Annotated in this window: 55 protein-coding genes and 3 pseudogenes (1 of these 58 running past the window's edge); 23 read left to right on the top strand and 35 right to left on the bottom strand. The window is 63.4% G+C overall.

From position 1 onward, the window contains the following. Positions 1 to 1,138: the end of an ATP-dependent DNA ligase gene (locus A3M3_RS0106035; protein ID WP_028265592.1), read on the top strand. It extends 1,445 nt beyond the left edge of the window; only the last 1,138 of its 2,583 coding nucleotides appear in the window; its start codon lies beyond the left edge, outside the window; it ends in the stop codon at positions 1,136 to 1,138. Positions 1,139 to 1,224: 86 nt separating this feature from the next. On the opposite strand, the gene A3M3_RS0106030 is transcribed toward A3M3_RS0106035, so the two are convergent. From A3M3_RS0106030 to A3M3_RS0106020, 3 genes are all read right to left on the bottom strand, one after another. Next, positions 1,225 to 1,485 carry a hypothetical protein gene (locus tag A3M3_RS0106030; protein WP_028265591.1) on the bottom strand — a complete coding sequence of 87 codons (261 nt, stop codon included), beginning with the start codon at positions 1,483 to 1,485 and terminating at the stop codon, positions 1,225 to 1,227. Between the two features lie 71 nt (positions 1,486 to 1,556). Then, on the bottom strand, positions 1,557 to 1,784 hold the full coding sequence (locus A3M3_RS0106025; RefSeq protein WP_028265590.1) for a hypothetical protein: 228 nt from the start codon (positions 1,782 to 1,784) through the stop codon (positions 1,557 to 1,559). Between the two features lie 389 nt (positions 1,785 to 2,173). Next, positions 2,174 to 2,701 carry a MarR family winged helix-turn-helix transcriptional regulator gene (locus A3M3_RS0106020; protein WP_051422956.1) on the bottom strand — a complete coding sequence of 176 codons (528 nt, stop codon included), beginning with the start codon at positions 2,699 to 2,701 and terminating at the stop codon, positions 2,174 to 2,176. 171 nt (positions 2,702 to 2,872) lie between these two features. Between A3M3_RS0106020 and A3M3_RS0106015 the strand changes: the two genes are divergently transcribed. Continuing rightward, the gene (locus A3M3_RS0106015) at positions 2,873 to 3,238 is read left to right on the top strand and encodes a DoxX family protein (protein WP_028265588.1); all 366 of its coding nucleotides are present in this window, start codon (positions 2,873 to 2,875) and stop codon (positions 3,236 to 3,238) included. 50 nt (positions 3,239 to 3,288) lie between these two features. Next, positions 3,289 to 4,155, top strand: coding sequence for a DODA-type extradiol aromatic ring-opening family dioxygenase (locus A3M3_RS0106010; protein ID WP_028265587.1), 867 nt, complete (start codon positions 3,289 to 3,291; stop codon positions 4,153 to 4,155). Between the two features lie 81 nt (positions 4,156 to 4,236). Here A3M3_RS0106010 and A3M3_RS0106005 read toward each other — a convergent pair whose 3' ends face one another. Beyond that, positions 4,237 to 5,478, bottom strand: coding sequence for an integrase catalytic domain-containing protein (locus tag A3M3_RS0106005; protein WP_081736879.1), 1,242 nt, complete (start codon positions 5,476 to 5,478; stop codon positions 4,237 to 4,239). A 181-nt stretch (positions 5,479 to 5,659) separates the two neighbouring features. On the opposite strand from A3M3_RS0106005, the gene A3M3_RS0106000 reads away from it, so the two are divergent. Beyond that, entirely contained in the window at positions 5,660 to 6,463 is an 804-nt protein-coding gene (locus tag A3M3_RS0106000) for a putative protein N(5)-glutamine methyltransferase (RefSeq protein ID WP_028265586.1), read from the top strand. Positions 6,464 to 6,717: 254 nt separating this feature from the next. Next, entirely contained in the window at positions 6,718 to 8,313 is a 1,596-nt protein-coding gene (locus A3M3_RS0105990) for an MFS transporter (RefSeq protein WP_028265585.1), read from the top strand. 31 nt (positions 8,314 to 8,344) lie between these two features. Here A3M3_RS0105990 and A3M3_RS0105985 read toward each other — a convergent pair whose 3' ends face one another. Beyond that, the gene (locus A3M3_RS0105985) at positions 8,345 to 8,857 is read right to left on the bottom strand and encodes a hypothetical protein (RefSeq protein ID WP_028265584.1); all 513 of its coding nucleotides are present in this window, start codon (positions 8,855 to 8,857) and stop codon (positions 8,345 to 8,347) included. 168 nt (positions 8,858 to 9,025) lie between these two features. Between A3M3_RS0105985 and A3M3_RS0105980 the strand changes: the two genes are divergently transcribed. From A3M3_RS0105980 to A3M3_RS0105970, 4 genes and pseudogenes are all read left to right on the top strand, one after another. After that, positions 9,026 to 9,724 (top strand): response regulator transcription factor, encoded by a 699-nt coding sequence (locus tag A3M3_RS0105980; RefSeq protein WP_035741402.1) that lies wholly within the window; start codon positions 9,026 to 9,028, stop codon positions 9,722 to 9,724. A gap of 449 nt (positions 9,725 to 10,173) precedes the next feature. Continuing rightward, a pseudogene (locus A3M3_RS29475) lies at positions 10,174 to 10,578 on the top strand (histidine kinase dimerization/phospho-acceptor domain-containing protein); the annotation flags it as partial. Positions 10,579 to 10,743: 165 nt separating this feature from the next. Next, on the top strand, positions 10,744 to 11,088 hold the full coding sequence (locus A3M3_RS29470) for a sensor histidine kinase (protein WP_442853112.1): 345 nt from the start codon (positions 10,744 to 10,746) through the stop codon (positions 11,086 to 11,088). 9 nt (positions 11,089 to 11,097) lie between these two features. Then, entirely contained in the window at positions 11,098 to 11,499 is a 402-nt protein-coding gene (locus A3M3_RS0105970; RefSeq protein WP_028265582.1) for a VOC family protein, read from the top strand. Positions 11,500 to 11,576: 77 nt separating this feature from the next. On the opposite strand, the gene A3M3_RS0105965 is transcribed toward A3M3_RS0105970, so the two are convergent. The 19 genes from A3M3_RS0105965 to A3M3_RS0105875 all read right to left on the bottom strand — a co-directional run bounded on the left by A3M3_RS0105965 (position 11,577) and on the right by A3M3_RS0105875 (position 30,813). After that, the gene (locus A3M3_RS0105965; RefSeq protein ID WP_155854297.1) at positions 11,577 to 12,890 is read right to left on the bottom strand and encodes a hypothetical protein; all 1,314 of its coding nucleotides are present in this window, start codon (positions 12,888 to 12,890) and stop codon (positions 11,577 to 11,579) included. A 339-nt stretch (positions 12,891 to 13,229) separates the two neighbouring features. Beyond that, entirely contained in the window at positions 13,230 to 13,703 is a 474-nt protein-coding gene (locus A3M3_RS0105960) for a Clp protease N-terminal domain-containing protein (protein ID WP_028265580.1), read from the bottom strand. Positions 13,704 to 13,710: 7 nt separating this feature from the next. Then, positions 13,711 to 13,914 carry a helix-turn-helix domain-containing protein gene (locus A3M3_RS0105955; RefSeq protein ID WP_028265579.1) on the bottom strand — a complete coding sequence of 68 codons (204 nt, stop codon included), beginning with the start codon at positions 13,912 to 13,914 and terminating at the stop codon, positions 13,711 to 13,713. A 31-nt stretch (positions 13,915 to 13,945) separates the two neighbouring features. After that, positions 13,946 to 14,488 (bottom strand): GNAT family N-acetyltransferase, encoded by a 543-nt coding sequence (locus A3M3_RS23935; RefSeq protein WP_035741401.1) that lies wholly within the window; start codon positions 14,486 to 14,488, stop codon positions 13,946 to 13,948. Next, positions 14,485 to 14,823 (bottom strand): SRPBCC family protein, encoded by a 339-nt coding sequence (locus A3M3_RS23930; protein ID WP_051422954.1) that lies wholly within the window; start codon positions 14,821 to 14,823, stop codon positions 14,485 to 14,487. Before A3M3_RS23930 ends, A3M3_RS23935 begins: the two co-directional genes overlap by 4 nt. A 114-nt stretch (positions 14,824 to 14,937) precedes the next feature. Further along, positions 14,938 to 16,431, bottom strand: a complete 1,494-nt coding sequence (locus tag A3M3_RS0105940; protein ID WP_028265578.1) for a CoA-acylating methylmalonate-semialdehyde dehydrogenase — start codon at positions 16,429 to 16,431, stop codon at positions 14,938 to 14,940. Beyond that, entirely contained in the window at positions 16,431 to 17,456 is a 1,026-nt protein-coding gene (locus A3M3_RS0105935) for a Gfo/Idh/MocA family protein (protein ID WP_028265577.1), read from the bottom strand. Before A3M3_RS0105935 ends, A3M3_RS0105940 begins: the two co-directional genes overlap by 1 nt. Further along, positions 17,456 to 18,340, bottom strand: coding sequence for a sugar phosphate isomerase/epimerase family protein (locus tag A3M3_RS0105930; protein ID WP_081736706.1), 885 nt, complete (start codon positions 18,338 to 18,340; stop codon positions 17,456 to 17,458). Before A3M3_RS0105930 ends, A3M3_RS0105935 begins: the two co-directional genes overlap by 1 nt. Continuing rightward, entirely contained in the window at positions 18,337 to 19,116 is a 780-nt protein-coding gene (locus A3M3_RS0105925; RefSeq protein WP_028265575.1) for an SDR family oxidoreductase, read from the bottom strand. The genes A3M3_RS0105930 and A3M3_RS0105925 overlap by 4 nt, the downstream gene beginning before the upstream one ends. Positions 19,117 to 19,118: 2 nt before the next feature. Next, positions 19,119 to 20,150 carry an inositol 2-dehydrogenase gene (iolG, locus tag A3M3_RS0105920; RefSeq protein WP_028265574.1) on the bottom strand — a complete coding sequence of 344 codons (1,032 nt, stop codon included), beginning with the start codon at positions 20,148 to 20,150 and terminating at the stop codon, positions 19,119 to 19,121. A 90-nt stretch (positions 20,151 to 20,240) separates the two neighbouring features. Next, positions 20,241 to 21,173, bottom strand: coding sequence for a hydroxyacid dehydrogenase (locus A3M3_RS0105915; protein WP_028265573.1), 933 nt, complete (start codon positions 21,171 to 21,173; stop codon positions 20,241 to 20,243). Between the two features lie 74 nt (positions 21,174 to 21,247). After that, entirely contained in the window at positions 21,248 to 22,231 is a 984-nt protein-coding gene (locus tag A3M3_RS0105910; RefSeq protein ID WP_231497319.1) for a LacI family DNA-binding transcriptional regulator, read from the bottom strand. A 35-nt stretch (positions 22,232 to 22,266) separates the two neighbouring features. Then, positions 22,267 to 23,478 (bottom strand): Gfo/Idh/MocA family protein, encoded by a 1,212-nt coding sequence (locus A3M3_RS0105905; RefSeq protein ID WP_028265571.1) that lies wholly within the window; start codon positions 23,476 to 23,478, stop codon positions 22,267 to 22,269. Positions 23,479 to 23,506: 28 nt separating this feature from the next. After that, a complete protein-coding gene (locus tag A3M3_RS0105900; protein ID WP_051422953.1) occupies positions 23,507 to 24,322 on the bottom strand; it encodes an HpcH/HpaI aldolase family protein in 816 nt (271 codons plus the stop codon). Then, a complete protein-coding gene (gene iolD, locus A3M3_RS0105895; RefSeq protein WP_028265569.1) occupies positions 24,319 to 26,268 on the bottom strand; it encodes a 3D-(3,5/4)-trihydroxycyclohexane-1,2-dione acylhydrolase (decyclizing) in 1,950 nt (649 codons plus the stop codon). The genes A3M3_RS0105900 and iolD overlap by 4 nt, the downstream gene beginning before the upstream one ends. A 22-nt stretch (positions 26,269 to 26,290) precedes the next feature. Beyond that, positions 26,291 to 27,721 carry an aldehyde dehydrogenase family protein gene (locus A3M3_RS0105890; protein ID WP_028265568.1) on the bottom strand — a complete coding sequence of 477 codons (1,431 nt, stop codon included), beginning with the start codon at positions 27,719 to 27,721 and terminating at the stop codon, positions 26,291 to 26,293. A 31-nt stretch (positions 27,722 to 27,752) separates the two neighbouring features. After that, a complete protein-coding gene (locus A3M3_RS0105885; RefSeq protein WP_028265567.1) occupies positions 27,753 to 28,679 on the bottom strand; it encodes an ATP-binding cassette domain-containing protein in 927 nt (308 codons plus the stop codon). Between the two features lie 15 nt (positions 28,680 to 28,694). Next, positions 28,695 to 29,744: an ABC transporter permease gene (locus A3M3_RS0105880; protein WP_028265566.1), complete on the bottom strand. Its 1,050-nt coding sequence runs from the start codon at positions 29,742 to 29,744 to the stop codon at positions 28,695 to 28,697. Positions 29,745 to 29,817: 73 nt separating this feature from the next. Continuing rightward, positions 29,818 to 30,813, bottom strand: coding sequence for a substrate-binding domain-containing protein (locus A3M3_RS0105875; RefSeq protein ID WP_028265565.1), 996 nt, complete (start codon positions 30,811 to 30,813; stop codon positions 29,818 to 29,820). Between the two features lie 235 nt (positions 30,814 to 31,048). Between A3M3_RS0105875 and A3M3_RS0105870 the strand changes: the two genes are divergently transcribed. Continuing rightward, positions 31,049 to 31,918 (top strand): sugar phosphate isomerase/epimerase family protein, encoded by an 870-nt coding sequence (locus tag A3M3_RS0105870; RefSeq protein ID WP_028265564.1) that lies wholly within the window; start codon positions 31,049 to 31,051, stop codon positions 31,916 to 31,918. A 177-nt stretch (positions 31,919 to 32,095) separates the two neighbouring features. Continuing rightward, positions 32,096 to 33,190, top strand: a complete 1,095-nt coding sequence (locus A3M3_RS0105865; RefSeq protein WP_028265563.1) for an FUSC family protein — start codon at positions 32,096 to 32,098, stop codon at positions 33,188 to 33,190. On the opposite strand, the gene A3M3_RS0105860 is transcribed toward A3M3_RS0105865, so the two are convergent. The 6 genes from A3M3_RS0105860 to A3M3_RS23920 form a co-directional block, all read right to left on the bottom strand. Continuing rightward, positions 33,156 to 33,932, bottom strand: coding sequence for an SDR family NAD(P)-dependent oxidoreductase (locus A3M3_RS0105860; RefSeq protein ID WP_028265562.1), 777 nt, complete (start codon positions 33,930 to 33,932; stop codon positions 33,156 to 33,158). The genes A3M3_RS0105865 and A3M3_RS0105860 overlap by 35 nt on opposite strands. A gap of 45 nt (positions 33,933 to 33,977) precedes the next feature. Further along, entirely contained in the window at positions 33,978 to 35,849 is a 1,872-nt protein-coding gene (locus A3M3_RS0105855) for an IucA/IucC family protein (protein ID WP_028265561.1), read from the bottom strand. Next, positions 35,846 to 36,463 carry a GNAT family N-acetyltransferase gene (locus A3M3_RS0105850; RefSeq protein WP_028265560.1) on the bottom strand — a complete coding sequence of 206 codons (618 nt, stop codon included), beginning with the start codon at positions 36,461 to 36,463 and terminating at the stop codon, positions 35,846 to 35,848. Before A3M3_RS0105850 ends, A3M3_RS0105855 begins: the two co-directional genes overlap by 4 nt. After that, on the bottom strand, positions 36,460 to 37,818 hold the full coding sequence (locus A3M3_RS0105845) for a lysine N(6)-hydroxylase/L-ornithine N(5)-oxygenase family protein (RefSeq protein ID WP_028265559.1): 1,359 nt from the start codon (positions 37,816 to 37,818) through the stop codon (positions 36,460 to 36,462). Before A3M3_RS0105845 ends, A3M3_RS0105850 begins: the two co-directional genes overlap by 4 nt. Beyond that, positions 37,815 to 39,401: a pyridoxal phosphate-dependent decarboxylase family protein gene (locus tag A3M3_RS23925; RefSeq protein ID WP_035741397.1), complete on the bottom strand. Its 1,587-nt coding sequence runs from the start codon at positions 39,399 to 39,401 to the stop codon at positions 37,815 to 37,817. Before A3M3_RS23925 ends, A3M3_RS0105845 begins: the two co-directional genes overlap by 4 nt. Positions 39,402 to 39,747: 346 nt before the next feature. After that, entirely contained in the window at positions 39,748 to 39,930 is a 183-nt protein-coding gene (locus tag A3M3_RS23920; RefSeq protein ID WP_231497192.1) for a type II toxin-antitoxin system RelE family toxin, read from the bottom strand. A gap of 364 nt (positions 39,931 to 40,294) precedes the next feature. Here A3M3_RS23920 and tkt point away from each other — a divergent pair, with 364 nt between their 5' ends. The 6 genes and pseudogenes from tkt to A3M3_RS29365 all read left to right on the top strand — a co-directional run. After that, positions 40,295 to 42,430: a transketolase gene (gene tkt, locus A3M3_RS0105830; RefSeq protein WP_028265545.1), complete on the top strand. Its 2,136-nt coding sequence runs from the start codon at positions 40,295 to 40,297 to the stop codon at positions 42,428 to 42,430. Between the two features lie 99 nt (positions 42,431 to 42,529). Beyond that, positions 42,530 to 43,651 carry a transaldolase gene (gene tal, locus A3M3_RS0105825; RefSeq protein ID WP_028265544.1) on the top strand — a complete coding sequence of 374 codons (1,122 nt, stop codon included), beginning with the start codon at positions 42,530 to 42,532 and terminating at the stop codon, positions 43,649 to 43,651. A gap of 113 nt (positions 43,652 to 43,764) precedes the next feature. Next, positions 43,765 to 44,475: a ribulose-phosphate 3-epimerase gene (gene rpe, locus A3M3_RS0105820; protein WP_028265543.1), complete on the top strand. Its 711-nt coding sequence runs from the start codon at positions 43,765 to 43,767 to the stop codon at positions 44,473 to 44,475. Between the two features lie 11 nt (positions 44,476 to 44,486). Beyond that, complete coding sequence (locus A3M3_RS0105815; protein ID WP_028265542.1) at positions 44,487 to 44,960, top strand: ribose-5-phosphate isomerase; 474 nt, start codon at positions 44,487 to 44,489, stop codon at positions 44,958 to 44,960. Between the two features lie 202 nt (positions 44,961 to 45,162). Next, positions 45,163 to 45,412: pseudogene (locus A3M3_RS26860) on the top strand (class II fructose-bisphosphate aldolase); the annotation flags it as partial. Beyond that, positions 45,412 to 45,480, top strand: a pseudogene (locus tag A3M3_RS29365) (DUF3151 domain-containing protein); the annotation flags it as partial. The pseudogenes A3M3_RS26860 and A3M3_RS29365, both read left to right, overlap by 1 nt. A gap of 173 nt (positions 45,481 to 45,653) precedes the next feature. Here the strand turns inward: A3M3_RS29365 and A3M3_RS27900 are convergent. From A3M3_RS27900 to A3M3_RS0105790, 3 genes are all read right to left on the bottom strand, one after another. Then, a complete protein-coding gene (locus A3M3_RS27900) occupies positions 45,654 to 45,800 on the bottom strand; it encodes a hypothetical protein (protein WP_155854296.1) in 147 nt (48 codons plus the stop codon). Further along, positions 45,797 to 45,979 carry a hypothetical protein gene (locus tag A3M3_RS0105795; protein ID WP_028265557.1) on the bottom strand — a complete coding sequence of 61 codons (183 nt, stop codon included), beginning with the start codon at positions 45,977 to 45,979 and terminating at the stop codon, positions 45,797 to 45,799. Before A3M3_RS0105795 ends, A3M3_RS27900 begins: the two co-directional genes overlap by 4 nt. 435 nt (positions 45,980 to 46,414) lie before the next feature. Further along, positions 46,415 to 48,235 carry a glycoside hydrolase family 15 protein gene (locus A3M3_RS0105790; RefSeq protein ID WP_028265556.1) on the bottom strand — a complete coding sequence of 607 codons (1,821 nt, stop codon included), beginning with the start codon at positions 48,233 to 48,235 and terminating at the stop codon, positions 46,415 to 46,417. 374 nt (positions 48,236 to 48,609) lie between these two features. Here A3M3_RS0105790 and hxlB point away from each other — a divergent pair, with 374 nt between their 5' ends. The 6 genes from hxlB (at position 48,610) to A3M3_RS23910 (ending at position 53,220) form a co-directional block, all read left to right on the top strand. Further along, the gene (hxlB, locus tag A3M3_RS0105785; RefSeq protein WP_051423297.1) at positions 48,610 to 49,209 is read left to right on the top strand and encodes a 6-phospho-3-hexuloisomerase; all 600 of its coding nucleotides are present in this window, start codon (positions 48,610 to 48,612) and stop codon (positions 49,207 to 49,209) included. Between the two features lie 191 nt (positions 49,210 to 49,400). Continuing rightward, positions 49,401 to 50,024, top strand: a complete 624-nt coding sequence (gene hxlA, locus A3M3_RS0105780; protein ID WP_028265554.1) for a 3-hexulose-6-phosphate synthase — start codon at positions 49,401 to 49,403, stop codon at positions 50,022 to 50,024. A gap of 74 nt (positions 50,025 to 50,098) precedes the next feature. Beyond that, positions 50,099 to 50,341 (top strand): hypothetical protein, encoded by a 243-nt coding sequence (locus A3M3_RS0105775; protein ID WP_028265553.1) that lies wholly within the window; start codon positions 50,099 to 50,101, stop codon positions 50,339 to 50,341. Positions 50,342 to 50,413: 72 nt separating this feature from the next. Continuing rightward, positions 50,414 to 50,629 carry a hypothetical protein gene (locus tag A3M3_RS0105770; RefSeq protein WP_035741396.1) on the top strand — a complete coding sequence of 72 codons (216 nt, stop codon included), beginning with the start codon at positions 50,414 to 50,416 and terminating at the stop codon, positions 50,627 to 50,629. A gap of 45 nt (positions 50,630 to 50,674) precedes the next feature. Beyond that, positions 50,675 to 52,231: a glucose-6-phosphate dehydrogenase gene (gene zwf / locus A3M3_RS0105765; RefSeq protein ID WP_028265551.1), complete on the top strand. Its 1,557-nt coding sequence runs from the start codon at positions 50,675 to 50,677 to the stop codon at positions 52,229 to 52,231. Further along, the gene (locus A3M3_RS23910; RefSeq protein ID WP_081736703.1) at positions 52,228 to 53,220 is read left to right on the top strand and encodes a glucose-6-phosphate dehydrogenase assembly protein OpcA; all 993 of its coding nucleotides are present in this window, start codon (positions 52,228 to 52,230) and stop codon (positions 53,218 to 53,220) included. Before zwf ends, A3M3_RS23910 begins: the two co-directional genes overlap by 4 nt. Positions 53,221 to 53,422: 202 nt before the next feature. On the opposite strand, the gene A3M3_RS0105755 is transcribed toward A3M3_RS23910, so the two are convergent. Both A3M3_RS0105755 and A3M3_RS23905 read right to left on the bottom strand, forming a co-directional pair. Next, positions 53,423 to 54,163, bottom strand: coding sequence for an IclR family transcriptional regulator (locus A3M3_RS0105755; protein ID WP_028265550.1), 741 nt, complete (start codon positions 54,161 to 54,163; stop codon positions 53,423 to 53,425). Continuing rightward, the gene (locus tag A3M3_RS23905; protein WP_231497318.1) at positions 54,160 to 55,509 is read right to left on the bottom strand and encodes an APC family permease; all 1,350 of its coding nucleotides are present in this window, start codon (positions 55,507 to 55,509) and stop codon (positions 54,160 to 54,162) included. The genes A3M3_RS0105755 and A3M3_RS23905 overlap by 4 nt, the downstream gene beginning before the upstream one ends. Positions 55,510 to 56,206: the final 697 nt, after the last annotated feature.

Genomic DNA, 56,206 nt, shown 5'->3' with positions numbered 1-56,206 from the left:
GCCCGGCGGCGGTTTGCGCGGCACCCGTCGCTTCGCACTCATCCACACGGGAGAGTCGCCATCGCAGTGGCTGATCCACCTGATGAAGGACAATCCGGGCCATCGAACAGTCCTGTTGCCTGAGAGCGCGCCACAGTCGAACGGGACCCCCAGCTACGCGCCGATGCTCGCGACGTCCGGGACCGCAGCCGACGTGTCCGAAGGCGATTGGCTGTTTGAGCTCAAGTGGGATGGATTCCGGACCATCGTTTCAGGTTCGGGCGGCAAAATCAGGCTAACGAGCCGCTCCGGAATCGACATGACACCCACGTATCCCGAACTGTCGGATGCGCGTTTCTGGCCGGACCACGACTTCGTGGCAGACGGTGAAATCGTGGCCCTCGGCAAGAACGGCCGGCCCAGCTTCGGGTTGCTCCAGAAGCGGATGAACCTCTTCAAGCCTGGCGACGTTGAGCGCGCCCGGGCTGGCGTTCCCGTGCAGTTGATGCTTTTCGATCTCCTGTACGACGCCGGATCTCGCGGCAGTGCCGCAAAAGGGGACAGTGCCGACCTCACCTCCCTGCCGCTCGGCGAGCGCCGTGACAGGCTGGCGGCGTTCCAAGCCAGGCTGCCTGCTGAGGGTTCCCCCATCCATATATCCGAGGTCCTGGAGCATGACCTCGACGACATCCTGGCCAGCGCCGCCGAGCTTGGCTTGGAGGGCGTCATGGCAAAGCGTGCGGATAGCCGGTACCAGCCGGGGCGGCGCAGCAGGTCCTGGATCAAGCTAAAGCTGGAGCGCATGCAGGAAGTGGTGGTGGGTGGCTGGCGCCCGGGCGCCGGGGCAAGGCTCGGTACCATCGGGGCGCTGCTTGTGGGGATTCCCGACGGCAACAAGTTGCGCTATGCGGGGCGGGTAGGCACCGGGTTCAAGGACTGGCAGTTGCGCGAGATCCTGGAGCGCCTGCAGGGGCTCGATCGCCCGGACTCCCCCTTCCACGACATCCCGGCAGAGGACGCGGCCACCGCACATTGGGTTTCCCCCGAGCTCGTGGGAGAAGTGACCTTCGGCGACTGGACAGGCAGCGCCAGAATGCGGCATCCGGTCTGGCGCGGGTGGCGTCCGGACAAGTCCCCCAACGACGTTCAGCGCGGCTAGCCCGAACGGTTGAGCGACACGGAAAATGCCCTGCGACACCGGAATTCGGTGTCGCAGGGCATTTTCCGTGTCGAGGGCGAATATTCCTAAGAAGAGTGCGGCAGCTGAGGACGGCTTGTGCGGTGGACCGCGATGACCGCCGCCTGCTGGCCCATGCGGCCGTGGTTGGCGCCGCGATCCCGGGGGTGCTTGGCCTTGGCGCTAGCGTCTGGCCAGACCGGTCCCTGGGTCGAGCCCAGGGACATGGACACTGTAGCCGGAGCCGGCGAGGGCGCCGTCTCCATGGATTCGACCAGATGGCTGGCAACCTCGGAGTTGATTTGTTGCCCAACATGCTTCGCAGTCATTGTTCTTCCTTTCTGCAGTGAAACGAAGGGATTTTCATACTAGGTGGGAGCGATCCGCTTGGCTCCAGGATCTACCAGCGGACTTTCTTCTCGGACTTGGCCAGCTTGCCACTCGCTTGCGTGGGCTTGTGTCCTTTACCGGTGCTCTGCCAACTGTTCCCTGCCCCACCACGGGATTTGCTAGCCAGCATCTCCTTCTGGGCGTCAGTCAGCTTCGATTTGACACCTGCAGCCGGGGCTTCGGTTTCCTGCGTGCCAGGTTCCGGCCCGGCGTTGGTTTCGGGTGTGTTCGCTGTCATGCAGTACGCTCCTTAAGCTCTTTTTGCCGGAGGAGGTTTCTGGACTGCGACGTCGGCTGCGAGACCCTGGGTCCAAATAGCAGCAGCAACAGGAACGGCGCGGAGGCGAAGCCTCAACAGGCATGGATTTTTGTCGTATCAAACTCAGCGGCATCGGGAAGAGTCTGCAGTGCCGTTCCCGGCATGTGCGACGAACCAGGACCCGCTGGTCTATTCAAAAATCAGTGTTCCCATGCACCCACCCTAGACACTCCGGACCATGTTTGTGAACCCCGCGCGTTTTCTCATGCCGACGCCGTCAGGGACGGCTCCAACACGTCACCGACAACGCTGTGTGGGATGGCGCCGGGGACAGCCGATTCAAGACCGACTCAAGACCGGCGTGTGTGTCAGCGCAGGCAGCGGTCGTCCGGGTCAATCGCGGTCATGATGCGCCGGCTGATCTCGCGGAGTTGTTTCAGCTGGGCCTTGGTCAGCGGGTCGAAGACGAGGCTGCGGACGGTTTCGACGTGGCCGGGCGCGCTAGCGACAACCTTGTTCCAACCATCGTCGGTGAGGGTGGCAAGGGTGTATCTGCCATCGCTCGGATCCTGGGCCCTGCGGACCCAACCACGCTTTTCCAGCTTCGCCACCACTTGGGACAGCCGCGGGAGCATGGCTTCGGCCATCACAGCCAGTTCGCTCATCCTCAGCGTGCGTTCCGGGGATTCCGACAGCGCGGACATCACGGCGTACTCGAAGTGGCTGAGCCCGGCATCCCTCTGAAGCTGTGCGTCCAAAGCCCCCGGCAACCGAAGGGCCATACTGGCCAGCGCAATCCAAACAGCCTGCTCGTCTTCGCTCAGCCATCGGGGCTCGCTCACGGCCTGGGCAGTGGCCGAGTCACCGGAAACCTCGGCGATGCGTGACCTTTCCATGCCTGCAATAGTACAGGGATCACTTTGGATGTGAAGTGTCTTCTTCAAAAAAACACTTGCGTATTGAAGTAATTCACGATTAGTATTTAGTTCAAGCTTGAAGTGACTTCGGGAGTCGCGCACTCTCCGGCCGCGAACATCGCCCACCCCCGCATCAAAGAGGAATCCACAATGAACATCACCCTTTGGATCATCGCCTCCGTCCTCGCTTTGGCCTTTCTGGCTGCGGGCCTGATGAAGATCGCCCAGCCGCAGGAAAAGCTCGCCACGTCCGGTCTGGCCTGGACCGAAGATTTCAGCTCCGGAGCAGTGAAGGCCATCGGCTCAATCGAAGTCCTCGCAGCCCTCGGCCTGATCCTTCCAGCCGTCACCGGTATCGCCACCTTCCTCGTCCCGGTTGCTGCCATCGGCCTGGCCATCGTGATGGTCGGCGCCATCATCACCCACCTCAAGCGTGGCGAGAAGCAGGCCGTCATCGTCAACGTCGTCCTTGGCGTTCTGGCCCTCTTTGTCGCCGTCGGGCGGTTCGGCGCCTAGGTCCCTTTGCTCCACCCCTTGTGTCCACGGCTCGAAAGGAAACCCTTCCCGTGACTCCGAGTCCCTTTAACCCGACCGTTCCCGCCGGCGCCTATGACGAGCTGCTCGCCCGCGTCCTTCCCCAAGCCCGCGACCAGAAACTGTGGGAACCGTCCGACGGGCCGATGCCCTCGCTTTTCGTCAGCCACGGCGCCCCGCCCACCCTCGATGACCCGCAGTGGCTGGACGATCTCTACGAGTGGGGCCGATCCATGCCCAAGCCACGCGCCATCGTGGTCGTTTCAGCACACTGGGAGAACGCCCCCATCGCCATATCCGGAAGTGCCGCCGGCACCCCCTTGTACTACGACTTCGGCGGCTTCCACTCACGGTATTACACCCTCAAATACGACACCCCCGACGCGACCGACCTCGCGCATCGGCTCGCAGGCACGCTGGGCGCCGGCACCCCGATCCACCATTATGTGGACCGCGGGCTGGACCATGGCGCGTTCATCCCGCTGATGGCGATGTACCCGGCAGCAGACGTCCCTGTGGTGCAGCTGTCGATGCCCGGCCTCGACCCCGAAGCACTCCTCAAACTCGGTCAGCGCCTGCGCTCCCTCCGGAATGAAGGCATCCTGGTCATCGGCTCGGGATTCATGACCCACAGCTTCGCCATCATGCGCGACCCCAGCCTGGCTCCCTACACGGCCGCCTTCGACGAATGGGCCATCGCTACCATCACCCGCGGCGACGTCGACGCCCTTAGCGACTACCGCCGCAAAGCGCCCGCCGCCGACATCGCCCACCCCACGGCCGACCACTTCGTACCACTAATGCTCACACTCGGTGCTGCCGACAACCCGCAATCAGCCACATCCGTCATCGACAGAATGTTCTTCGGCAACTCCATTCGATCCCTCCAATTCGCCTAAAGGCCTTGGTCAATCTCGAAATCGGCGGACCGCCACGTTAACCGGCCCCCAGGGTCCAACAACAGCACCTGTTGCCTCACGTCAATACCTCCGGGAAGGTTGATTCGTTGCCTCATGTGAAAACCTCCGGCTGGTGTGGTTCCATCGTTCGTTCACAGCGGGTTTGATCGGTGCCGGTTGTTTGGCGGTGGCGATGGCTTCAAGCCGGCCGGTGAGGGCCAGTATCTGCCGTGAGAGCGCGGCCGGCCTGATCTTCTTGTATTGGGCGTTCATGCGGATCACGGGCATCCGTGCCACGGCGGGGTCTGCTACGGCGCGCCTGTGCGGGGTCGTCGCCCGGTCGTGGGTTTTGCTGACCTTGGCTCCGTGGCGGACCTTGGCGATGAGCTTTTGCTGGGGCAGCAGGTAGTTGGTGAAAATCCGGTCCAGCTCCCAGATCTCGTTGAGGAGCTCCAGTTCCGCGGCGGTGTCATAGCGCAGGTAGCCGACAAGCTCACGGACCCTGGACCAGTTCTTCTGTTCGACGTGGGCGCCGTCGTTCTTGTTGCTCGGGCGGGACCGGGTGAAGGTGATGCGGTGCTCGAGGCAGAACTCGAAGAGTTCGTTGTTGATGAACTCACTGCCGTTGTCCGAATCGATGCCGATGACGGGAAAAGGGAAGACCGCCAGGACGTGCCGCAGGGCCGCGAAGACGTGCTTCTGTGCCTTGTTCGGCACGGACCGGTTCACCGTCCACCCGGTAGCGATATCGGTGACCGTGAGGGTGAAGCAGTACTGCCCGGACGCGGCGCCGCCCTCGTGGCCGACCAGATCGATCTCGACGAAACCCGGCACAGCGTTGTCCCACTGGGCCCAGGTGCGGATCGGGATCTGGGACTTCAGCAAAGATCCGGGCTTGGTATGGGACCGGCCATGCGGCAGGAGCTTCGCCCGCTGACCGGCCAGCCGCCGGTCAATGGTCGCCGCACTCATGCGGGCGAGCATCGCTGCCTGCCCGTCGGTAATGTCCAGGACCTTCTCTGCCCGCAGCATCGGCACGAGATCCGGCAGCATGGGGGCCAGCAGCTTGCCCGCAGGGCCCCGTAGCACCGCCCAGCACAGCACGAGACCGTCCTGCAGGTCGGCCCCATACACCGGGGCGCGTCCCGGCCTGACGGGCCGTGGCCGCGGCGGATCGAGCGCATGCCGCAAAACCGCCCGCGCATGGTCCCGGTGCCAGCCGGTCAGCTCGACAAGCTCATCCAGGATCCGCCCCTTCCTGGCCCGGTCACCGGCCCGGTAGGACTCGGCCAGGTGCTTCGTCACGGCTTTGCGTTCACCCATCGTCAATCCCATCCCTCAAGGATCTCCGCGGCCACCCTTCCCGGACCTTTTCCCATGAGGCAACGTATGCGGCTACGCGGAGGTTTTTTATGAGTCAACGCGCAGCATGGCCTCCACGTCCGAGCTCGGCTAGGATGGCATTTCCAGCGACTTGCGCCACGTCTTGAAGCCAACAGGTTTTATGTCAGCACCCTCGTTCCACGCGTCCCATTCCGCCGTGACTTCCCGGCTCCGTTCCGCAGGTTGCGTGTTTGCCGAAGACGAGGCCAAACTGCTGATCGCTGCGGCGCAAGCTCCCGAAGAGCTCGAGCGGATGCTCGATCAACGCGTCGCGGGGCTACCCCTCGAACACGTCCTTGGCTGGGCTGAGTTCTCCGGCCGGCACATTGCCGTGGACGCCGGCGTTTTCGTCCCTCGTCATCGCACGGAGCACCTCGTCCAGGAGGCGGCCCGCTGCGCCTGGCCGGGCGCCGTCGTCGTCGATCTTTGCTGCGGTTCCGGTGCCGTGGGCACTGCCTTGGCGGCAGCGGTGCGCGGCATCGAACTGCACGCCGCCGACGTCGACCCCGTCGCCGTCCGCTGTGCCCGCCGCAACGTCGGCCCGGTGGGCGGACAAGTGCATGAAGGCGATCTCTTCTCGGCCTTGCCAGACACCCTTCGGGGACGCGTGGACGTGCTGGTGGCCAACGCACCTTATGTGCCTACGGACTCGATCGGGATGATGCCGCCGGAGGCACGGCTGCATGAACCGCTTGTAGCGCTCGACGGCGGCGCGGACGGCTTGGACGTGCAGCGCCGGATCGCGGAAGAGGCTCCGTTATGGCTGGCTTGCGGGGGTCAGCTGCTGATCGAGACGAGCGTCCGGCAGGCGATGACCACGGCGGCGCTGTTCGAGCTCGCAGGCCTGTCCGCCCACGTGGTCCATTCCGAAGAATTCGATGCCACGGTGGTACTGGGGAAACTACAGGAAATCCACCGAAAATGATCAGCAAACTGTGCGTTTCGAGCCCCCGGCTCAAACAATTTGGCAGCGCGGTTCCGGAACGCGCCAAAATCCGCGTGATTCCGGGGCTGTAGGCGGCATGTAAATGTCAGGCATGTGCGTCGAAAGGGGCCGAATCGGCCCCCGAATTCGGAGTTAAACTCTCAGTTTCGGGGAATGTCGCGTAAAATTGAGACCCTGCCCAGAGCGGAGCAGCTGTATGTCGCAAGCAAATGATCTCCCTAGGAGAAACCCAAATGCCCACAGACCGAAGCATCACCGACTCCTCAGCAGGCGCTAGGAACGCCGCTGCAACGAGCAAAACCGCACCACGCGGTGCCGCAAAATTGAAACTTCCAACACGCCGTCGGCTCAAGGTGTCCGACGTCAACGTCGTAGACCAGCCGATGCTGAAAAAAGCCCTCGGCGGCACGATCGTCGGTAACACCATGGAGTGGTACGACGTCGGCGTTTTCGGCTACCTCATCACCACGATGGGTCCGGTCTTCCTGCCCGAGGCCGACAAGTCCGTGCAGACCCTGTTCCTGCTCGGAACCTTCGCCGCGACTTTCCTGGCGCGACCGCTCGGCGGTGTGGTCTTCGGTTGGCTGGGTGACAAGGTGGGCCGCCAAAAGGTGCTCGCCACAACACTCCTGCTCATGGCGGCGAGTACTTTCGCCGTCGGACTCCTGCCCGGATACGCACAAATCGGCATTTGGGCAGCAGTACTGCTCGTCGTCCTGAAGCTGGTCCAGGGCTTCTCCACGGGTGGCGAATACGCCGGCGCCACCACGTTCGTGAGCGAATACGCTCCGGACAAGCGCCGCGGTTTCTTCGCGAGCTTCCTGGATATGGGCTCGTACATCGGCTTTGCCCTCGGTGCGGCCCTTGTGTCCATCCTGCAGCTCACCATCGGCCAGTCGGCCATGGAGGACTGGGGCTGGCGCCTGCCGTTCCTCATCGCGGGCCCGCTCGGCGTCATTGCCGTCTATTTCCGTAGCAAGATCGAGGAATCTCCCCAGTTCCAGGCCACTTTGGATGCCCAGGAGGCACTCGCCGCGGACGCCGCAGCCGGCGATGCCGCAGTGGCCAAGGGCCCCATCGGCATCGTCAAGGCTTACTGGCGCCAAATCATCCTCGCCATGATCCTCGCGGCTGCCGCCAACACGGTGGGTTATGCCCTGACGTCGTACATGCCCACTTACCTGACCGAGTCCAAGGGCTACGACCCCGTTCACGGCACCCTGCTGACCATCCCCGTACTGGTGATCATGGCCGTTTGCATCCCGTTGACCGGTAAGCTCTCTGACCGAATCGGCCGCCGCCCTGTGCTGTGGATCGGTGCCATCAGCACCATCGTGTTCGCCATTCCGGCATTCCTGCTGATCGGCCTCGGGGACATTTGGTCCACCCTCGCCGGCTTGGCCCTGGTCGCCTTCCCTGTCACCTTCTACGTGGCCAACCTCGCCTCCGCGCTGCCGGCACTGTTCCCGACGTCGAGCCGTTACGGCGGAATGGGCATCGCCTACAACTTCTCCGTGGCGATCTTCGGCGGTACCACCCCATTCATTGTGGCCGCCCTGATCCAAGGTTCCGGCGATGACATGATGCCGGCGTACTACCTCATGGGCACGTCCGTGGTGGGCGCGATCGCCATCTACTTCCTGCGTGAATCCGCGCAGCGCCCGCTCCCGGGTTCCATGCCCAGCGTGGATACCCAGGCCGAAGCTCGCGAGCTGGTGGCCACACAAGACACCAACCCGCTGATCGACCTGGACGAAATGCCGTTTGAGGACGCGCTACCCGGCACTCCCGAAGCGGCGGACCCGGACCGGGAACACGTCCCGGCCTAGTCCCGGGCCACGGGCTGAAGCCCCCAGCGGCTCAAGCCTTGCGGTTCGCCTTCTGCTCCTGCATCCGCTTTGCCTGCGCTTGGATCTTCGGACCGTAGCCGCCGTTCAGTGCGGTGTCCTTGATGTGGCTGGCTTTCGCGAGCCGATCTCCGTCGGCTGCGTCCTTCAGCGCCTTCAGATCAGCTTGAAGGGCCGCCGGAAGCTTCGCGGCCAGCTTCGGACGCTTGTCCAGGATGAACGTCGCGATCTTCGCGGCGCGCTGACCGTAGTTGGGCTTGCTGCTGTCACCGTTCACGAAGAACCGCAGGGCGGTCGCCAGCGGATGCCGCGCCAAAGCGGTCTTGGCCGCGGCGGCGGTTGCGGTCGGCTGGGTGGCGACGGCCGCCGTCGTGCTTGGGGCGTTTGACGAGGTTGCCGCGTTTGCGGCGATCACGCCTCCGCCCAGCAGGAGGCCAGCCGCAAGAACGCCGACGACGGCGACGCGGGCCTTGCTGCCTTTGCGCCTCTGGGTGGGGGTGGTGGAGAGTTCTGTGCTGCTTTTCATGTTCAGTGTCCTTCGTCCTGGCCGGCGGCGCATCCACCAGCGCTCTGCACAACACTCTTGTCCGGCCGCGTGAACTGATTGTTCGGCCAATGTTCGAGGAATGTAAAACCGGCCCCGCCAGCTGCCAAGCGCGCTCCGGGGAATCCCTCCTTGCTGTTGAATGGAGGCATGGAAGACAGCCGCGGATTGGTGTTGATTGCCGAGGACGAACAGGCAATCGCCGATATCCAGCGCCTGTATCTGGGCCGCGCCGGTTTTGGCGTCCATGTGGAACGGGATGGCATCTCTGCGCTGGCACAGATCAGGCGGCTCAAACCGGTCGCGGTGATTCTCGACGTCGGGCTGCCGGGCCTGGACGGGATCGAACTCTGCAGGCAGCTGCGGCAAGCGGAAGACTGGACGCCGGTACTGTTCGTGACAGCCCGGGATGAGGAAGTGGACCGCGTCCTTGGCTTGGAATTGGGCGCGGACGACTATCTCACGAAGCCGTTTTCGCCCTCCGAACTCGTCGCCCGGGTCAAGGCTGTGCTGCGCCGGACCGAAGGCACCCCGCGTCCCAAGCCGCTGGTGCTGGGCAGCGTGGAGTTGGATCCGCTGAACCGGACCGCGCGCGCAGGCACCGTGGAACTCACCTTGACCGCCACCGAGTTCGACCTCCTCGCCTATCTGATGGCCCAGCCCGGCCGCGTCTTTTCCCGGGAGCAGTTGCTTTCGGCCGTGTGGGGCCAGGCAAGCTATGCAGCGGGACGGACCGTAGATGTCCACGTCGCGCAGCTGCGCGCCAAGCTTGGGGATCACTCCCCCATCGCAACGAGTCGCGGGGTCGGGTACTCGGCAGTCGGGCCCTCCGCTGCGGGTCCAGCGTGAAGCGCTGGTTCGGCACGCTGGCCGGACGCACGACGGCGGTGATCGCCGCCGTCGCGACTGTCGCCGTCGTGCTTGCCGGCCTTCTGGCAGCGCAATTGGTGAACGCCACTGCCGTGGACGAAGCCAAGAAGTATCTCGCAGTTGAGGCCGATTCCCTCAGCAAACAGTCAAACCTCGGAAGCCTCCAGGACCTTCGCGCCGATCTGCTCACCCATGGCGCGAGGCTCGCGGCGATCGGTCCCGATGGCCGCGTGACCGGTGGCGGGGCCCGGCTTGTGGATGCGAAGACGGTGGCGGATGTGCTGGCCGGCAAGGCGGTGTCCAAAACGGTGGACGGTCCGCAGAACACGGTGGTCCTCGAGGCTCGGCCTTTGGCGGCAGGAGGTGGCGTGGTGCTGGCGCAGCCTGTGTCCGAGATCCGGGCCGCGGCAGCTCCCCTGTTGAGCCGCATGCTGATCGCCCTTGCAGTGTGCCTCGTGTTCTCGATCGTGGCGGGCGGCCTGTTGGCGCAATGGCTGAGCCGGCCGTTGGTGCGTACGGCACAGTCGGCGCACCGGCTCGCGGCGGGCGAACGTGCAGTGCCGGTAACGCCCGGCGGCCCGGCCGAAGTGGTGGAGGTTTCCCAAGCCTTGGCCGCCCTCGACGCCGCGCTCCGGACCAGCGAGGGACGCCAACGCGAATTCCTGCTCTCTATTTCGCATGAAATCCGGACACCCCTCACGGCGCTGCGGGGCTACGCCGAGGCCCTCGCGGATGGCGTAGTCAGCGGAGCCGAAGTGAGCGGGGTCGGGCGGACCCTGGTGGCCGAAACCAATCGTTTGGATCGATTTGTCCGGGATCTCCTGGAATTGGCACGGCTCGAGTCCGACGATTTCCGTGTGGAACTGCAGCCCGTGGACGCATCCTTGATCCTGCGCGAGAGCTGGCTGGCCTGGCAGGCAGTGTGCGTCCAAAACGGGATCGCGGCGCGGCTCGAACTGCCGTCCGGAGCATTGCCCGTCCGCAGTGATGGCCAGCGGTTGCGCCAAGTGGTGGACGGACTGCTGGAAAACGCGCTGCGCGTGACTCCGGAGGGCGCCCCCGTGGTGCTCGCCGCTAACGTTTCCGGTAGCGGGCTCACGGTGGAAGTGCGCGACGGCGGCCCTGGACTCACAGAGGCGGACGCCGCCGTCGCGTTTGAACGAGGTGCGCTCTTTGCCAGATACAGCGGTGCGCGGCCCGTGGGCAGCGGACTGGGCCTGTCCATTGCGGCGAGGATCGTGCAGCGGCTGGGTGGACGCATTAGCGTGCGCACGGCTCCGGAAGGTGGCGCGGCGTTTGTGGTGGAGTTGCCGGGCATTCCGGCGATCTCAAAGCAAACGTAGACTCTCCGCATGGCTGAAGATCCAGTGGGTTCGCTGCACCATGTCGAGATTTGGGTGCCACATTTCGAGCGCGCGGCGGAGGAATGGGGCTGGCTGCTCGGGGAACTCGGCTACGAGCCGTTCCAACGGTGGCCCCACGGTTGCAGCTGGAAACTCGGGGCCATGTACATCGTGGTGGAACAATCCGCGGCGATCACCGGAAGCACGCATCGCAGAACGGAGCCCGGACTCAACCACCTCGCCTTCCATGCAGGCACCAGGGAAAACGTGGACCGGCTGCAGCAGCTCGGCGCCGACTCCGGTTGGTACGAGATGTTCGAGAGCAAGTATCCCCATGCCGGGGGTCCTGACCACTACGCCGCCTATCTGGTGAACACGGACGGCTACGAGGTAGAACTGGTTGCGGGCTGATGAGCCGTCGGCGCTAGTGGGACTGTGGCAGCCGCCCCTCAGTTGGCAGGGGCTGACCCATGGAACACATGCACGGGTCAGTCGAGGATGCGACAGGGCACCTTGACACCCTTGATGGGCCAGCCCGTAGGGGCTATCGGGACGATCTGCTCCGGTTCGGCGCCAGGCGTCCGGCATGCCGCGCGGGCCTGCTCGAGGTGGTCCGTCCAGATTGGTCCGAACTCGCGCCCCACGGCCACGGGGAAGAAGTAGACGACCATCAGCACGGCCAGAATGCCGAGCAAAGCTGGTCGCGCCGAGCCCCCCAGAACTTCCCCTAGAAGCGGCAAGAGGGCGAGGAGGAACATGGACGGCGCGACAGCGTAACGCCCGAGGTGCAAGGCGTTCCAGCTGGCGTCGTCGAATGCGGCGTAGTCGAGGAACGGGCGGAAGTTCAGGGCCACGGCCGCGCACGCTATCACGACCGACCCGCCAAGGAACGCGCCTGCGGCCACCTTCTCCCGTATCCGGCCTCGCACAAGGATGACTGCGGACGCCGCGAGGAAGAGGGCGGCCGCCAGCGCCACGGGCACCCAACCGAAACGGACTACCACGCGGGATATTTGCCCCGCCGTTCCGAACATTACGGCGGACGGGCCGTCGACGAACCACCCGTATACGACCGATAGCCAGTTCACCGGCGGCGCGACCGGGTTATCGCGCGGGTACGTCAGCGTTGTGAAAACCTGCGCCCCCACACCAGCGAGGAGGGCTAGCCGCGGACCCCAAAGCCGCGCGTCTCGGAGTCGGTATGCAAACAGAGGGACGAACACCGCAGCCTGTATCTCCGTCAGGCCGACGAGTAGCGCCGCAACTGTTAGGACGGCACCTTCAACCCATGTCCGGGGCCGTTTCAGAAGGAGCCACGGCGCCAGGTACAGGAAGTACCAATGCAGGTTCGCGAGGTTTCCGAGTGCCTCCTCCGGGCTGGCCGCAACCAGGACAGGCACCGCTGCGAACCCGAGCCGGACCCAGACATTCCTGGACAGCACAGACGAGCAGTGGAACACGAGCGCCGCGACACCGCCCACGATCAAGCACGCCGCCACGGTCACGGCGATCGCCCATGCATCCACAGGGAGCAGCCTCACGACCAGCCACGCGACGCCACGAGGCACGACGTGTAGGTACCCCTGGTACGGGGCGAAGATGCCTCGGAGGCCGGCGTCCTTGAGCACGTCGTTGATGAAGATCCCGCCATCCTCTGCCCACAGAGTTCCGATAGCCGGGGCCGGGAGCCGCGCGAGCGAGAGCAGGGCCGAGACCAGGACGATCGACGCGTACACCACAGGGTTCCGCCAGCGGACAGTAGGAGCGAAAAAAGCACGACGGTGCACAGTCAAGACAGCCAAGCGGAGACCCCCAAGAGAAAATTGCAGACAGAATGCAAATTTTACATCGTCATCGAATCCCCGGGGCCCGCTAGTGCACCTTCTTCTGGGCAGACACGCGGTTCGCTTCCGGCCAGCGCGTGATAGGCGACTTTCGCATCCGTTCACCGGCAAGGAGAGAGTGTTTTGACCGACTTTCCGGTGGTGCGCATCAGCCAAAAAATTACGGGCAGTCGCCAGGGATAAAGCACGTTGGCTGCGATCTTCAGAGGATCTGTGAGCCTGCCGATCACTTCCAAGGGCCCCGTCTGCACTTGGAATGATGCCGTCAAAGCAAGTAATCCGGTTCGCTCGGCCGTCTCACTCAGTAACGGGACCCGGGTTCTCGAGGCGGACCTTCAGCGCAGCCGCATCCACGCCCAGCTTATTGAGCAGGACAGCTGCCGGATCTGGTTGCTGCCGGTCCAGCAGGGCGAGCAGGAGATGCCGGGTGGTGATCCTGCGGGCTTTCTCCCGGGTGGTCAGTATCAGAGAGTCCTGAATGACCGAGCGGGCAGCCGAGGTGAACGTGGTCCTGCTGCTCCCTTTCGGCGCATTCAGCGGACCGAAGTCGCCTAGCTTGATGCCGACGGCTTCCAAGGCCTCCTGGTCGAGGGCATCAAGCTGAGCACGGGCAGGTTCAAGGTCCACGGCCAGGACCCGGCAGCTTTCCGGGTCATGGAGCAATCCCAGTAGCAAATGGTCCGTACCGATTCTCCGGTCACCGCGGCGCTTGGCTTCCTCGGCGCCGGCATGGACAGCGGTTCTGGCTTCAGCGGCAAATCGTTCAAACATGGCAGGCTCACTTTCCGTATTTGGCGTGGACCGACTGCCGGGAGACGCCTAGGGCATCGCCGATTTGTTCCCAGGACCAGCCCTGCTGCCGGGCGAGGGCCACGTTGGTAGCCTCTACTTTTTCGGCCAGGCGATGCAGGGCTCCGACGGCGCGGAGGCCGGTTGCCGGGTCCGTCGCCGGGATGTGGGAAGTCAGCTCATCACCGTTCATGCTGTCAGTTTGAACTGACAGCCGGCGTCTGTCAATACAGACTGACAGACGTGGTGCCGGCCGAATGCTGCTGAACCCGCCGGCGCATGGCGATCCTCGGCCAGCGGCTCAGGCCTACCAAGGCCTCGCACTCGAGGATGCCGCGCAGTCCGTCGTCGAGCATGTCCGGCTCCAGCTCCTCGAAACCCAGCCTGCGATAGTACGGTGCGTTCCACGGCACGTCGCGGAACGTGGTCAGGGTCAGCCACTCCAGCCCCTCCGCCTGCGCCCACTTTTCGGCGTTATCAAGCAGCTCACTCCCGAGACCTCGACGCGCATGCGAAGGGTGGACACTCAATTGCTCCACGTGCGCATTGCCATCCAGGCGCTCAAGCAGGAGATAGGCCACGGGAACATCCGAGGCATCGGTGAAGACCAAGGCGCCGCCGCGCGTCTGGAAGAGTGCCAGCTCAGTGACGGTCAATGGCTCGTCCTCAGCGATGGCATCCATTCCTAAGGAGCGGAAGATTTCGCCCGCGGCGAGTTCGATTCCGCGCAGCCGTTCCAGCTCGTCCGCGCGCGCTGCCCTGATCATGCGGCCGCACCGCTGCCAGCGAGGTATCGATTGCGCTGTCCAATGAGGTTCCGGAGGTATCTTCCCAGAACCGCTTTCTCCGCAAGCCGGCCCACCACTCCGAAACGCGCCGCGAACTCGACGCGATCGATCATGAGCGTGCCGCCGTCGTCGGGAATGAACTCATGAAGGTGCCGAAAGAACCGGAAGGGACCACGCACTTGCTCGTCCGTGAAGGAATCGGGGAAGTGACATTGGGTGATTCGGCTACTCATCGTGTCGACGTTGCGGGCAAGGTCGAATAGCTCCGCGGGTTCACGTTGGATGTGGGGGTGGCAGGCAAACGAAACAGTCACCCTTAGATCCTGCCACTGTTTCCCTTTGCGCCCGCTCAGCCCAACTGGCTCGCATTTGTTGTCGTTTTGAGGGCTCATAACGACAACAACTGCGAGTCAGTTGGGTGGGGGGGGCTAGTTGGAGGGGAAGTTGTAGGAGGCGCCGGAAGCGTGGGTGGGTTCGGGCCAGCGGGAGGTGACCACCTTGCCGCGGGTATAGAAGGAGACGCCTTCCGGACCGTAGATGTGCTTGTCTCCGAAGAGCGAGGCCTTCCAGCCGCCGAAGGAGTAGTAGGCAACGGGAACCGGCAAGGGCACATTGATGCCGATCATGCCCACGTCCACGGAACGCTGGAACTTGCGCGCGTTGGCGCCGGAGGAGGTGAAGATCGCGGTGCCGTTGCCGTAGGGGTTGGCATTGATCAACCTGATGCCTTCATCCAGGTCCTCCACCCGCACCACCACCAAGACGGGTCCGAAGATTTCCTCCGTGTAGGCGCTCATTTCGGTCTTGACGTGGTCGATCACGGTGGGGCCGACCCAGAATCCGTCTTCGTGGCCGGGAACTACCAGCTCGCGGCCGTCCACCACCATCGCAGCGCCGGCCAGCTCCGCCTCGTTCACCGTCTTGACGATGAATTCGCGGGATTCGGCGCTGATCACGGGACCCATGTCGGCGTCGGCTTCGGTGCCGTTCTTGACCTTCACGTCGAGGGCACGCTCTTCAACCTTCTTGACCAGCAAGTCAGCGGCATCGCCTACGGCGACCGCAACCGAGATGGCCATGCAACGCTGACCGGCGGAACCGAACGCGGCAGCGGCCAGATGGTCGGCAGCGTTGTCCAGGTCGGCGTCGGGCATGACAATCGCGTGGTTCTTCGCCCCGCCCAAGGCCTGGACCCGCTTGCCGTGCGCCGTCGCCACCTCCAGGATGTGCTTCGCCACAGGAGTGGAGCCGACGAAGGAAACGGCATCCACGTCCGGGTGCGTCAGGAGACCGGAAACAACCTCACGGTCCCCGTGCAGGACCTGGAAAACGCCATCGGGCAGTCCGGCCTGCTTCCACAGCCTGGCCAGCAGCATCGCGGCCGACGGCACTCGGTGTGATGGCTTGAGGATGAACGCGTTGCCCGTCGCAATAGCCATCGGCGCCATCCACAACGGCACCATGACCGGGAAATTGAACGGCGTGATGCCCGCGACCACGCCGACCGGCTCCCGGAAGGAGAACACATCGATGCCGGTGGAGACCTGGTCCGAGTACTCGCCCTTGAGCAGCTGCGGGATCCCGCAAGCGAACTCGATGACTTCCAAGCCGCGGCCGATCTCGCCCTTGGCGTCGTTGAGGACCTTCCCGTGTTCGGACGTGATCAGGGCCGCGAGTTCCTCCACGTGAGAGGCGACAAGCTCACGGAATTTGAACAGCACGGCAGTGCGCTTGGCCAGCGAAATGCCGCCCCAGGACGCTGCGGCTTCCTTTGCTGCGGCCACGGTGGCGTCGAGATCAGCCAAGTTGGCCAGCCGCAGCTCGGCCGTCACGGCGCCTGTGGCGGGGTTGTAGACGGGCTTGGTGCTTGTTCCGCTGCCCGCTGCTTCGGTACCGCTGATGAAGTGGTTGATGATAGTCATTACTGCTCCTGTAGTAGCTGGTGCTCCGCGGCATGTACGCCGTTGACATCCCGCGGCAAACCGGTGGCGAGTGATTCCTGCAGCGCCAAGCGGACGGCCAGGTTCTGTTCGGTCAATTCCCTGTGGACAAGTTCGGGCCCGGAATTGCGAACCCACGCGCTGAACCGTTCGATTTCGGTCTTGAACGGGTCCTCCCCGATGTCGACAGACTCTGTCTGACCGTCCCTCAGAGACACGGTGATGCGGGCAATTTCGCCGGGCCCCGGATCAAATGCCTTGTCCAAAGTGATGTGACCCTTGGTGCCGATCACCTGGAATGTGTGCGTGCGGGGACCCTCAAAACCACAGTCCAGCGTTCCCAACACGTCCCCGTAGTCCAGGATCGCGGCCATGGTTGTTTCCACCGGATCTGTGCGGCTGGTGCCTTTTCCGTAGACAGATTGCGGCGCGCGGCCCATCACCATGTTCATGATGTCGACGGCGTAACAACCGACGTCGTTTAGCGCGCCTCCATCCAGTCCCGGCTGGAGGCGGACCTCGCCTTCGCTTCGATCCATGACGAAGTGGAAACGGGCGTGCATGGACACCAGCTCACCGATCTTCCCCGAGTCGATGCATTCACGGACCTTCTGGTGCTGGGGATGGAAGCGGTACATGAATGCCTCCATCAGGTTCACCCCGTTGCGTTCGCAGGCTTCCAACACCCGGCGATAGTCGTGGAGAGTGGAGACGAGCGGCTTCTCACAGAGGATGTCCTTCCCGGCGTCGGCGGCCGCGACAATCCAGTCGGCGTGAAGGGCATTCGGAAAGGGGAGGTAAACAGCCTCAATGCTTGGATCGGCCAGCAATTCCTCGTGGGAAGAATAGGAGGCCGGGATGCCGAAGCGCTCGGCAACTTCGGCTGCCTTTCCGTTCGGGCTGCTGATCGCCGAAGCGACGGCGTTCCGGGCGCGACTCATAGCCGGCAGGAACCTGGCTTGGGCAATCCTTGCCGTGGTCAGCACTCCCCAGCGGACGGCGCTCATCAGCCGATCTCCGCTTCGAGCTGGCGCAGGAACGCGACTGACTGGCGGACATCCCGGACCGGACCGTCGTCGGTAGGCTCGGAATCCAAGATGGTGTCCTGCTCCATGGTGAACCAGCCCGGATAACCAGCGTCGAGCAGGTCCCGGACGATTCCGGCAATGCCGACGTCGCCGTGCCCCAGCGGCACGTACATGCCCGCCTTGACGCCGTCCGTGTAGGAGATCTCGCCGGCCTGGACCCGCTGCGCGACGGCCTTGCGAACGTCCTTCAGGTGGGTGTGGCCGATCCGCGAGGCGTAGTCGCGAACCAGAAGGGCTGGGTCGGTTCCGCCGATGAGCAGGTGGCCCGTGTCCAGGCACAGATTTGCGGCGGTGTCGTTCAAGACCCGGTTCACGTCCGAGGTACTTTCGATCATGGTTCCCACGTGGGGGTGGACCACTGCCTGGATACCCTTGTCCGCGGCTGCCTTGACCACTGCGTCAAGGTTCCTGCCGAACAGTTCCCAGCCTTCGGCGTCGAGCTCGTGGCGCTGATCGTAACCTGCAACGCCGGTCTCCGCCGCGAGGACCATGATGCTTGCCCCGGCAGCTTCGTAGGCATCCAGCTCAGCCGCTACGACGTCCAAGGGGTTCTTGGACGGGTCATGCAGGATGACGGGGAAGAAGCCGCCAATGGCCTGGAGCTTGTGCCGCTTCAGCACCTCCGCGCGCTCAGCAGCCTTCTCGGGGAGAAAGCCGGCGGGGCCGAACTCGGTGGCGCTGATGCCCAGGGCCGTCATTTCGGACAGGACCCTGTCCGCCTCGAGTTGGTGGCCCCATCCGGGGACTTCGCAGACGCCCCAGGAAATGGGTGCCGCGGCAAGACGCTTGGTGATGGTGCTCAATCTGATCCTCCGTATACGTTTTGATCCCAGTCGATGACCGAGCCTGTGACGACACCGCTCCTGTCGGAGAGGAGAAAGACAATGAATTCGGCGATCTCGTCCACTTGCCCGAGCTTTCCCATGGGGACGGAGGCATTCGCCTTCTCGAGCCAGTCGTCCCCCGCGCCGTGGAATTTCTTCTGGGTTTCGGCTTCGCCGTCCGTGGCGGTCCAGCCAATGTCAAGCCCGTTGATGCGGATCTTGTCCCAACGGTGGGCATGCGCCGCATTGCGGGTCGCCCCGGCCAGCCCGGCTTTGGCCGCCACATACGGCGCCAAGTACGGTTGTCCGCCGAGTTCGGCGATGGAGATGACGTTCAGGATGTTTCCTGGCACACCCCTGCTACGAAGATGCTTGATGGTTTCGGCCATGATGAAGAACGGCGATTTCAGGTTCACTGCGATGTGTGCGTCGAACAGCTCGGGCGTCGTGTCCAGCATGGTGCCGCGGGTGGTCAGGCCTGCTGCATTGACCGCGCAGTCGAGTTGTCCGAAGGCCGTGACTGTCTCAAGCACCGAGTTCCGGGCCTGTTCGACGTCGGCGAGATCGGTTTTGATGAACCGCGTCTCGACGCCGGATGCCGTGATTTCCGCGGCGAGCCGTTCACCCGAGTCCGCGTTCCGGCCTGTGATGGCGATCCCGGCCGCACCTTCGGCAGCCGCGCGTCTCGCGACGCCGGCCCCCAACCCCTGGGTACCCCCGCTGACGAGGATTACTTTGTCCTGGAGAAGTGCCATGGTTATGGCTGCCCGATCTTGACCGAATTTTCGATCCTCACGGCGCGTCCGGAGCGGGCGGACTCTTCAGCCGCGTTGGCCAGGACGAGTGCTTGCAGGCCGTCGTCGAACCCCGGACTGCAGGCCGTGCCTGAGCGGATGGCCTTGGCGAAACTGTCCAGCTCGTTCCGGTAAGCCTCGGCGTAACGCTCCAGGAAGAACGGCAAGTAGGCATCCGCCTCTTCGGTGCCGCCGACGCCATACTTGCGCACCGTCGTCGAGGTGACGTTACCTGCGCTGAGCATCCCCTCGCTTCCGAACGCCTCGAGTCGCTGGTCGTGGCCGAAGGCGCTGTGGCGGGAGTTGGTGATGGTGATCAGTTCCCCGTCGCGGCCCTTGAGGGTGATGACCACCGAGTCGAAGTCCCCGGCTTCCTCGATGTAATCGCAGAACACGTTGGCGCCGGTGGCGGAAACTTCAATGATGTCCGGCACGAAGAACCGGGCCATATCCAGGTCGTGGATGCTTTGGTCGCGGAAGATCCCTCCGGAAGTGGCAATGTAGGCCGCCGGCGCCGGTGCGGGATCGCGGCTGATGATGGTCAGCTGTTCGAGGCGCCCGATTTCCCCTGCTGCGACGCGCGCCTGGATGGCCGCGAAGTGGGGGTCGAAGCGTCGGTTGAAACCGAGCATGAGGGGCGTGGTGTTGCCCTTGATCGCGTCCCGGCAAGCGAGCGCACGCTCGATGTCGAGGTCGATCGGTTTCTCGCAGAGGGCCGCCACGCCTTGCCCCATGGCGCGAGAGATCAGGTCCACGTGCGTGCTGGTGGGCGAGCCGATAACGACGGCGTCGAGGTCACCGTTAGCGAAAACCTCGTCGGCGGACTCCACGGCCACAGCACCGGTTCCAGCCGCCAACGTGCGGGCTCCTTCGATGAACGGGTCGGCGATCCACGCGAGTTCCAGGTCTGGGTGGGCAGCGATGTTCCGGGCATGGACCTGCCCGATGCGCCCGGATCCGAACAGCGCAACTTTGAGGGGTCGATCAGTGGACATGTGGGGGTCCTTTCTAGGGAACTGCCGGGAGAAGGCCGGGCTTGGGTTGGTTTTGATGCGTTGACTGGCACGTGCTCAACTTCGGAACGGTCATGGCGCCGCCACCGCGGCGGGCGTGCGGCCAGCGAGGACGTCAACCGCGCCTTGGGCGGCATCCCTGACCGTGTGTGCCATGCCTTGACGGGTGAAACCCATCAGGTGCGGAGTCAGGACCACGTTTTCATGATCGAACAACGGGTGGTGCGCAGGAGGTTCGGGATCGTACACATCCAAGCCAAGCCCGGAAAGGTGCCCGGACTGCAGTGCCTCGTGGGCGGCGTCGAGGTCGATGAGCCCGCCACGGCTGCAGTTGATGAGGACTGCTCCCGGCTTCATGGCCTTGAGGCGGCCCGCGCTGATGAGGTTCTGGTTTTCGGGCGTCAGGGGCACGTGGAGGGTTACGAAGTCGCTGCCCTTGAGGAGTTCCTCCACGCTGTCGCAGCGGATCGCCGTCGGGATTTCCGCGAAAGGATCGTAGGCCAGGACTTTCAGCTCGAAGGCTTCGGCGATGCGCGCCACGCGGCGGCCAATGCGGCCGTAGCCGATGATGCCCAGCGTGAACCCCTCGAGATCTCCGACGCCGACGGCGGCACGCTGCTCCCAGCGTCCCTCGCGTACCAGGGCGGTCAGCGGAGAGAGCTTCTTGACGAGCGCGAGCAAGTGGGCGAACACGCCTTCGGCCACAGAGGCGGTGTTGCTTCCGGGCGTGATGACCACGGGGATTCCGCGTCGCTTGGCTTCGGCGACGTCCACCAGCTCGGTTCCGACGCCGGTCCTGGCGATGACTTTGAGCGCCGGCATCCGATCCAGTAGTTCCCTGTCCACTCGGTAGGCAGCCCTGACAATTGCGGCATCGGCGTTTGCCAGGTCCTCGGCGGTGGGATCCTGGATGAGTCGCTGGTGTTCGGAGAGAAGCGGTTCCACCAAGTCGGGTTCGACGCTTCCGAGAGCGACAAAGATTTGGGGTGTGGTGAGAGAAGCCATCGTCATCCTTGAAGATGTGGGGTCTTGGGGCGGCGCCAGGTATGGCGCCGCTGATACGTCTAGGGGCCTGTGGTTTAGAGACCGAGGAGGCTGGATGTCCGCACGACCAACTGCGGCGTGACGGAATGGTGGACGAACCCGCTGCCCTCACCATGGATCCGTTCCAAGAGGGTCTTGGCTCCGGTGACTCCAATGGTGGAGCTGTTCGGGTCAACGGTGGTAAGTCCCAAGCGCGGCATGGCACCCAGTGCGATGTTGTCGTAGCCGGTGATGGCAACTTCCACGCCGCGCTCGTCGGCCGCGGTCATTGCACCGAAAGCGGCGAGGTCGTTGATGCACGCCAGCGCTGTGGGGCGCTGGCGCTTGGAACGGGAGCCCAGGGCCCTTTGAGCGGCTACATAGCCGGACTCCTGGAAGAAGTCGGCGTCCACTACTTGGATGTAACGGTCAAGTCCGTGTTCTTCCATTGCCGCCGAATATCCGTCCACGCGTTCGCGGCCCACCGAGCCGCCAAGGCCGCCCAGGTGCACGATGTTCTCGTGTCCTTGGGCGATCAAGTGCTCGACGGCCATGGACATACCGTGGGCATCATCGCTTCGCACAATATCGGCAGTATCGATGTAATCCGGTCCGCCGCCCGCAAAGACCACGGCCCCGCCGGAAACCGCGCGGCTGAACGGTGCCTTGTCGGGCACCGTTCCGACGACGAGCAGGCCCGCGACGCGCAAGTCCCGGAAGGCTTGGAGAATGGACTGGTCTACTCCCCTGCCTGCCGCCGTGACCGCGCTGAAGAGGACGGTGTGTCCGGCCTCTTCCAGCACGGTCCGTGCGGCATCGGCTACGTCGAAGGCCCACGGGTTGTGCATATCGCTGACCAGCACACCGATGGTTCCGCTCTCCCGGGTTGCCAGGGAGCGGGCCGCGAGGTTGAGCTCGAAGCCCATCTCCTCAACAACCTTGAGCACCCGCTGGCGGCGTTCCTCACTGACTCGCGGGGAGTCGCGCAGCACGAGTGAAACCAAGGACTTGGAAACACCGGCGCGTTCTGCCACGTCCATGATCGTTGGCCGCCGGGCGGATGGAGGTGCCATGGTTATGCTCGCGCTGCCGTGGTGCCGGGGACTTCGTCGATCTTCTGCCATTGACCGGACAGTGAGGACGCTTCCGCGGCGCTGACAATGGCGGCGGCTGAGGCGGCATCGTGGATGTTGGAGTTTTCCTGTGCTCCTCCAGTGACCGCGACAAGGAACTTCTTGGCCTCGATGACCTTGAGGTCGTCAAAACCCATGCTGTTGCCAGGCCCGGGCTGGAAGTGCGAGTAATCCCCATGGCGCGGGCTGGCGTTGACGGTGGTGTAACCCTGTTCGTCGTTATTGCGTCCCAAGCAGACCTTGAGTTCGTTCATGCGCTCGAAGTCCCATTTGAGCGAGCCTTCGGTCCCGTAGACTTCGATCTGGTAGCCGCATTCGGGTCCAACGGCAACGCGTGATGATTCAATGGTGCCGACGGCGCCTGCCCCGATGGCGGATGGGCCGAAGCGGACCAGCGCTGCTGCGTAGTCCTCATTTTCGACCTCTCCCATTTCACCGTTTTCAATCACCGCGAAGTGCGTCCCTGAACCCATCGCCAGCTTGGGGCGCTGCGTGTAAACCGTGCTTGTGAGCGCGGTTACCTCGGCGATGGGTCCCACTACATATTGGCACAGGTCCGATGCGTGGCTGAACAGGTCCGCGAGCACGCCGGTGCCGGCAAGTTTCCGGTCGAAGCGCCAGGACAAAGCGCCGTTGGGTTCGGAGGCATACCCCGAGAAGAACACGGCGCGGACGTTGGTGATCCGGCCGAGGCGCCCCTCCGCGATGAGCTTCCTGGCGTGCTCTACCGCGGGTGCATGCCGGTAGTTGTAGCCGATGGAGGTCACGACGCCGGCCTCCACGGCGGCTTCCTGCACGGCTGCGGTTTCTTCGTAGCCGCGTCCTACGGGCTTTTCGATCCAGAAGTGCTTGCCGGCTTTGGCCGCTGCGATGCCGATTTCGGCATGCAGGAAGTTGGGGGCGCAGATCGAAACGACGTCCACGTCCGGGTGGTTCAGGACATCGTGGTAGTCGGTGGTGCCTTCCTCGAAGCCCAGGACATCGCGGGCATAGTCCACCCGGTCCGGGGCCGTGTCAGCGGCGATGACCAGCTTGGTGGTCAAGCCAAGCTCCGGGTAGGCGTAGGGGACCGTCTGGTAGGCGCGCGAGTGGAGCTTTCCCATCCATCCGACGCTGATAAGGCCTACACCGACTGTGCGGGATTCTTGGCTCACGTTCATGCCTTTCTCGTTGAAAATTCTGTCAGTTGCGGACGGTATCAAAAGCGTCGCGGAACGCCGCCGCCATGATGGTGGAGTCTGAGCCGATGGCGACGAACCGGAAGCCCTGGCGAACGTACTTGGCTGCCGCCATGCCGTCCACCGCGAGGATGCCGGCCGCTTTGTTGTGCAGTTGCGCGGCAGCGACCACCCTTTGCAATGCCTCCTGGAACGGGTTGCTCTCCAGTTGCATCGGCACACCCAGAGCGAAGGACATGTCCATCGGTCCGACGAAGAGGACGTCCACGCCGTCCTGCGCCGCGATCTCCTCCACGTGCTCCAGCGCGTCGAGGGTTTCGATCTGGATGATCCCCACGGTTGACTGCTGGTCCGCACTCAACGGAGCCCGGTCCATGCCCCAGCGGCAGGAGCGGTTGTATGTCGCAACTCCGCGGTCGCCGTAGGGCGGATAGAGCATGTGACTCACGGTTTGGCCGGCTTCTTCGACGGTGTTCAGTCGGGGCACCATGATCCCTGCCGCGCCTTGGTCCAGTACCCGACCGATGCGGATCCGTTCCCCGCTCTCCACGCGAACAATGGTAGGGACGCCGTAGCTTCCGGCCGCAAGGACACCGTCGCGCACGGCATCTTCGCCGCCGGAACCGTGTTCGAGATCGATCAGCACCCAGTCCGCGCCGGCGGCCGCGCAGACTTCCACCGCGGTTGCCGAAGCCATGCCGACGAAGGTTCCCACTGTGACTTCTCCGGCGGCCAAGCGGCGCCGCAGCTCACCGCCGTCGAGCGGTCCGCCGTCGCGCGGTCCGCCGTCGCGCTTTCGACCCACTGCTGAGCCGCTCATCCGAACCACCGCTGACGGCTCTTTGCCTGCTCGTAATCATCGCGGAGGGTGCGGACCCATTCCTGACCGGACACCTCTGCGGGAGCTACGTCCCACCAGACGTCTCCGCCGGGCAAGTCGACGTGGGGAACGGTCGGCACCACGATCACCACCGGTCCTGCCGTGTCGCGCGTGGCGGCCAATGCTTCCCGGACCTCTGCCGCGGTGGTGGCGCGGATAGCGAGTGCGCCAAGTCCCTCGGCGATCTGTCGCAGGTCCACCCTGAGGTAGTCGCCATCCAGCCGCGCCTTGGGGGCGTCTACGACGGCGACACTACCGCCGGTGGTGCGGTAGCGGAACTCGTTGCCGAATTCCTTGCCGCTGCGGTTCATCTGGAGGCGGTGGATGACCTGGTAGCCGTGATTCTCGGAGACGACGATCGTGACGTTCAGCCCTTCCTGGGCGGCGGTGAGGATTTCGGTGGGTGCCATGAGGAAGGTACCGTCGCCGATGAAGGTAACCACGCGGTTGTCGTTGTTGCCCTCCGCCAGGCGGACGCCCATCCCGGCCGCGATTTCGTAGCCCATGCAGGAGAAGCCGAATTCCAGGTGGCAGTTGCGGTTGCCCGTTGCATCCCACACCTTTTGCAGGTCACCGGGAGGTCCCCCGGCCGCAGCGATGATGGTGTCGCCGGAGCGGGCGTGTTCCTGCATGAGTCCGATCAACTGCGGCTGGGTCAGGACAGCACCGGTGACCGGGGCGTCAGGGTGGTCTTCCGGACGGTAGGCGGTGTCGGCGTCGAGCCACTGCGAGCGGATGGGGGCCCACTTTGCCTTCTCGGCGTGGACCGTTTCCTGCCACGCCTCGCTGGTGCTGTGACCTTCCAGGGTGCGGGCAAGTGCTTCCAACCCCAGGCGGGCGTCCGCGAGGATGCCGGTAGCACCTTGCTTGCGGGTATCGGCATCCACGATGTTCAAGGCCGCGAATCGGACGTCCGGGTTTTCGAAGATCGACTGGGAGCCGGTGGCGAAGTCGGTGAGGCGCGTGCCGACGCTCAGGACCAGGTCGGCTTGCTTGACCAGGGTGTTGGACGCGAAGTTGCCTTCCAGCCCGACGCCGCCCACTTGCCACCATTCGTCTTTGGTAACGGCGCCCTTGCCGCCGAAGGTTTCCACCACGGGAATCCCGATCTGTCCCGCCAGCGCCTCCAACGCGGCGTGGGCGTCGGAGTAGTGGATGCCGCCGCCGGCGATGATCACCGGACGCTCAGCCGAACGGATGAGCCGGGCGACGTCGTCGACCTCTTCCAGGTCCGGCAGCGGCCGCCGGATCTTCCAATCGCGCGGCTCGAAGAATTCGGCCGGGAAATCGTAGGCATGGGACTGCACGTCCTGCGGCAGCGAAAGGACCACGGCGCCGGTGTCCGTGGGACTGGTGAGCACCCGCATTGCCTGCGGGAGTGCCGTCAGGAGCTGCTCCGGGCGGTTGATCCGGTCGAAGAAACGGGATACGGGCCGGAAGGCGTCGTTGACCGTGGCGTCAGCCTCGGTGGGGTGTTCCAATTGCTGCAGCACCGGGCCCTGGTGCCGGGTGGCGTAGGTGTCACCGGGCAGGAGCAGCAAGGGGATCCGGTTGACCGTTGCCAGGCCGGCGGCGGTCACAAGATTGAGCGCGCCCGGCCCGATGGATGCCGTGACCGCGAGGACTGCCTGGCGGCGGCTCGCTTTGGCATAGGCGGTGGAGATGTGCGCCAGGTACTGCTCGTGCCGGCCTTGGATGAACGGCATATCGTCGGCAAATTCGTCCAATGCCTGTCCCAGGCCCGCCACGTTGCCGTGGCCGAAGATGCCAAGGCCTGCGGGGACCAAGCGGCGGCGGACGCCGTCGGCGAGCGAATACTGCGCGGAGAGGTACTTGATGACCGCTTGTGCGGTGGTGAGCCTGATGGTCTGCGATGGTGTGGTCATTGCCTTATTCCCGTTGTCGTCGTTACCAGGGGCGTCCGTGCAGGACGACCGTCTTCTCTTCGGTCATTTCCTGGACGGCGGAGCGAACGCCTTCCTTGCCGATCCCGCTGCCTTTCAAACCGCCGTACGGCATGAGATCGGCCCGCCACAGCGGAGACCAGTTGATGTGGATGTTGCCGGCGTCGATCTGCCGCATGGCCTGCACCGCTCCGGCAACGTCGCTCGTGAAGATGCCGGCGCCCAGGCCGTATTCGTTGTCGTTGGCCATGGCGATGGCGCTTTCCATGTCTTGCGCCGAGGAGACGGCGACGGCGGGGCCGAACAGTTCGTTCCGGCTCAGCGGCGAGCGCGGATCGACGCCGGCGACGACGGCGGGAGTCACCACGGCGCCGTCGCGCTCACCGCCGGTGAGGACACGGGCGCCCGAATGGCGGGCCTCAAGGATAGACGTGTGGACGCGTGAGGCTTCCTCTTCGGAAATCAGCGAACCAAGCTTTGTGTCCTCTTCCTTGGGGTTTCCGATGGCGATGGCTTCGACCTTGGGAACCAGCGCGTCCAGGAAGTCTTTCTCGACACGGTGGTCAACGATGACCCGCTGCACGGAGATGCACACCTGCCCGGCGTTGACGTAGCCGCCGGCAGCCACCGCGGTCGCGGCGAGTTCAAGGTCCGCGTCCGGCAGGATGATCACCGGGCATGAGGCCCCCAACTCGAGGGACAGTTTCTTCACTCCCGCGATCGAACTGATGTGCGTTCCGGTGCTCGTGGAACCGGTGAAGGAGACCTTGCGGACCCGCGGATCGGTCACGAGGACGTCGCCCAGGGAGCTGCCGGGTCCGGTGATAACGGACAGCGCTTCGGCCGGCAGGCCGGCGTCGACGAAGCACTGCGCCAGCTTCAGCGCTGTCAGCGGCGTTGCGCGGGCGGGTTTGAGCACGACGGCGTTACCGGCTGCCAGCGCGGGTGCAATCTTGTGCAACACCAGCAGTGCGGGGTAGTTGAACGGCGTGATCGCGACCACGATGCCCACCGGCTGCCGCAAGGTGAAGCCGATCTTGTCCAAACCTGTCCCGGCGTTTGCGTCCAGCGGAAGGGTGGAGCCGTACAGCTGGCTTCCCTCGTAGGCGGCGAGGCGAATGATGTTCCCCGAGCGGCTGGCCTCGCCGCGGGCTTCCGTGATGGGCTTACCGGTTTCGGCGCTAATGGTCTGGGCGATGTCCTCGGCGCGTTCATCCGCGAGGGCGGCGGCGCGCAGAAGGATATCGACGCGGACATGGGCTGGCGTAGTCCTTTGCAGGTGGGCGCCGATCTCGGCCCGGTCAAGAGCGGCCTGGGCGTCCTGGACCGTCGCCACGGGAACCGTGTCGATCGTCCGGCCGTCGAAAGGCGAGCGGACTTCCTCGGTCCTGCCGTCGGCGGCGCCACGCCAGTTTCCAGCTATTAGCATTTCCATGGTTGCTCCATCAGGTTGTGAACTTTTGCGCTCAGTGGCGCTTGGCGTTGCTTTCGTATGCCGCGTCAGCGACTTCGGCGACTTCGGCTTGGACTTCTTTGAGGGCTTGGGTGTGTCCGCCGAGTTGTTCGAGTTCGTGGGCGAGTTCTGCCAGTTCCGCGCCGCCGGCCATCTGGGCGGTGAGTTCGTCCAGGGTGATGTCCTTTTTGTCGTAGTAGCCGATGGACTTGCCGCGTTTGAGCAGCAGGAACCGGTCACCGACGGGGAAGGCGTGGTGCGGGTTGTGGGTGATGAAAATGACGCCCAGACCCCGGTCCCGGGCCTGCAGGATGTAGCGGAGCACGACGCCGGACTGCTTGACTCCCAGCGCGGCGGTGGGTTCGTCCAGGATCAACACCTTCGCCCCGAAGTACACGGCCCGGGCGATCGCGACGCATTGGCGTTCACCGCCGGAAAGCTGACCGATGGGCTGTTCCACATCGCGCAGGTCGATGCCCATCGCAGCCAGCTCCTTCAGCGTGATGTCCTTCATCTTCTGGACATCCATGGACTTGAACGGCCCGAACCCGGAGGTCAGTTCCGAACCGAGGAAGAAGTTCCGCCAGATCGGCATCAACGGCACCACGGCCAGGTCCTGGTAGACCGTGGCGATGCCGGCATCCAGGGCGTCCCGGGGCGAGTTGAACTTCCGCTCATCGCCCATGACGTGCAGGGTGCCTTCATCGTGCTGGTGCAGGCCCGCGATGATCTTGATCAGCGTGGACTTGCCCGCGCCGTTGTCCCCCAGCACGCAAGTGACCCGGCCATTGTCCACGGCCATCGTCACGTCCCGCAGGGCGATGATGTTCCCGTAGTGCTTGCCCACCCCGTCCAGGGAGAGCAGATGCACGGGGGTGTGGGTCAGCGGGTCCTTCTCGTCCCGGAGCAGGGTCTGCTGATCGATCTGTTTGGCATTCATTTTCCCTAACCCCTTTTACTTAAGCTCTGCACGACGTTTGACGATGAGGTTCACGATGGTGGCCAGCAGCAACATCAGGCCCAGGAAGAACTTGAACCAGTCCGGGTTCCACTGCGCATACACAATGCCCTTGTTCGCCATCCCGAAAATAAACGCACCGATCGCCCCGCCCACCGCCGAACCATAACCACCCGTGAGCAGGCAGCCGCCGATCACCGCGGCAATGATGTACAGGAACTCGTTGCCCACACCCTCACCGGACTGCACAGCATCGAACGCGAACAAGTTATGCATGCCCAGGACCCAGCCGCAGAACCCCACCGCCATGAACAACCCGATCTTCGTCCTGGTCACCGGCACCCCCACGGCACGGGCCGCGTTCGCGTCCCCGCCCACCGCGAAGATCCAGTTCCCCACCTTCGTGCGCAACAGCACCCACGACGCGATCGCGACCAGGATGACCCAGAAGAACACCGTGATCTTCACCTCGACCCCGCCGATACTGATCGAGGAAGCAAACACCGCATGCGCCGAATCAAAACCATCCAGCTTCGAAATCGACGGAGACGACACCGACCCCCCGATCAGCCGCGTCAAGGCCAGATTCAGGCCCGTAAGCATCAGAAACGTCGCCAACGTCACAATGAAGGACGGAAGCTTCGTCTTGACCAGAATCCAACCGTTGATGAAACCAATGCCCAACGAAACCACCAGCGCCAGCACCACCCCGACCCAGGCATTCATCGAGAAATACCAGCTGAACAACGACGCCGTCAGGGCCGAGGAAATCACAGCCACACCAGTGGAAAGATCGAACTCACCACCAATCATCAACAACGACACCCCCACCGCCATGATCCCGATCGTCGAAGACCCATAAAGGATCGTCGCCAAAGCATTCGGCTGCGTGAACGTACCCGAGACCGAAGCAAAGAAAACAAACAAAACCACAGCCCCCACCAAGGCACCCACTTCAGGCCTCGCCAAAAACTTCTGGAACGGATTGCGTTGCCCAACCCGCTCATCCTTGATCGGCGCGGGCGCCGGGGCAGTAACTAAAGACATGGAACACACTTCCTTCTCTGTCAGCTCGCGCGGCAAGGAAAAGTTATGCCGCGCGAGCTGAACCGTCATCGGATTAGCGGATGCCCTGCTGAACGAACTTCAGCACATCGGAAATATTGGACTTGTCCACGATCGTCGGGCCCGTGAGGACGGGCTGGCCGCCACCGATCTTGAAACCACCAAGTTTGTTCTGCCAGATTGCGTCAATGGACATGTAGCCCTGGAGCCACGGCTGCTGGTCCACCGTGAACAGGACCTTGCCATCGTTGATCGCCTGCGCCAGCGCAGGGTTCAGGTCAAAGCTGGCCACCTTGATCTGGCTGTTGGCATCTGCCACGGCTTTGATAACGGTCAAAGTGATGGGGGCGCCGAGCCCGACGATCACGTCAGCATCCTTGCTGGCTTGGAGCTTCGCCGTCGCGGTGGACTGCACTGCCGTCATATCGGCCCCGTTGACATAAAGGATCTCCGTGCCGGGCACCTTCGTCTTCACACCCGCGCACCGCTGTTCGAGTTGCACCTGTCCTTGTGACTGGATCACGCAGATCGGGTGCTTGTAACCGTCCCCCGCCAGCTTGGCGCCGACCGCCTCGCCAGCCAGGGTCTCGTTGGAGCCGAAGTGGGTGAACGCCCCCATCTGCGCGGAGACGTCCCCGCCGGCGTTGAAGCTCACCACCGGGATGCCTGCGTCGGTGGCCTTCTTCAGCACATCCTTCATGGCACCCGGGTTCGCAATGGTGACCGCGATCCCATCAACCTTCTGGTCGATGGCCTGCTGCACCAGCTGGGACTGGCGGCCCGCATCGGCGTCACTCGTGTAAAGAACCTCAACGTTGTCTTTCGCTGCCGCGGCCTCCGCCCCCTTGCGCACGATGTCCCAGAACGTGTCGCCAGCCTCGGCGTGAGTAATCAGCGCTACCTTGATCCGGGGAGTGCTTGCCGCCTGCCCACCACCCGCGGCGTTGGCGGTGTCGGCCGGCTTGCCGCCCCCGCTTGAGCATGCTGCCAGGGCCAGAAGCGGTACTACGGCAAGGGCTACTGCGCCCCGCCGCCAATTGAACTTTGCCACGTGAGATCTCCTTTGATGTCGCGTACTTCGACCGTCGAACCCCGTTGCTGTGCCTTCGAAGACATGGTGGGAGGACGGAACCATCTGCTACGAACGAATGTGATCCACATCGCATTGTGGAACGCTCCAACGCTAAATCAATGCTTGACCAATTGTCAATGGAGCGTTCCAATTGAGTGGTTGACGGATTTCCCCCGACTGCTCCAACTAGCCGCGCACCGTCGCGAGGAGAACAATGCCGCATTCACGCACCCCCGAACTGATCGCGACCTGCTGGACCAGCGCAGGGAATATCGCCCCGTTGAACAACCCCGAGACAAGTCCTATCCCTATCGGCGAGCGATTGGACACGATCGCCGCTACCGGATGGACAGGGTTCGGATTGGCGTACGACGACCTTGTCACCACGAAGGACACCATCGGTTTCTCTGGACTCAGGAAACTCATCGACCAAGCAGGCTTCCGCCATGTCGAAGTCGAGTTACTCACCAACTGGTGGAACGACTCCAGTGCCCCTGAGTGGAGGCCGCAGTTCGAGCTGCTCCTCGACGCCGCCGAGACACTGGGGGCGCGCTTCATCAAAGTGGGAACGGCGTTCAGCGAACCCCTGGATGATCTTGATTTCTTGGTGGAGCCACTGCGACGCCTGACAACGGAGGCCGCAAAGAGGGGGACGCGTATTGCTCTCGAGCCCATGCCGTTCTCCATGGTCGGCTCGGTACCCGCGGCCGCGGAACTCATGCGCTCTGTTGACCTGCCGGCATGCGGTTTGGTGGTTGATTATTGGCATGTCTTCCGTGCCGGAACGAGCTTGGAGGAGCTGTCCCATAGCCTCACCGCAGACCAGGTCTTCGGCGTGGAACTCAATGACGCCGACGCCGAAATCAGGGGAACGCTCTTCGAAGACACCCGAGACAATCGACGTCTTTGTGGAGAGGGAGACCAGGATGTGACCGGATTCATCAAAACGCTGCAAGCCATCGGCTTCAAAGGGCCGTGGGGCGTCGAAATCCTTTCCGAACAACACCGGAAACGTCCCCTCTCGGAGGGATTGCAAGCTGCCCTGTCCACGGCGCTGGCCTGCTTCCCGCCGTCACTTCGATGACGCGCCCCACCGACCCAACTGGCTCGCAATTGTTGACGCTATGGGGGCTCATAACGACATCAAATGCGAGCTAGTTGGGTCCCGCAACACAAAGCAACGTTGTGACCCAGCTAATGGCACGGATCGTGGGGTGTTGATACCTTCCGATTGATCGGCTGAAATGATTGGTGGTGTCCGATGCGATCAATCATGGCCCATGCCCGCGCCCTCCATGCGGTCCCACCGGCAAGCAACGATCACCTCGCCGCGGTCCGGGTCGCACTGAGCGTCGCGGTGCCAGCATTGGTGCTTCTCGCGCTCGGGCGGCCGGACCTCATCATCTACGCAGTCTTCGGCGCCCTGACAGGCATGTACGGCCGTGCCGAGTCGCACCAATTGCGGCTCAAGCACCAGGCCCAGGCCGCCGCGGTGCTCTTGGCCGCGGTCTCCGTGGGCACTTTCTTGTCCGTCTCCCATATTCATTCATGGGGCCTCGTAGCGGTCGAATCGATCTTGGCAGGCGCGGGTTCATTGTTCTCGGACAAAGTACGGCTCAAGCCGAACGGTCCGTTCTTCGGGATCCTGGCGCTAGGAGCATGTGCCTCCGTTCCAGCGCATATCCCGTTCTTTGCCGCCGTCTTGATCTGCGCAGCATCAGCAACATTCTCGATGGTGGTGGGTTTTGCCGGTTGGTTCCGGCACCGGATATGGGAACGAGGCGCCATCCGGGACATTCCGGCATTCAGCGTGAAGCTCCGCCAGGCCGCCGGGATACACGCGGCCCGGTACGTGCTCGCCGTCGGCGCGGCCGGAGCCTGCGGAGTGCTCACCGGCAGCGGACACCCCCACTGGGCCATGGCCTCGGCCGCTGTTCCGCTGGCCGGAGCCGATATGCCAAGCCGGCTACACCGCGGCATCCACCGCATCGTAGGGACGTTCCTTGGCTTGGCGATTGTCGCCGTCGTACTCTTCCCCGGTCCCCTATCGCCGCTGCATTACTTCCCCGGACAAACGACGACCATCCTCGCCCTGCTGGTGATCGCTTTCCAGTTCCCCACGGAGCTGTTCATGGCCCGGCACTACGGTTGGGCCATGGTGTTCTTCACCCCGGTCATCTTGCTCATGACCCAACTGACGGTCCCCACAGATCCGGGCGTGCTGGTCCTGGAACGCGGAGTGGAGACTTTCGTGGGAGCCGTGATCGGGATTGCGGTGGTAGTGCTGGTCCAGGCTCCGCGGTTTGCCTCACGGAGCTGGCTTACTTTGCGGGGAGGCGGGGTGGACCGGAGGTAAGCTTCGCCGGCAGGAAACGCATGACGGCTGTGATCGCCTTGTACCGCTTGGTGGGGATGGAAACGCCTTTACCCTTTGCATTGTCTTCCAACCCTTCCCGGACAACGCGTTCGGCCTTCAGCCACAAGAAGCGCGGAGCGACCGACTTGTCCATGCCCATGCGGTCATGGAATTCGGTGTGCGTGAAACCCGGGCACACGGCCGTGACCTTCACACCGTTGCCGGCATAGGCCGTGTTCGCCCAACGGCTGAAGCTCACTTGCCAGGCCTTCGCTGCCGAATAGCTGCCCCGGTTCGCGAAGGCCGCAACGCTGGCGACGTTGACAATCCGGCCGGTCCGGCGCGCCAGCATGCCTCCCAAGGCCGCATGGCACAGCTCCATGGGCGTCTGGACGTGCAGCCGCAGGTGCCGCTTTTCGTCTTCCACATCGTTCTGTTCGAAGGACTTCAGCAGCCCGATTCCGGCGTTGTTGACCAGCACATCCACCGGCCGCGAAGCGTCCCGCAAGCGGTCCGCCACAGCCGCAACCCCGACGTCGGAGGTCAGGTCGGCTGGCAGAACCTCCGCCGAGATACTGAAGTCCCGTTCAAGCATCTCGGCGGTTGCCCGCAGCCGCGCTTCGTCGCGGGCGACGAGCACGAGGTGGTGGCCGGATTCGGCCAGTTGGCGGGCGAATTCCGCCCCAAGCCCTGCAGTAGCGCCGGTGACCAAGGCAGTGAGTTCGTTGGCTCGAGTTGTCATGCGCCCAGACTAGTCCCGTTGACGCCGAGTCTGGGCCGAAGTGGCCTACACGAACTTCGGGTTGGCGAGCCGCCCTGCTATCTGGAGGCCACCGGACGGATCCGCGAGGTCCAGCATGTGTTGGTTGTTGCGCAGCTGCAGGCGGTTCAGGCAGGAAAGCTCGAAGTCGGGCGCGAAGAGATCGTGCATGGCGAACTGCTCCGCCAGCTCCGGATGGCGCGCTTGGTATTCACGCACGACGGCGGCGGCCGTCGCCCAAAATTCGTCCTCGCTGATTGTCCCGTCCTCTACAAGGAGCGCGGCGAGGAAACGGAAGATGCAGTCGAAAACGTCGGTGAAGACGGTCAGTACCATTTCTTCGGCAGGGATCTCGGCTTTGATGCGCGATACCTCGTCCGGAAGGTGCAACCGCTCCCCCATCACCACGATTTCCTCGCCGATGTCCTTCATGATCGCCCGTACCGGCACGCCGTCTTCCAGCACCAGGATGACGTTCTCGCCGTGCGGCATGAGCGCGAGTTCGTATCCATAGAGGAAATGGACCACGGGCACGAGATAGGCCTCGAAATAGCTGCGCAGCCACTCGGCCGGAGCCAGTCCCGAGCGCCGGATCAAGGCGGAGACCATTGACACGCCGTCCGCATCGACGTGCAGCAGGGAAGCCATGGTTGCCAACTGCTGACCCTCCTTGAGCAAGGGAAGCGGACTCTCCCTCCACAGGGCCGACAGCATCTTCCGGTACGGGGAACCCTTCGCCGAAGCAGCCTCGTAGTAATGGTTGTGGTAACCGATGGCTGCGGCCTCACGGATGATGGCCAGGCCCCGGTCCTGAAGCTCCTGGTCATCGGCAATGAGTTGCTGGAGCCAATCGTTGATCGCCGGAGTGGCTCTCATGTACTCCGGCGAGAGACCCCGCATGAAGCCCATGTTCAGCACCGACATCGCGGTCTTGACGTACGACTTCTCCGGCGCGGTGGTGTTGAAGAACGTCCGGATGGATTGCTGCGCTTGGTAAACGTCCTCCCCCGTACCCAAGTGGACGATGTGGCGCTGGGCGATTTCTGCCGCGAACGTCACGCTGAGCTTGTTGTCCCACTGCCAGGGATGCACCGGCATGAGGAAGTAGTCCTCCGGCTCCACGCCCCTGGCCAGCAGCTCCGCGTCGAAGCCGGCCAGCGTGGCGGCACCGAGTTCGGTTTCGAAGTGGGTCCGGTAATCCAAGCCCGCCCTTGAGGTGAACACGGCTTTGCTCCGGTGGACCGCGATCCATTGGAGTTGCACGGCGGCGCCGGTTTCCGGGGCGAACGAGTGGTAGTCCGAGATGCCGAAGCCGAGCCTGCCGTTGTTGGCAACGAAGCACGGATGCCCTTCGCTCATGCTCTGTTCAATCGCTTGGAAGTCGGCCGCAGGGTCCGAGCCGCCGGAAACCCCTGCAACAAGGTCCATTGAGCTGCGGCCGGCACCCTGTTTGTAGGCGTGGCTCGCCAGCGTGCTGCTGATTTCCTCAAGGTAGACGGGCAGGATCTCCTCCCGGATGCCAAGGGTGTCACGGAATTCCGTGATGAAGGCCAACGCATCCAGGGGCAGCCCGGGGGCGCCTTCCGCGGCTCCGAGCTCGATCCGCACCATGGATTCCGCGACAATCGACCAATGATCGAGCTCCAGGATCCGGGCACGAAAGCGGTACTCAACGGTGCCGTCGTCGCTGGCTAGGCTATAGAGGCCGACGCCGTCTTCACGGATCAGCTCGGGTTCCATCAGCTCCGGTTCCAGCAGCTCCGGGGTCAGGATGCGTTCGTGCGAAAACTCAGCGAGCGCTTTGCGGACCAGATGTCGATTGGCGATGGCCCAACGTTCCGGGTTCAGGTGGGCAGTGGACTGATCGGCGGGCATTGTCTCGTCAGGAATGCTGGTCATCGCTGTTCTCCTTCGGTTTCCGCTGCATTGGCAGCGAGGATGGGTGTCAGGGTCGCGTGGAAATCGGCGCGCGTGCAGAAACTCAGCAGCGCTTCCTTGCGGGTTTCGGGCTGGTGGGCTTCGGTACAGCCCGGTGCCTGCTCGACGGCGGGAAGCGTCACAAGGCAGCTGGCGCGGAAGCCCACGCGTTGGTTGAGGAGGTGGATCTTGTGGTTTCGGGCATCCGGTTCCACCACGATGCGTGCCGTCCCGGGATCTTCGAAGAGGTGCGCCATGACGGACTGCATCACGCAGGTGGTGTACCCGGGAATCGAAGGACCGGCGGGCGCGGCCACCAGGAGGTGCATTCCGGTGTCGCCCGGCTGCACGTTGTAGACGCTGGCCAAAGGCGACTCCTCGGGCCGGTACCTTTCCATCAGGAACGCGGGGACGCCGCCGTCGAGCCCCAGGAAGGCTTGATGGTGACCGCTGTCAGCGATGCGCGTGTACTCCTCCGCAACGTCCTGGACTGTTGCGGACACCATGCCCCAGAAGCGCGCACGCGCCGCGCTCACCCAGCTGTGGAGGAGAAGTGCATCGGCGGCCGGATCGACGGGACGGAAAGTAAACGTCACGCGCTGGCCTCCGCGGGAACTCTGGCAGGTGCCGACGCCGGAACGGGTGCTCCAAACTGCTGGAACGCGATGTTGCGTTCCACGGGATAAACTTCGCGGCCGGTAATTTCGCGCAGGATGCGGGAGTTGCGGTACGCGGCCATGCCCAGGTCGGGAGTGACGAAGCCGTGGGTGTGAAGCTCCGCGTTCTGGACGAAAATTTCGCCGGGCTCAACGCCGATGCCGTAGTTCCGTGCGACATCGAAGCGGCCGCTGGGGTCGCGCCGGATGCGGTCCTGGATTCCCGAGAGAAACACCGGCTCCTTGTAGGAGTATCCCGTGGCAAGGACTACCGCCTCGGACTCCAAGGAGTAGTCGCGCCCCTGCTCTCCATGGTGTAGCTGCAGCGTGTGTATACCCGCGGCAGGGTTCCATTCCGCGGCCACCAGGCTTGAGTGCGTGTGAAGCCGGGTGTCCACCATTCCGGAAAGGCTCTTCGCGTAGAGGAGATCGTAAATGGCGTCGATCAGCTCCGAGTTGATGCCCTTGTACAGGTTCTTCTGGCTGCTGATGAGCGAATCGCGCTGCTCGCCCGGCAGGGAATGGAAGTAGTCCACATACTCCGGCGAGGTCATCTCGAGTGTGAGCTTGGTGTACTCCAGGGGGAAGAACCTGCCCGAGCGGGTGACCCAGTTCAGCTGGTAGCCGCACCCGTCCATCTCTTGGAGGAGCTCAAAGTAGATTTCGGCCGCGCTCTGGCCGCTGCCAACGATGGTGATGCTGCGCTTGGACTGGAGTTGACTCTTCCTCGACAGGTAGTCGGCGTTGTGGAGGACAAGTCCGCCGCCGTCAACGATGCCGGCACACGCCTCCGGAAGGTAAGGCGATGTTCCCGTGCCCAGGACCAGCCGCCTGGCGCGAAGCACCTCGGCGCCGGCGGGACCTTGGAGCGAAAGTTGGTACACGCCGTCGTCGTACGTCGCATCTAGCACATCCGTGCCAAAACGTATCGAGGGCAGCTGCCCGGCCACCCACTGGCAGTACTGGTTGAACTCGGCCCGCAGCGGGTAGAAGTTCTCCCGGATGTAGAAGCGGTACAGTCGCCCGGTCTGTTTGAGGAAGTTCAAGAACGAGTACTTTGACGTGGGATCTGCCATTGTCACAAGGTCGGCCAGGAACGGGACCTGCAGGTGCGCGGGCTCCAGCATCATGCCCGGATGCCAGTCGAAGGATTCCCTGCGCTCGAGGAATACGCACTCGAGCCCGTCCAGCGGCGCACTGAGCGCGGCAAGGCCCAGATTGAAGGGCCCGACGCCGATGCCGGCGACGTCGTAGATCTTGCCCCTGAGTTCGGGGGTGCTTTCGGGGGCGCTCATGCCGCCGCCCGTGCCTGCTCGGCCGGCTGATCCGCGAGCAGGCCTGCGCCTGTCCGCCGGATGAGCTCGACGATTTCCCGAATATCACCGAGGGTCGCCTCGGCATTGAGCAGGGTGAACTTCAAATAGTGGCGGCCAGCCACCGTGGTTCCGGCGACGACGGCCTCTCCGGAGTCGAAGATCGCGGCTCGAATGGCGGGGTTGAGGACGTCGCTGGCACCCTCGGCGAGGGCGCTTCCCCCGACGACGGGGCGGTAGCGGAAAACAAGGGTGCTCAAACACGGTTTCGCCGCAAGCTCGAAGTCCGGATCGTTCGCTAGCAGGAATCCGACGCGTCCTGCCAGGTCGATCGCTTCGTCGAAGAGCGCGCCGATGGCGTCAGCACCCATGATGCGCAGAGTCAGCCAAAGCTTCAAGGCGTCGAAGCGACGCGTGGTCTGGATGCTCTTGTCCACCTGGTTGGGGATTTCAGCCAGGGCGGCGCTCTCCGGATTCAAGTAATCGGCGTAATACGTGACGTGCCGCATCATGGCGCCAACGCGGAGTAGCACAGCACTGGAGCTCACCGGCTGGAAGAAGGTCTTGTGGTAATCCACCGTCACGGAGTCGGCCAGACGAGTGCCCTCGAGGAGGTGCCGGTAACGGTTCGAAACGAGCAGGCCACCGCCGTATGCAGCATCGACATGCAGCCAGGAATCGTAGGCATGAGCCAAAGCAGCGAGTTCCGCGAGCGGGTCTACGGCCCCGAAGTCAGTGGTCCCGGCGGTGGCCACAACAGCCATGGGCACCAGCCCGGCGTCGTGCGCTTCCGCCAAAGCGGCCGCCAAAGCGGAAGGATCCATGCGGTGATCCGCACTGGTCGGCACCGTGATGACGGCATCGAAGCCCAGACCCAGCATCGACGCCGCCTTCCGGATGCTGAAATGACTATCCAGGGAAGTAAGGATCCGCAGGCGCTCGAGGAGCGCCGGCAACCGCGACTCGCCGATTTCGGCCCGCAGCTTGGCCACTGCGTGGTTGCGGGCGATCAGGAGGGCCTGGAAATTGGACTGACTGCCGCCCGAGGTGAACACACCGTCGGCGTCGTTGCCGAAGCCAAGCCGTTCCGCGGTCCAGTCGATCAGGCGGCGCTCGATCATCGTGGCGCCAACGCTTTGGTCCCACGTGTCCATGGAGGAGTTCACTGCCGATAGCACGGCTTCGCCAAGCAGCGCCGGGATCACCACCGGACAGTTCAAATGCGCGGCATAGCGGGCGTCGTGGAAATAGATGGCGTCTTGGAGGTAGAGCTCGTCGAGCTCCTCGAGGGCGGCGGCGGTGTCCGGCAACGGTCGTTCAAGCTCGACGGCGGCCACCCGGGCCGCCATCTCGGCATGCCCGACGCCGGTGAACGGCCGGGCAGTCCGCTGCACCTTGGTGGCGACCACGTTGACCCCCTGCAGCACCTGGGCGACGTACCTCGGCGAATTTCGGGCATTGAAAAGCTGGTTGGTGGCCGCAAGGGCCAGCTCAACGCTGGAGCCGAAATCCTTGTCCGGTTCAGTCCGGTCTTCGACACCGGTTTCGACACTGGGCGACGTCATGTCGGTTTCCTTCTTTCGGGGTTGAGACACTGGGCTTGCTTCACGAGTAAACAAAGGCAAGCCTTACTTAGGTTTACCTTTTCGTCAAACTTTTGTGTTGTTATTCACCGAAAGATGGGAGTTGCTTGCATGTGACTGGAATTCGCGGGCCAGAAGGGCTAATTTGGCCACTTAAACGCGGCCTTACGCCAGGTAGCCTCGGCGGAGTGCGCGCGGTAACGTGCCCCTCAAGTGCGCGGCGTACACCTCACCGAAACCGATCCTCCCCGCAGCCGATCGCCGGCGCCCGCCGCGACCCGCTCGAAGTCCCGGGAGGCTTGCCGGGGATCCCCCGCGTCTAGCGCTTCTAGCTGTCCCGCCGAGGTCCCATGGCGAGCACCCGGACGATCAGTTGGGCATCCCGGATCTCATCGATGATCCGGTAATCACCGGCGCGGACACGCCGGTCACTGCTGCTGCCGGAGAGCTTCTTTGCTCCGGCGGACGCGGCGTTTCGGCAAGGAGCTCCATTGCGGCCTGGAAGCGCCATTGGACAATGGATCGGGTACCTCCGGGGGCGCACGCTGGACCAACCGGCGCAACCGGCCTGCAGAACCGACACCGTTAGTTTGATCGAATGGCCATTATTGGCGTTGAAATACGGGATTTCAGCAGCTGGAAGCCCCCGTGTATTGGCGAGTCTTATGGTGCCGCTGCCAAAGCAAATCCACGCGGGACAGCCTCGGGGCGAATGCGTCCCGCCGGTCCAAAAGTGTAGTAATAACCGTCAGAAATCAGTGTTTCGCCTACCCGTTTGATTCGGGATTATGGGTAGCAATAGAAGCATCCGTTCGGTCGTTATGGGCCGTTGAGGCAATCGAAAGGGATTAATCGTGAATCCGACAGTAAATGCGGTGCGTGGCTTGTTAGATCCTGAGGCGGGGACGCTTGAGTGGACGTCCGAGGACCGGCTTGCGGTGGATACTGCCCGGGTTTTGGCTGCTGATGCGGTGGAGAAGGTTGGTAATGGTCATCCGGGCACGGCGATGAGCCTGGCGCCGGCTGCGTATCTTCTTTTCCAGAAGTTGATGCGTCATGACCCGCGTGATCCTGCTTGGCTGGGTCGTGACCGGTTCATTCTGTCGCCGGGGCACTCGTCGTTGACTTTGTATATTCAGTTGTTCCTTTCCGGTTATGGTCTGGAGCTGGATGATCTTAAGGCGTTGCGTACGTGGGGTTCGTTGACTCCGGGGCACCCGGAATACAAGCACACGGCGGGTGTGGAGATCACTACGGGTCCGTTGGGCCAGGGTCTGGCGTCCTCGGTGGGCTTTGCGTATTCCCAGCGCCGGATGCGGGGTTTGTTCGATGCTGATGCTCCTGCCGGTGAGAGCCCGTTCGACCACACGATCTGGGTCATTGCTTCCGATGGTGATATTCAGGAAGGCGTGACCTCGGAGGCTTCTTCCCTGGCCGGGCATCAGGAGCTGGGCAACCTCGTGGTGGTCTATGACGAGAACCACATCTCGATCGAGGACGACACGGACATCGCGTTTACCGAGGACGTGCTCAAGCGTTACGAGGCGTACGGCTGGCACACCCAGCGGGTGGACTGGACCCGGACGGGTGAATACGTCGAGGACGTCCAGGAGCTGTACTCGGCTTTGCTGGCCGCGAAGGCGGAGACTTCCAAGCCCTCGATCATTTCGTTGCGGACCATTATCGGTTACCCGGCCCCGAAGAAGCAGAACACGGGCAGGATCCATGGTTCGGCCCTGGGTGCCGAGGAAGTCGCGGCCCTGAAGGAGGTCCTGGGCTTTGACCCGGCCAAGTCCTTCGAGGTTGACCAGGATGTCCTGGCCCATGCCCGTAAGGTTGTTGAGCGCGGCGCGGCTGTCCGTGGGCGGTGGGATGAGGCTTTCAGTGCGTGGCAGGCCGGGAACCCCGAGGGTGCTGCGCTGCTGGAGCGGATCGAGGCCAAGAAGCTTCCGGCCGGGCTCGACGCCGCTCTGCCGGTGTTCGAAGCGGGCAAGGATGTCTCGACCCGGGCCGCGTCCGGGAAGGTCCTGAACGCGATCGGTCCGGTTCTTCCGGAGCTGTGGGGCGGTTCGGCGGACCTTGCCGAGTCCAACAACACCACGATCGAGGGTTCCCCGTCGTTCATTCCGGCGTCCCGTTCCACGGGAGCGTGGAAGGGCAACCCGTACGGGCGGGTCCTGCACTTTGGTATCCGCGAGCATGCTGCGGCGTCGATCGTGAACGGTATCTCCCTGCACGGCCGGACCCGGGCGTTCTCGGGCACGTTCCTGATTTTCTCCGATTACCAGAAGCCGGCGATCCGTCTTGGTGCCCTGATGGGTGTCCCGTCGATCTATGTGTGGTCCCATGACTCGATCGGTCTGGGCGAGGACGGCCCGACCCACCAGCCGGTGGAACAGCTCGCCACCCTCCGTGCGATCCCGGGCCTGGACGTGGTCCGTCCCGGTGACGCGAACGAGGTGGGCATAGCGTGGAAGACCATGCTGGAGAACCACGAGAACCCGGCCGGTATCGTGCTGACCCGTCAGAACATCCCGACCTATGCCCGCGGTGAAGGCCCGGCGAACGGTGACACGTTCGGCTCCCCGGCCGGGGTCGCGAAGGGCGGGTACGTCCTGGCCGAGGCATCCAGGGACGGTGCCACGGTCCCGGCGCAGGTGCTGCTGATCGCCACGGGTTCGGAAGTCCAGCTCGCCGTGAAGGCCCGCGAAGCGCTCCAGGGCGAGGGCATCGCCACCCGCGTTGTCTCCATGCCGTGCGTGGAGTGGTTCAACAAGCAGGACCCCGCGTACCGCGAGTCCGTGCTTCCGGCCGCCGTGAAGGCCCGTGTCTCGGTCGAGGCAGGACTGGCCCTGGGCTGGAAGGAATTCGTCGGTGACGCCGGCCGTTCCGTCAGCCTGGAGCACTTCGGTGCCTCGGCGGACTACCAGCGCCTGTTCCAGGAGTTCGGCATCACGGCAGAAGCAGTCGCTGCCGCCGCGAAGGACTCCCTCGCCGCGGCAGGGAACTAACACCCCCACTGCACGGCGTCCGGCGCCGCGGAGTGCCCGAAAGGCATTCCGCGGCGCCATCGCAAGCTGCCACCAATTTCGAAGGAAGAAACACAAGCCATGACCGATGCAACACCCACCGCACAGCTTTCCGCCGCCGGCGTGTCCATCTGGTTGGATGACCTTTCACGGGAACGTCTTTCCAGCGGCAGCCTGCAGAAGCTCATCGACGAGAAGAACGTCGTTGGTGTCACCACCAACCCCTCGATTTTCCAGGCCGCGATCACCTCCGGCAGCGACTACGACGCCGTGATCGCCGGGCTCGCCGCGAAGGGCGCCGGCGTTGAAGAGACGATCTTCGAGATCACCACCACCGATGTTGCCGATGCCTGCGACCTCTTCGCCCCGATCGCAGCCGCGACCAAGGGCGTGGACGGCCGGGTCTCCATCGAGGTCGATCCCCGCCTGGCCTGGGACACCGAAGGCACCATCGCCGAGGCCAAGCAGCTTTACAAAAAGGTCGAGAAGGACAACGTCCTGATCAAGATCCCGGCAACCCTGGAAGGCCTCGCGGCCATCACCGCGGTCCTGGCCGAGGGCATCAGCGTCAACGTGACCCTGATCTTCTCCCTGGAACGCTACCGGGCCGTCATCAACGCTTTCCAGTCCGGCCTGAAGCTGGCCAAGGAAAACGGGTACGATCTCTCCCGGATCCACTCCGTGGCCTCCTTCTTCGTCTCCCGCGTGGATTCCGAGATCGACAAGCGCCTGGACGCCCTGGGCACCGAGGAAGCCAAGGCCCTCAAGGGCAAGGCAGGGGTGGCCAACGCCCGTCTCGCGTACCAGGTCTACGAAGAGCTGTTCTCCACCGAACGCTGGGCCGTCCTGGCCGAAGCCGGTGCGCTCCCGCAGCGCCCGCTCTGGGCCTCCACGGGCGTGAAGGACCCGGCCTACCCCGACACCCTGTACGTGACCGGACTCGTCGCCGCCGACGTCGTGAACACCATGCCGGAAAAGACCCTCGACGCGACCTTCGATCACGGCGTGGTCACCGGAGACACCATCACGGGCACCTACGAGGAAGCAAACAACGTCCTGACCGCACTCGAAGGCCTGGGCATTTCCTACAACGACGTCGTCGCCCAGCTCGAGTCCGAGGGCCTGGACAAGTTCGTGGCCAGCTGGAAGGAACTCCTCGCCGACGTCGAAGGCGCCCTCGCCGCCGCCCGGAAAGCCGGCTGACCGGCCGGTGTCCTTCAGGGGCTGCCGCGCCGCCCCGCCCCGAGGCATGGAGACTCTTCGGAGTCTCCATGCCCTCATCTGCAAGCTCTGACCGCTACCGAAAGGCAGACACCATGTCCAGTTCACCCCGGAATTGCTGCATCAACCCCAGCATCCTCTCGGCTGACTTCGTCAACCTCGAAGCCGAGCTTGCCCGCATCAGCAACGCCGACGCCGTTCACGTCGATGTCATGGACAACCACTTCGTGCCGAACCTGACCATCGGTCTGCCCGTCGTGGAGCGGGTACAAAAAGTCAGTCCCGTTCCGCTGGATGCCCACCTGATGATTTCCAATGTCGACCGGTGGGCGCCCCAGTTCGCCGACGCCGGCCTGCACTCGGTCACGTTCCACGTCGAAGCGTCCGATGCCCCCATCAAACTCGCCCGCGAGCTACGCGCACGAGGAGCCAAGGCAGGCATGGCACTGCGCCCGGCCACCCCGGTCGAACCCTACCTGGACATGCTCCCCGAACTGGACATGCTCCTGATCATGACCGTAGAGCCTGGTTTCGGCGGCCAGGCATTCCTGGACGTCATGCTCCCCAAGATCCGCCGCGCCCGCGCCGCGGTCCAGGGCTCCGGAGTGAACGTCGCCATCCAAGTTGATGGCGGCATCACCGAGGAAACCATCACCCGCGCCGCCGAAGCCGGCGCCAACGTCTTCGTGGCCGGATCAGCCGTCTACGGCAAACCCTCACCCGCCGACGCGATCGAGGCACTCCGGGCCAAAGGCCAACTCGCCTTCGCCTCCAAAACAACCACCCCCGAACCCCGGCAAGCCTGAAGGACACCCCCATGCGCGTTCACATCGCAACCGACCACGCAGGTATGGAACTAAGCTCCCACCTCATCACCACCCTCTCCGCCCACGGCTACGAAATGATAGACCACGGACCCGCAGCCTACGACGCCGAAGACGACTACCCGGCCTTCTGCATTAACGCCGCTACCGCCGTCGTGGCCGACCAAACCGCAGGCGTGGACGCCCTCGGAATCGTGCTCGGCGGCTCAGGCAACGGCGAGCAAATCGCCGCGAACAAAGTCAAAGGCGTCCGCGCAGCCCTGGCCTGGAACCTGGACACCGCCAAACTCGCCCGCCAACACAACAACGCCAACGTCGTCGCAGTCGGCGGACGCCAACACACCGTCCACGAAGCCACCGAACTCATCAAAGCATTCCTCACCGAACCATTCACCAACGCCGAACGCCACGAACGCCGCATCAGCCAAATCGCCACCTACGAAACCACCGGCGAAATCACCAACTAAACCAGCACCCCACCCGTGGACCCGGCGCGGGTTCCGCCAAAGCGGAATGAATTCTGGGCAGGCCGAGTGGGAACTCAACGCCACCCGACTTTCTATGCCCAAAACGTATCGACGGGATCCTCGCAGTGAGTGGAGAGGGCACCCTAATTGCAGCCCGGCATCGCAGAACAGGTTGAAATCGGCACGGTCGGCGGCGAGGAAGACGGCATCGACCTTCGGCAACGTCCACGGCGTCTAAAAGCCGGGCAACGGCAAGGACAACCCGTTTGATCTGGTGTTCCAATCCGGTGTTCCACAGGGGCTCGGGTTCCACCGAGCAGGAGGTCGCGGATGCTGTTTCCTATGGTGTCATCAAGATGAATCTTGTCCGGGGCGCTTCGGCGGAGGCAGACAGGGCTGCCCGGATCGTGGAAGCCGCAAAGCAGCCCGGATCGGTAGGCAAGACCTTCTAATGTCCGACGAATTCGGCAAGAACCTGATGGGTCCCGAACCGACGCTCCTGCCGGCCGAGACCAAGGTCTGCAAGGGGCATAGTCATCGGCGGACCCGAGTACGGTGACCAGGCCGGCACAGGCGTTGAAGGCGATGTCGGCTTCTGGTTCAGCCTGCCGAGGAGGGGAGCAGTTCGGTCTTGCCGTGCTTCTGCTTGCGCTGGAGGTCCTGGACTCGCTCAGCCATGCAATGTCCTTTCACTCATGCCGCTTTGCCCTCCTCCACGAGGAGAAGCTGAGGTCTGCCTTCGAGGATTCCCAATACTTGAGGGACGTCGATCACGCCTGCGGCGAGCATGTTGCGGAGCAGGTACGCGGCTTGCGCGAGACGCCGCTCTGCCTCGTTCATGCCGCCACCTTCTTCGGGAGGCCGAAATGCGAATCGACGATCGTGGTGAGCGGTGTGAGGTAGCTCTGGGCCGTCTCGTGCATCCAGATCCGGTCGTCAGCCGTGGCATAGGCCTCGCCGGCCAGATCGAGGGCGTCGTCTTCGACGGTGACGAGATCCAAGGGAACTTGGAGTTTCATGATGATGCTTCTTTCTGCAGGGAACTGCGTCGGGTGTGCATCTATCGTCCAGCCATTTACGGGTAGGGGATACGCTAATTCAGGATGGTCAAGACTATCTTTTTGGGTGGGTCGACTGGATCGCCCATTGCCCGATCGCGGGCGCGGCGAATCAATTACGTCCTGGGTTCTTGACCCGAGCTGCGTTTGACCGGTGTCGGCTGAAGACTTGATGAAGCATTCCGGATTCCACAGTTCTGTCCCCTGATAGGGATTAGGGTTTGTTCCCTTGACACAGGACACCCTGTTGGCCCGGCTGAGAGAATACCCATTGAGTTCGTACAGCGAAGGGATGTTGCGGATGACTATTCAACTGCTGCCGGGGCCATGCTCGAACGAGTCCGGAAGACCACGCCCCTGATCCAGCGCCTGGTCATTGCACTGGCCGGCCAGGTATCAAACTGCTGTGTTGACGGCCAGGCTGAGGCGGTCGACGCCGTGGATGGCGTCGGCGGCTCTGACGAGGGTCAGGTGTGAGAATGCTTGGGGAAAGTTGCCGGCCATCCGTCGTTCGTTCGTTGCGTATTCTTCGCTGAGCAGGCCGAGCTCGTTGGCGAACCCGACGAGTTTGTCCATGAGCATTGTTGCCTCGGCCTGACGGCCTGTGCGGGCATATTGTTCCACGAGCCAGAAAGAGCATGCGAGGAAAGGATGTTCGCCCGGTTCCAGGCCGTCAACGCCGCTCTCTGTTCGATAGCGCAGCAAGAGACCGTCGTCGGTGAGGAGTTCTTTTTCCAGCCGTGCGACTGTGCCGAGCATGTGCTCATCGTTGTAGGGGAGAAAACCGACCTGTGGAATGACGAGTAACGCAGCGTCGGTTTGGCCTCCGCCGTAGGTCTGGGTAAAGGAGTCGATCCTGCGGTCGAATCCCTCGCGCATTATCTCTTCGCGCAACCGGGCACGCAGATGCTCCCACTTCGTTATATCTCCGGATAGTCCGTGGATCCGCACTGCCCGGATCCCGCTGTTGAAGGCGGCCCACATCATCACTCGTGAGTGGGTGAAGTATTGTGCCTGGCCGCGCATTTCCCAAAGGCCGAAGTCCTTGTCATCGAAGTGTCTTTCGACGAATCCCAGGAGGGCCCGCTGAAGGGCCCAGGAGAAATGGTCTTCTTTGCCTCCGGCCATACGCAGTCTTTCCAATGCCACCATCACTTCGCCGACAACATCGGCCTGGAACTGTGAAGCGGCCGCATTTCCAATGCGAACAGGCTTGGAGTTCGCATATCCGGGGAGGTGGTTGAGCTCGCGTTCAAGAAGTTCCCGTTCTCCCCCGACCCCGTACATGATCTGAATTTGCTCGGGGTTGCCGGCCAGTGCCCGAAGGAGCCAGTTGCGCCACTGAAGCGCCTCGGTTTCATAACCGTGGGTCAGCATCGATTCCAGCGTCAGGGCCGCATCGCGCAACCAGCAATACCGGTAGTCCCAGTTCCGTGATCCGCCGAAATCCTCCGGGAGGGACGTCGTGGGAGCTGCGACGATGCCGCCGGTTTCAAAATGCGTCAGGGCCCGCAGGACTAACAACGAACGTTTCACCGCACTCCCATAGGCGCCGTCTTGCCGGCAGTGGCTTCCCCAACGGCTCCAGTACTCAGTAGCTTCTTCAAGAGCAGCATCAACGTCAACCGCTGCTGGCAGGGGACGGTGGGAGGGGAACCACGTTAGTTCAAAATCCACCTTCTCGCCCTCTGAAATGAGGAATTTTCCCTCGTGCCCGTGCGCATGGGCTTGTGGAAGATGAGGTCCTCTTAGCGCCAGAGCATCCGGACCGGCCATCGCCAACAGGACCGGCGCCGCCGTCGGCGCATTGTCCCGGACACGACTCACCCAAGGCACGACCGTTGAATATCCCGGGCGGATCCGAAGCTCCTGATGCATCTCAACGCTGCCCGCCAAACCGGTAACCCGGCGGATAAGGGAGGAACCGTTATCCCCCAGCGGCATGAAATCGGTAACCAGGACCCTTCCCCCACCGGTCTCCCAGATGGTTTGAAGCACGAAGGTCGAGTCAAGATAGTAGCGCTCGACAACCACAGCACCCGATTCGCCCGGAGCCAACAACCAGCGGCCATGCTCATCGGTGCCCACAATTCCACTGAACACGGACGGCGAATCGAAACGCGGGAAACAGAGCCAGTCCACACTGCCGTCCCGGGATATAAGAGGCCCCGTCTGAAGATCCGATAGCAACGCATAGTCCTCTATGAGTGCAGCCATGCTCCACTCAATCACAACTTCTCCACATTCGGTTAGGCCCGCCATATGCCCATCAACACGCAACCACCAGCCCGGTAGCGGCGATAGACCCGTCGCCCACGCCACACCTTCCCGGCCAATCACGGCAATAGCCGTGTCCACGAATTGTCTCAGGCGAGATTCTGGTCAAGGAACCACCGGCGCAGCCGGATCTGGCGCGTTTCACGCGCTCGGACCGTCTACCGGAGGCTGTTCCCCATACCCCAGTCCTTAAGGGTAGTTAGAACCGTCAGAAAATAGCGTTACCCCTGCCCGTTTGCTTCGAGATCATGGATATCAATCAGAAGGACCCATTCGGTCTTTATGGCCGATTGCCGAATCGAAGGGACCAAATCGTGAATCCGACAGCTAACGCGACGCGTGCGGTGTATAGCACTACGAGTGATATTGTGCGTAATTTGGCGCTTGTCAGGGATGAGATCGCGGACACCGCGGCCAAGATTGATGTGCAGGAGTTGGCCGGTCTGGCGGGGCATCTTGGTCAGCCGGGTCGGGTGTTCGTTGCCGGGGCGGGCCGGAGTGGTCTGGTGTTGCGCATGGCCGCGATGAGGCTGATGCATTTGGGTTTGACGGTCCACATTGCCGGGGATACCACGACTCCGGCGATCGCTTCCGGGGATCTGCTGCTGGTGGCTTCGGGGTCGGGAACGACCTCGGGTGTGGTCAAGTCCGCGGAGACCGCGGCGAAGGCCGGGGCGCGGATTGCCGCGTTCACCACTAATCGGGAATCGCCGCTGGCCGGGCTGGCTGACGCGTTGGTGATCATTCCTGCCGCGCAGAAGACCGATCATGGTTCGAGTGTTTCGCGCCAGTATTCCGGTTCCCTGTTCGAGCAGGTGTTGTTCCTGGCTACCGAGGCTTTGTTCCAGTCGCTGTGGGAAAACGCCGACGAACCGGCCGAACAGCTGTGGCTCAGGCACGCCAACCTCGAATAACCCCCCCTGTATAACCCCGGTAACCCCCTGTATAACCCCGGTAACCCCCCTGTATAACCCCGCCGGGTTACCGGCCCCGGTCTGGCCGGCCCCTGGTCTGGCCGGCCCCTGGTTTGGCTGGTCCCTGGTTTGGCGGGGCCCGTGTTTTTCCATCACCATCTCTGCAGTTCCCTACAGAAAGATAAATCATCATGAAACTCCAAGTTGCCGTGGACCTTCTCACGACCGAAGACGCTCTCGAACTGGCCGGCAAGGTCGCCGAGTACGTNGACATCATTGAGTTGGGTACCCCGTTGATCAAGGCTGCCGGGCTTGCTGTCGTCACTGCTGTGAAGCAAGCCCACCCGGACAAGATTGTTTTCGCTGACATGAAGACCATGGACGCGGGGGAGCTTGAAGCCGATATCGCTTTCAAGGCCGGCGCGGACCTGGTTACGGTGCTCGGTAGCGCTGATGACTCCACCATTGCCGGTGCGGTCAAGGCAGCCAAGGCCCACAACAAGGGCATCGTGGTTGACCTTATCGGTGTGGCCGACAAGGTTAGCCGTGCGAAGGAAGTCCGTGCGCTGGGTGCGAAGTTCGTCGAGATGCACGCGGGCCTGGACGAGCAGGCTCAGCCCGGTTACGACCTGAACGGTCTGCTCAGTGCCGGAGCCGAAGCGCGTGTTCCGTTCTCCGTGGCCGGTGGCGTGAACCTGTCCACCATCGCCGCCGTGCAGCAGGCCGGCGCTGATGTCGCCGTCGCCGGTGGCGCGATCTACGGTGCAGCCGACCCGGCACTGGCAGCCAAGGCGCTGCGCGCCGCGATCGTCTAGGCATCCGAGTTACGGTGGCGTCCCGGGGCCTTGGGGCTGCGGGACGCCACCTGCTCTGGGCGTAAGGGCCAGGCATGAGTCAGACACTTAAGACAGCCGGAGGAAGGCGCAGGGCACCCAAGCGGCAGCCTGTCCAGGAATGGGCTTCCCTGCAGCGCGGGAATTGTCTCGAAGTCTGGTCCGGTGGTTCGTTCCTGTATATAGCCTTCGTCGATGACCGTGCCGAGGACGGGCACCTGCTCTGGGTCATCGAGAACGGCACCGGCTCCCGCCGTCTGTTTGTTCGTGATGATCCCATCACGCTGTATCCGATCTAAGACACACCCCGCCCCCCCGTAGGAGGGGTGGCACATTGGGGGGACCCTGGTCCCTGGGAAGGAAGCTGTAGCATGCTCGGTCAGACCGTGGAGCATTTGGAAGTCCTCGTTACCGAGCCTGCTCAGCTTGAGGAGTTGCTCGACGATGCAGAAGCCATGCTCCGGCAAGTAGCGCTACCCCAAAAAATTCGAGGCATCCTGGTCACCCGCCATGATCCTCATCGATACACGCTCGCGCTCAGCGACACGGTTCCCTTTGGTGAGACCCGCGAGCAGATCCTCTCGTGACCGTCGGTCGACGGCCGCACCGCTCGTAAAGGCTAGAAGGCAACAATGTCTCTCACTTACCCTGATGCGGGTGTCAGGTCCGGGCATAACCCCCTCCGGGACCCGAGGGACCGCCGTCTGAACCGCATCGCCGGGCCGTCATCGCTGGTTCTTTTCGGAGTCACCGGCGATCTTGCCCGTAAGAAACTCCTGCCCGCCGTGTACGACCTCGCCAACCGGGGCCTGCTGCCGCCAAGCTTCGCGTTGCTCGGTTTTGGCCGGCGCGAGTGGAGCAACGAGGACTTCGCCAACGAGGTCAGGGAGAACGTCAAAGCGTATTCCCGGACCCCGTTCGACGACGCCGTCTGGGGCCAGCTTTCCGAGGGTATCCGGTTCGTGCAGGGGGAGTTCGATGACGACCAGGCGTTCAAGCGTCTGAGTGCCACTCTGGACGAGCTGGACGAGACCCGCGGGACGCGGGGGAACCATGCGTTCTATCTGTCCATTCCGCCCAAGGCCTTCGAGCAGGTCTGCCGGCAGCTCTCCCGCCACGGCCTGGCCCGGGCCGGGGACGGGCAGTGGCGGCGGGTGGTGATCGAGAAGCCGTTCGGTCATGACCTGGAGTCCGCCCGGCAGCTGAACGACATTGTGGAGTCCGTGTTCCCGCCGGACGCGGTGTTCCGCATCGATCATTACCTGGGCAAGGAAACGGTCCAGAACATCCTGGCGCTGCGTTTCGCGAACCAGCTCTTCGAACCGCTCTGGAACGCGAACTACGTGGACCATGTCCAGATCACCATGGCCGAGGACATCGGCACGGGCGGCCGTGCGGGCTATTACGACGGTGTCGGGGCGGCACGGGACGTGATCCAGAACCACCTGTTGCAGTTGCTGGCGTTGACGGCCATGGAAGAGCCGATTTCCTTCAACGCCGATGACCTGCGGGCCGAGAAGGAAAAGGTCCTGGCCGCGGTCAGGCTGCCCGAGGACCTGTCCACCCACTCGGCCCGGGGCCAGTTCACCGGCGGCTGGCAAGGCGGGGAACTGGTCCAGGGGTATCTGGACGAGGACGGCATCCCGGCTGATTCGAAGACCGAGACGTTCGCCGCGATCCGCCTGGACATCCATACCCGGCGCTGGGCCGGGGCACCGTTCTACCTGCGTGCCGGTAAACGTCTCGGGCGCCGGGTCACGGAAATCGCCGTGGTATTCAAACGCGCACCGAACCTGCTCTTCCGCGGGCACGGGGAGGATGACTTCGGTCAGAACGCCGTGGTCATCCGGGTCCAGCCCGACGAGGGCGCCACGATCCGGTTCGGGTCCAAGGTCCCGGGCACGCAGATGGAAGTCCGCGACGTGACCATGGACTTCGGCTACGGGCACTCCTTCACCGAGTCCAGCCCCGAAGCNTACGAACGGCTCATCCTGGACGTGCTGCTGGGCGAACCCCCGCTGTTCCCGAGGCACGCCGAAGTCGAGGAGTCCTGGAAGATCCTTGACCCGTTCGAGGACTACTGGGCGTCCCTGGACGAACAACCCGAACCCTACGCTCCCGGCAGCTGGGGCCCGGCCTCGGCCGATGANCTGCTTGCCCGCGACGGACGAACCTGGAGAAGGCCATGATCGTAGACCTGCCGGACACCACCACCTCCAAGATCTCCAAGAAGATCACCTCCCTGCGCGAGCAAGGAGGCGTGATCGCCCTCGGACGGGTCCTGACCCTGGTAGTGGTCACCACCTCCGGGCTGGAAGAAGAAGCCATCGAGGCAGCCAACGACGCCAGCCGCGAACACCCCTGCCGCATCATCGTCCTCGCNGACGCCGGCGCCCACGCNCCGACCCGACTGGACGCCCAGATCCGGGTCGGCGGNGACGCCGGAGCCTCCGAAGTCATCGTGCTGCGCGGCTACGGGGAACTCGCCAAGGAAAGCGAATCCCTCGTCGCGGCCCTGCTCCTGCCCGACGCACCCATCGTGGCCTGGTGGCCGCACGGCGCCCCCGAGAACGCGTGCGAAACCTCCATCGGACGCATCGCACACCGCCGCATCACCGACTCCGCCAACGAACCCGACCCCGCAGCAGCACTGGCCCGGATCCGGGAAACCTACCGCGCCGGAGACACCGACCTCGCCTGGACACGCCTGAGCAACTGGCGCATCCAACTCGCCGCCGCCCTGGACCAAGTAGACGCACGGTCCGTCACGGCGATCGAGGTCGAGGGCGCCTCCGATTCACCCAGCACCATCCTCCTCGCCGCCTGGCTCCGCCGGGCCCTGGACGCCCCCGTCACCATCGTCCCGGACCCCACCAACCACGGGATCAGAGGCGTCCGCCTGACCCTGCCCACCGGTGACATCCGCTTGCACCGGCCAGGCCACACCATCGCCGAACTCACCCAACCNGGNCANCCCGCCCANCGGATCACCCTCCCNCACCGCAGCCTCCGNGACTGCCTCGCCGAAGAACTCCGCCGCCTCCACCCCGACGACGTCTTCGGCGAAACCATACCCAGCCCACACACCCCAAAACAGCACCACGAAAACCACACGACACCCACCACCAGCACGGAACCACACCGCAACCACGACCAACTGACACTGATCGCCGTCTAATCGCCAGCCAGGTACTGGCATCAGTAACGCGACCGGAACTACAAGCACGTTCGCAGACTATCTCGACGGACGTGCCCCCGTGCGCGGACCTCGAAGCAGGGGATTGTTTCCCGACGAAAGAGCCCTGGTGGGGGCCTGCGCCGGCGGCTTCGGCCACCATTTCACGGTGTATGGAGCCTGGTAGCTTGGTTCCGATCTTCAATCAGAACAGGAGAGGTGCTAGTCGAGACGACAGTTGACGGGCCGCTTCCGCATGTTCACAGATAGCAGGGAACCGCTCCGAGGGACCCGAGAGGCAGAACGCTGCGCCGACCGACCCGTCCGGCAGTCTCACTGGAAGTGCCAGTCTGGCGGTTCCTTGTTCTAGTTCGTTGATTTCCGAGGCTTCGCCTGTGATCCGTATTTCCACGAGTTGCTCTTCTAATACCCCTAGGTCCGTGATCGTCTGCGGTGTCAGCTTCATCAACGGTCTTTTCGGAGGGAAAGCCGTGTCCCCAAGTTCAGCGAGCATCAGTTTCCCTGCGGCGGAGGCGTGTGGATACCGGAGCATTTCGTAAACTGAGTGGAGCGGATAATCAGGGTCTTCATCTGCGATTCTGAGGGAAGCGTTCCGGAACATGATGAGGTGCACCGCGAAGCGGTTTCCATGGCGGAATTCAGCTATGACGGCGCGGGCCGCGGTGGTAACGGTTGGCGGGGTCGCAGCCGTAATCAGGCCCGAAATCGCGTGTCCGAGCGCGAATCCGCGGAGGTCGGACGTACGGGCCAGGTATTCGTCCGCGACGAGTGAATTCAGCATCCGATACGCGGTCGCCTGGGGCATCTGCAGGGCGTCGGTGATCTCTTTTGCCGTGGTCCCGGTGCCGAACTGTGCAACGACCTCCAGAATCCGGAGCGGGTTTGATGCTGTGCTGGGCTTGGAACGTGTGGGCCTGTAGTTCATGGGGTGGGCCCGCCTTGAAACAAGTCCAATTCCCGGGTCTCGTCGTAGATGCCTACGGACCCCAGACGCCCAGGCAAGCGAACGCGCAGAAGCAGTGCATAAAGGATGCTGGCGAGGAGCACGCCGCCATAGATGACGGCCTGCAGGCTACCTGTGCGTATCGATACCGCCGCAGCCGTCCAGAACACTGCCCCGAGCGTCAGGGAGGTTGCGGCTCCCAGTATCCAACTGGCGTAGGTGTTCTCTCCTATCCGGCGCAGGAAGAAGGGCAGGGAAGCGCTGGCAAGCAAATAGGAACCTAAATATCCGTAGGCGCCCAGCATGAAGAGGTTTACAAGGCTCTGATCAGGACTGGCATCGGAGATGATCACCGCGATGGGAACGAGGGCAACCACCGGCATGACGACCATGATTGCCATTGAAGGAGTTCGAAAGACGGGATGGGTCCTCCCGACCATTCGTGGTGCAACGCCTTCTCTGCCCATACAGAAAAATATCCGGGCGAGGGCGTTCACGGAGGCAATCGCGCACGCAAACCACGACGCCGCGATTCCCAGGTCAAGGACTGCTGCGGATAGCGGAGAAGTCTGTGAAAAAAGGGCTGACAACGGAGTTGAGCTGGCTGCGATGTTCACCGGTGCCCCTTTAAGGGCGACGTCCTGGGCGGTCACCGCAATAAGACAAAGCACGCCCATCAGGATGGGGGTCCACGTGATGGCCCGTGGGACGGTGACGAAGGGGCGGTGAGCCTCGCCTCCCAGAGTGGTCGGGCTTTCGAAGCCGACGAAGGCGCTTATGGCCACGACGATTCCGATCGGTAACGAGTCAAAATTTCCGTTCCAGGCAAGCACGCTCCCGAGACTGACCTTCGGCGCGTTGAAGGCGAAGTAGACAATCATGAGTACGGCGAGGACTCCAATCGAAACGGACTCCATCAACAGCGTGAACCACGCCGATATTCGTATCCCCCTCACCATGAGGAGGCAGGCGGCGGCAGCGGCGGCAAGAATGACCAGCACTGCGAACACCTTGGGATTCCCGACGGGGAGTCCGAGATTGAGGAATAACTGACTGACATATATGCCCACCAGCAGCAGGCTTGCCATAGCCACGAGGCCGTAACCGAACATGGCCGACCAGCCAGCGGTGATTGCCGTCCGTTGGCCAAGTCCCTTGGCTGTGTAGCTGTAGAGGCCGCTGACGGCAGCCATGCGCTTTGCCATTGGTCTCAGACAGAAGGAAACCAGGACGATGACCGCCATGGCCGCCCCGAATGTCAGCACAAGGTTCGGTCCGGTTGATCCAAAGACAAGACCTGGAAACACAAGAGCCGGAATGACGGACATTGCACCCGCCGGCGCCACCCCGGCGACTGCCTGCGCGAAGACGGGCAAGAAGGAAAGCTTCCGGCGCCTCAGGCCCTCTACTGGGGAGCGGGGAGTAATGAAGCGGTCACCGCGGGCAGACACTATTTACCAACTTTCAGGCCGAGGGGCTCGCTCGTGTTGCTTCTGAGAGGACGCAAGTAATCGGCCCGAGGTGCAGAACATTAGCATTCCCGGGCCGTATGCGATAGCCACTGTCATGTTTCCGAATGTTTCCAACATGTTAACTGCGGTGGGAAAACGTGGTCCGGAATTTCTCAGTGAAATCTTTATGAATGACTCGCCTAAATGAATTCACTGCCGTAGTTTTGCTACGTGAAAGGAAGCGGTGATCGGCATCACATCGGCAGGGCTCGGAGCAGAGCCCGGTCGACGCTCTAGAAGCGGATGCCGGATTTGCGGAGGGTCCCCCTCCGGCCCCACCTGGGTTTCCCGGGGGGATCTTCAGCACGGCCACATTTGCACCAAGGATGAGCGCTTCTAACAAAGACGGACATTCCTGAGAATCCACGGACCTTTTGTGCCTATTGCCCCCTACGGGAATACATGCGTATGACGCGGGGCGGTGTTTGATGACGCCCGGGCCTTGGGGATCCTCATCCTGAACAGGACCAATCAAGGAGATAATCATGACTATCAGCAGTGAAGCTCAAGCCGT

It is taken from the genome of Arthrobacter sp. MA-N2 (assembly GCF_000517125.1).
Lineage (GTDB): Bacteria > Actinomycetota > Actinomycetes > Actinomycetales > Micrococcaceae > Arthrobacter > Arthrobacter methylotrophus.
This window is presented reverse-complemented; position numbering and strand designations above follow the sequence as displayed.

Bases quoted from the DNA above. Each gene is read 5' to 3' on its own strand.
- A3M3_RS0106030 (WP_028265591.1), bottom strand. From the start codon at position 1,485: ATGACTGCGAAGCATGTTGGGCAACAAATCAACTCCGAGGTTGCCAGC.
- A3M3_RS0106025 (WP_028265590.1), bottom strand. From the start codon at position 1,784: ATGACAGCGAACACACCCGAAACCAACGCCGGGCCGGAACCTGGCACG.
- A3M3_RS0106020 (WP_051422956.1), bottom strand. From the start codon at position 2,701: ATGGAAAGGTCACGCATCGCCGAGGTTTCCGGTGACTCGGCCACTGCC.
- A3M3_RS0106015 (WP_028265588.1), top strand. From the start codon at position 2,873: ATGAACATCACCCTTTGGATCATCGCCTCCGTCCTCGCTTTGGCCTTT.
- A3M3_RS0106005 (WP_081736879.1), bottom strand. From the start codon at position 5,478: ATGGGTGAACGCAAAGCCGTGACGAAGCACCTGGCCGAGTCCTACCGG.
- A3M3_RS0106000 (WP_028265586.1), top strand. From the start codon at position 5,660: ATGTCAGCACCCTCGTTCCACGCGTCCCATTCCGCCGTGACTTCCCGG.
- A3M3_RS0105990 (WP_028265585.1), top strand. From the start codon at position 6,718: ATGCCCACAGACCGAAGCATCACCGACTCCTCAGCAGGCGCTAGGAAC.
- A3M3_RS0105985 (WP_028265584.1), bottom strand. From the start codon at position 8,857: ATGAAAAGCAGCACAGAACTCTCCACCACCCCCACCCAGAGGCGCAAA.
- A3M3_RS0105980 (WP_035741402.1), top strand. From the start codon at position 9,026: ATGGAAGACAGCCGCGGATTGGTGTTGATTGCCGAGGACGAACAGGCA.
- A3M3_RS0105970 (WP_028265582.1), top strand. From the start codon at position 11,098: ATGGCTGAAGATCCAGTGGGTTCGCTGCACCATGTCGAGATTTGGGTG.
- A3M3_RS0105960 (WP_028265580.1), bottom strand. From the start codon at position 13,703: ATGTTTGAACGATTTGCCGCTGAAGCCAGAACCGCTGTCCATGCCGGC.
- A3M3_RS0105955 (WP_028265579.1), bottom strand. From the start codon at position 13,914: ATGAACGGTGATGAGCTGACTTCCCACATCCCGGCGACGGACCCGGCA.
- A3M3_RS23935 (WP_035741401.1), bottom strand. From the start codon at position 14,488: ATGATCAGGGCAGCGCGCGCGGACGAGCTGGAACGGCTGCGCGGAATC.
- A3M3_RS0105940 (WP_028265578.1), bottom strand. From the start codon at position 16,431: ATGACTATCATCAACCACTTCATCAGCGGTACCGAAGCAGCGGGCAGC.
- A3M3_RS0105935 (WP_028265577.1), bottom strand. From the start codon at position 17,456: ATGAGCGCCGTCCGCTGGGGAGTGCTGACCACGGCAAGGATTGCCCAA.
- A3M3_RS0105925 (WP_028265575.1), bottom strand. From the start codon at position 19,116: ATGGCACTTCTCCAGGACAAAGTAATCCTCGTCAGCGGGGGTACCCAG.
- iolG (WP_028265574.1), bottom strand. From the start codon at position 20,150: ATGTCCACTGATCGACCCCTCAAAGTTGCGCTGTTCGGATCCGGGCGC.
- A3M3_RS0105915 (WP_028265573.1), bottom strand. From the start codon at position 21,173: ATGGCTTCTCTCACCACACCCCAAATCTTTGTCGCTCTCGGAAGCGTC.
- A3M3_RS0105910 (WP_231497319.1), bottom strand. From the start codon at position 22,231: ATGGACGTGGCAGAACGCGCCGGTGTTTCCAAGTCCTTGGTTTCACTC.
- A3M3_RS0105900 (WP_051422953.1), bottom strand. From the start codon at position 24,322: ATGAGCGGCTCAGCAGTGGGTCGAAAGCGCGACGGCGGACCGCGCGAC.
- iolD (WP_028265569.1), bottom strand. From the start codon at position 26,268: ATGACCACACCATCGCAGACCATCAGGCTCACCACCGCACAAGCGGTC.
- A3M3_RS0105890 (WP_028265568.1), bottom strand. From the start codon at position 27,721: ATGGAAATGCTAATAGCTGGAAACTGGCGTGGCGCCGCCGACGGCAGG.
- A3M3_RS0105885 (WP_028265567.1), bottom strand. From the start codon at position 28,679: ATGAATGCCAAACAGATCGATCAGCAGACCCTGCTCCGGGACGAGAAG.
- A3M3_RS0105880 (WP_028265566.1), bottom strand. From the start codon at position 29,744: ATGTCTTTAGTTACTGCCCCGGCGCCCGCGCCGATCAAGGATGAGCGG.
- A3M3_RS0105870 (WP_028265564.1), top strand. From the start codon at position 31,049: ATGCCGCATTCACGCACCCCCGAACTGATCGCGACCTGCTGGACCAGC.
- A3M3_RS0105865 (WP_028265563.1), top strand. From the start codon at position 32,096: ATGCGATCAATCATGGCCCATGCCCGCGCCCTCCATGCGGTCCCACCG.
- A3M3_RS0105860 (WP_028265562.1), bottom strand. From the start codon at position 33,932: ATGACAACTCGAGCCAACGAACTCACTGCCTTGGTCACCGGCGCTACT.
- A3M3_RS0105855 (WP_028265561.1), bottom strand. From the start codon at position 35,849: ATGACCAGCATTCCTGACGAGACAATGCCCGCCGATCAGTCCACTGCC.
- A3M3_RS0105845 (WP_028265559.1), bottom strand. From the start codon at position 37,818: ATGAGCGCCCCCGAAAGCACCCCCGAACTCAGGGGCAAGATCTACGAC.
- A3M3_RS23925 (WP_035741397.1), bottom strand. From the start codon at position 39,401: ATGACGTCGCCCAGTGTCGAAACCGGTGTCGAAGACCGGACTGAACCG.
- A3M3_RS23920 (WP_231497192.1), bottom strand. From the start codon at position 39,930: ATGGCGCTTCCAGGCCGCAATGGAGCTCCTTGCCGAAACGCCGCGTCC.
- tal (WP_028265544.1), top strand. From the start codon at position 42,530: ATGACCGATGCAACACCCACCGCACAGCTTTCCGCCGCCGGCGTGTCC.
- rpe (WP_028265543.1), top strand. From the start codon at position 43,765: ATGTCCAGTTCACCCCGGAATTGCTGCATCAACCCCAGCATCCTCTCG.
- A3M3_RS0105815 (WP_028265542.1), top strand. From the start codon at position 44,487: ATGCGCGTTCACATCGCAACCGACCACGCAGGTATGGAACTAAGCTCC.
- A3M3_RS27900 (WP_155854296.1), bottom strand. From the start codon at position 45,800: ATGAACGAGGCAGAGCGGCGTCTCGCGCAAGCCGCGTACCTGCTCCGC.
- A3M3_RS0105795 (WP_028265557.1), bottom strand. From the start codon at position 45,979: ATGAAACTCCAAGTTCCCTTGGATCTCGTCACCGTCGAAGACGACGCC.
- A3M3_RS0105790 (WP_028265556.1), bottom strand. From the start codon at position 48,235: ATGGCTGCACTCATAGAGGACTATGCGTTGCTATCGGATCTTCAGACG.
- A3M3_RS0105775 (WP_028265553.1), top strand. From the start codon at position 50,099: ATGAGTCAGACACTTAAGACAGCCGGAGGAAGGCGCAGGGCACCCAAG.
- A3M3_RS0105770 (WP_035741396.1), top strand. From the start codon at position 50,414: ATGCTCGGTCAGACCGTGGAGCATTTGGAAGTCCTCGTTACCGAGCCT.
- A3M3_RS0105755 (WP_028265550.1), bottom strand. From the start codon at position 54,163: ATGAACTACAGGCCCACACGTTCCAAGCCCAGCACAGCATCAAACCCG.
- A3M3_RS23905 (WP_231497318.1), bottom strand. From the start codon at position 55,509: ATGTCCGTCATTCCGGCTCTTGTGTTTCCAGGTCTTGTCTTTGGATCA.